Below are 57,671 nucleotides of genomic sequence, written 5' to 3'. Positions count from 1 at the left end.
CCCACGTGACAAGTGACTAAGTAGTGCCAGTGTCATATCGCCTACTTCTTCTTGGGTCACATTTCGTTTAAGCGGAGATTCTTCTTCAATTTTATGCAATATGTCATTAAAAGAAGGAACACCTTTGGCTGCCAAAGTACGAACAGCACCCGCAGATACGGCATTTACTCGAATATCATTTGCCCCTAGATCTGAAGCTAAATATCTAACTGCAGCTTCTAGTGAAGCTTTCGCAACTCCCATTACGTTATACCCCTTTACAACTCGTTCGGCACCAAGGTAAGACATCGCTATAATAGATCCACCATCTGTCATTAAATGTTTGGCCGCCCTAGCAACTGCAACTAAAGAATAAGCACTTGTATCTTGGGCAAATGCAAACCCATCCCTAGATGTTTCGATGAAGTCCCCTTTAAGGTCATCTGAATGGGCGAAAGCAATCGAATGAACAATCCCGTATACAGAATCTACTTCTTCTCCAATTTTAGAAAATGCTTCCTGTATACTTTCGTCACTATTCACATCACATTGCACAACTAGCTTTGCCTGAATGTCCGTTTCCGTTAATAGTTTGTTTAATTTGGCTAATGAACGTTCTTTGCGATATGTAAAAATTAAATTTGCACCTGCTTTTTGAAGCGATTTTGCAACACCCCAGGCAAGACTACGTTGATTAGCAACCCCCATAATGACAACATTTTTTCCTTTTAACTTAAGTAAATCTTCCATAAGTACCTCCTGATTGATTCTAAACTTCCTTATCGTATTTTTAAGTTCTATTCTATAATTTATTTTAATTTTACCATATTCTTATTCACAAAATCCCTAATCTACATTCTTTTAGAAGACTTCTGAAACGATTTTTATTCCGTACAATCTTTGACTGTCGGTGAAAGAAATCTTTAGTAAAAAATTGTGTTTTAACTTAGCCGAAGAATATTACGAGCATCCTCTTCCTGAAATATATAAATGATATAGCAATTATCCTAAACATAATTTTTATAACTATACCAAAATAACTGCCCGTTTTAGGGCAGTATATAATTGCATATCAATTTGCTTTTCGAGAAGCTATTCCAGACATATCAGTCATATCCTTCTCTACAGCTTTAACACAAAAATCTGTCGTAGCTAACAAATCTAGTTCTGTTTTAGTCAGTTCCTTTAGGGCTTCAATTCGGCTATTCGCCTCCACAATAAACAGAGATCCATTAGAAAATTCAATAACAAATTTATCTTTCATATATACACTCCTTTTATAAATAGTTATAAGAAACACCTTAGCAGTTATATATGTGAAAAGATATGAATCTAGTATTATATAATCTAATGATAATTTATTTTGAAATATTTTACAACATATGGAAGAAAAAAAGGATGAGGGGCATCCCTCATCCACAACTATTTACATATACCATGTTCAATCGATTTCTCCCCTTACTCGTTCGTAAATCTCATTCTTTGTATCTACTATATACCCTTGTACTGACGTTGTTTTCGGAACGAGTTGATGATCTTTTATTAGCCTTACATAATTTTTCACGATTACCTCATCGTTAACTGACTGACAATCTTCACAAGACATCTCAATCGATTGGTGACTTCCTATTAACTCTAAAGACTTGCTATCGTTAGAACCTACAATATAAATTTCCTCAATATTGTGAGAAACCATAGCTAACAGTATATTTCTCATCGCCGAATTATTCGGTGAAGACACAACTGACCAGTAACTATTTAAAATTAGTAAATCTTTCATCTTACGATCTGTTATAAAACTGAGAAAAGGATAAAGATTATCATTCAAGCTTGTAATTATTAATGCTTTTGTGGATTTATCTGTCATCAAATTAGCCATAAAAAAGCCCTCCTACTGTATCCAAGTTGCGAACTCATAATAAACTGGAATTCCGACGATTAGATTAAAAGGAAATGTTACACCAAGGGATAACCCTAGGTAAATGGATGGATTCGCTTTCGGTACCGATGTCTTTAGTGCAGCAGGTGCTGCAATATAGGATGCACTACCTGCCAGTACTCCCATCAGCGCAGTACCACCTATAGAAAGTCCTACCAGATTTCCAACTATTACACCTAACCCTCCAAATAATAGTGGGGTTAATAAACCGAAGAGAAGTAATTTCATCCCATATTTTTTTACTTCGGGTAATCGTTGACCAGCGACCAGCCCCATATTTAATAGAAACAGAATTAAAATACTGTCGTATAAATCAAAAAATAGGGGTTTTACCATCGGTACAGACCTTTCACCTAAAACTAATCCAATAATTAAACTCCCCAGTAGGAGTAATATACTTTTACCGAATATTGTCTCTCTCCACACCTTGTTATCAAGAAATTTCACAGAAGGAGATACAAAACCAAAATTTTGAAATGAGTAACTTGCTAATTCCTTCTTATTTTCCAATACTTTTAATAGCAATAATGAAATAATAATAGCTGGACTTTCCATTAAAACGACTAACGCATTCATAAATCCTTCATAAGACGTTCCATTTTTGTCAAGGAATGATAAAGCAGCACCATACGTTACTATACTTATTGAACCATAAGTGGCTGCTATCCCAATAGAATTATAAAGGTCAATCTTTAAGCATTTCATAATAAAAAGTGTGATGAAAGGAATAATAGATCCCAAAAATAAAGTACCGGTAATTGGACCGATGACCGACTCAATTGAATAGTGAGATAATTCTACCCCACCCTTAATGCCGATAGCAATGAGCAAATAGATGCTTAAACCTTCACTTAAACCGCTGGGAAATTTCAAATCAGATTTACATAACGCGGCTAATATCCCTAAAATAAAAAAAAGTACGACCGGTGATAATAAGTTTTGTAACACTATTTCATTCATGTTGTTTACCTCCTAAAATAAAAAACCAACAACATTAAAACGGATATACCGTTTATAAATGGTGTTGGTTTATCTTCAACTAACGTGAGCGTTTTTTGAAGAATCTCCCTATGTGAACGTATTTTCAAGATTATTCATTAATTTAAAGACCATTACACGCTCTCCAGTACTAGTACTTATATCTGTATGAAAGCTTTTCACTTCTTCTCCGGTAATGTCTAAAATAATCTCGTTCAAATAACTTACACCAGACTCCACTAGTTTCGAGCGAATTCTCTTTATGGCTAACATCCCTTCTGTCGATTCACAAACTGAATATTCGGCCGGTGTAAGGATACCCTTTAAATTGACAACAATCATATCACGTAAAATATCAGTTTTTACAGATACAGAACCACGGCCAAGATAATCCTTCTCCCATTGTGTAATTGCTTTGCTTATTTCTGCTTCAATAAATCCTTTGGATTTATCCATCATTTTCCCTCCAAAAAAAACGGTATATTCCTTTAAACTAGTCACCTAGTTAAGAAATATACCGATTTATCATTTTTTCCTTATATTCGTGAGAAAACTTCTTCACATAGCCACCAAAACCGTTAACTATATGCTAAAGCCTTTAAAAATATAATTAAAAAAATTAATCTCTCGAAAATATTTAATTTTATGTTTAAAAATTTTAACCTCATTTTTGAAAAATGTCAATATTATATTCTTGGATTTTCTATCGAACGCACCTAATTCCGTATTCATTATGGTCATACGGGGTTGATTTACAAGTCATTGTTCTTTATATAGCACCACGATTTACGGCATCGATACCCCGCGAGAGCTAACATATAATGAATACCATTCCTCTCGGGTCATCATTTCAGAAACCTTTACTGCATCTTTACAATTTTTGATTCTTTCTGCATTCGTAGTTCCAATCACTGGCTGGATTTTGGCTGGATGTTTCATAAGCCACCCTAAAACGATCGCCTCTTTTGTGGTTGCTTTCTGTTCTGCAAATTGTTCTACAAGCTTTCTTGTTTGTAATATGGCCTCTGTAGGATTTTCAATCTCACGCCCTGTAAAAATGCCTTTTGCAAGTGGAGACCAAGCTTGGATTTGTATGTTTTCAAGTTGACAGTACTCAAGCAATCTATCTGGAAAATTCGAATTAACACCTGCCTGTTGATTGACGAGTACGCCATTTTCTACCCAATCGAGTTTATGTAAGTTCATCTCGATTTGATTTGCCACTAAAGGTTCATCTATGGCCGATTGAATAAGCTCCATTTGTGCTGCGTTCATGTTTGAAACACCGAAGTGCCTAACCTTACCTTCCTCCTTTAATTTCGAAAACGCATGCGCTACTTCGTCAGGCTCCATTAATGGATCAGGACGATGTAGGAGCAGTATATCAATATAATCAGTTCCTAACCTTGAAAGAATACCGTCTACAGATTTCATTATATGTTGTTTGGAAAAATCGTAGCGACCTGGGCCTAAATCATCAGAAAAACGGATTCCACACTTACTTTGAAGGATAATCTCGTCTCGAAGTTCTGGTCGTTTTTTCAATACTTCACCAAACACAGATTCTGCTTTACCGGCTCTATAGATGTCAGCGTGATCAAACATCGTAATCCCAATTGATAATGCAGCGTCAATTGCCTGTTCAACTTGGAGTACATGGTCCTCGGTAAAAGGGGAATTATCCCAACTGCCCCCGAATCCCATACATCCGAGTACCATCCGATTAGAGGTTATTCCTCTCTCCTCAAGTGGTGCTATTTTCAATGCTCTTCACCTCTACCTCTCTCTTATTTCACTAATGTCTAATACTTATTATTCGAGAAAAACATGTCATGTACCTTCTTCACTACTTATTTCCGTTAAAGATTAATTTCTACAGTAAAGAAGGCTAAATATTCTAGTTGTAAATGATTTATGAAGGAATTCCTTCTTATGATAACCGACCTTTTTTCGGCCTTTATATTGGCTTCAATAAAATTCCCATGTAATCTAGTACAAAAACGTAAAAAACTGATGCAACGGATATATAGCATAATCCTCCTACTATCATATTAAAAGTTGATACAAATGGGAATAATATAATAGGAAGGGAGGATTTCACACATGCTTATAATATTTGAGTTAATGCGTGCGATGGTAAAAATCAGGAAATTAACCTTATTCATCATTACTGTCATTTTTTTAATAAGTAGCTCATTTATAATCCATTGGTTAGAGCCCGACAGCTTTCCGTCACCTTTTATTGGCTTTTGGTATGTAATGACGACTGTAACAACGACTGGTTACGGAGACTTTGTTCCGGCTACGACAATTGGAAAAATGTTTGGGCTGTTTCTATACTTCTTTGGAATCGCACTTATTGGTATTGTAATTGGCAAAATTGTTGAAGGGTTCGGGGTTTACCGGCGGTTAAAGGAGGAAGGAAAATTGAGTTATAAAGGGAGAGACCATTATGTCATCATCGGATGGTCAAATAAAGCACATCATACAATGAACGAAATTTTAGAAATAGACGATAATGCGAAAATTGTCCTCATAGATTCAATTACTAAAAAGCCTATTGAACAGGAGAAACTCTTCTTTATACAAGGGGATCCGACAGATAAACAAATTTTAGAAAAGGCAAATGTATTAGGTGCTAAGGCTGTCCTAATTTTCACAGAGGATAACGTTATTGACCCTGTCGCAGCTGACGGAAAATCGTTAATTATCGTATCCTCCATTGAAGGCTATGCAAAGGAAATGAACCAGGACATATATACACTCGTAGAAATTTTAAAAGAAAAGCACATCCCTACATTTGAACATGCGAATGTTGATGAATTTATTTTAGCTGATGAGGCGCTGTCTGACCTTATGGCTAAATCAGCTGTTCATAACGGGGCAGGAAAGTTAGTTATGAAGCTGCTCAATAGTAAAAGTGGAATCGATTTATGGAAAATCAAGAGGCGAAGTGAATGGAAGACATATAACGATGCATTTGAAGCTTTAAGAAAGGTTGGGGCTAACTTAATTTCAGATCGAAGCGATTTTAACATTTTAACCAAATTAGGAGAACCAATTCCACACGATGCTGAACTGTTTGTCATATGTAATAAAGAAACATATCAGAAAATAGTAAGCTGACGATAAATAAAAGAAGCTGATATTTCAGCTTCTTTTTAGATTCTTTAATTAGTGACATGATATTCGAAATTATTTAAGTTTCTCGTATTCTTCTTTCACCTTTTCAGCTGTAGCTTCTACTTGCTCTCCCCAATGATCATTGATCGTGTTAAAGAGAATATTTCCTTCTTGATCCATTATTCCGTACCCTCTATGTGCAACTTCATCATTTTTCATTCCCATTGCATCAATTAACTTTAAATTAGGATCCGAAACAAAAGGTAAGCTGTAGCCATATCTATCTTGCAGTGCGTTATAAAGTTGTAATTGCTCTTCGGGTTTATCCTTACTAATGATATACATCTCTATATCCATGTCTTCAAACATGTTAAGATTTTCATGCAACTGAACTAGTTGCTCTTGGCAAAGTCCTCACGTATAAGTCGTGATAAAAAAGAATAAAGTTGGTTTTTCCAAAGGGAACGTTACTTCTTCCTGATCCTGGTTTAATAAGGTTATAGGATCATCAATGGTTGCTTTTTGACCACAAGCTGTTATGATCAAGGTTAAAAAAAGGACTAAGATTAAAATTTTGGACTTCATCTGCCTCTCCTTTCTTCTTACGATTCCTTTACAATTTAGATAATCATTAAACTCATTTTAGTTGATGAACAAACTAAATGCTATTCATAAACTCACCATCATTCTTTTCGCTTCTCTTTAATGCAGATTAGCAATCGCAGCTTACGTAGCTATTTTACGAAAACAGACTCCTGGCTATGTTCATGCAAATCTCCTTTTTCGAAATGAATTTTTATGTGATGTTCACCAGAATGAGCAAATGTATGGTTCAGGCTATACTCTCCGTCATGTGTTTCCTTGGCAGGGATGTAATCATGCTTTTCTGCCCCTTCTTTCCAAAGTTCAAATGTAACATTCGCTTCTGTTACGGGACCATCGTCCTTTTCTATATAAGTAATAAGCATCACTTCTTCATTCTGCTTTATTTCCCCATCAACTATAATATCAATTTTCACTTCAGTTTGATGAAGGTGTTCTTCATGGGCACGTTCCTTGTTCCCATCATCGTCAATGTGTTTAGATCCTTCAACATCACCGATTATGAATTGTTTTTGGGGCATATTGTGCATATCCCTGGCTGTAACATGTGCAATGACATTATATACACCTGCCTCCTGAACCGTCTTCTCTATCGAATAGACACCATCAGCTTGAAACTCTCCCTGTGTCATTTCATGCTTTTCGTCAGGATCCCCCTCTTGCCAAAATTCAAAGAGCACTTCATCAGCATCATTGACGCTTTCATCACCTTGTGTGACCTTAGCACTTAATGTAAAGGATTCATTAGGTTGTATTTGTTCCTCATCGGGACTCGTTTGAATTTCCACTTTTATCATCTCAGGGAGATCGTTGTTTCCTCCATCCGACTGTCCATATTCCTGTTGTGTTCCACATGACACAAGAAACAGTATATAAATAGGAAACCATAATAAATGTTTCTTTTTCATTATCTATTCTCCTTTGTTTAGGTAAAAATTAGAAAGAATTTTCACACTCAATTGAAACATAGATTCATTAATTTATGTAAGAAGTTGTATACCTTTAACTAATTTGTCACAAAAGAGTCGGGTTACAAATAGGTTTAGCTGCGAAGGGTGATGCATAAATCGTTACCATTACGGAAAAAGTACATTTTATAAAACGACATTACGTTTATTAAGAACAAATCGGAGGTACTATGAAGTTTAATCGCCTACTTAACCATCCCCGTTACTTTCGATACGCCTTTATTATTGTGATGGTTTTCAGCCTAATTATAAACATCCTTCTACCTGAAACGAAATCAGACCTTTTTATTCTCTATATTTTCGGTTCAATCTTTTTAGGGTTAGGTTTTTACGACCGTCCTGTATGGCTTATTATCGTGTTAGCATTTTTAATTGTCATTTGTCGATTTTTTCTAATACCTGAACCTATGTTAGGCATTCTAACTTTTGTCACTCTTTTGTTTACTTATATCCTCATAACGTTTATTTCAGTCGGTTTAATGAAACATTTTCAACAAATTCAACGTGATAATATAAAACTGATACATGCTCTTGCCAATGCTTTAGATTCCAGAGATCCATACACTATGAACCATTCCAAGAATGTAGCACAATACTCGGTCCTAATAGCAAAAAAGTTAAGACTGACTGACGAGCTTTGTAAAGTTATACACATTGGCGGATTGCTTCATGATATCGGAAAAATTGGCATCCCTGAGTACGTATTAAATAAAACAGGTAAGTTAAGTAAAGAGGAATATGAAATTATAAAACGCCATCCAACTTTGGGTTATGAAATGATTAAACATATCGACAGCTTCAATGAGAGTGGTGTCTTAGATATTATTTTGTACCACCATGAAAGATTTGATGGAAAGGGCTATCCAAAAGGGTTAAAAGGAACGGAAATACCGTTGACTGCCCGTATTGTTGCAATTGCAGATGCCTTTGATGCTATGTCTTCCCAGCGGATATATAGGGACGAACTAAAGATAGATGACATACTTAGTGAGCTTATAAGTAATAAAGGGAAACAGTTTGATTCAGACTTAGTTGATACGTTTATTGACCTGATCGAAAAGGGGAATACATTTTTCAAAGAAAAACAACGGTTTACATTGATGGAATAAATGAGAGGATAAGAACACCTTTGAGATGCTCTTATCCTTTCTAATTGTTATTATTCCATACTTTCCCCTCCGTTTAACCACTCAGGAATAAGGAAACAAAATAAATCTGTTTGCTCTATTTGCGAGAAGTGAACCTGTTATATCAATCTTACATTGCTATTAGTAGAATTCTCCCTACACTAATGTATTGCGGTATATAATTTACAATTGTATAATTTTATTTTTACTCTTATATTGCAAAACATATATGCTTACGTTTAGAGGTTGGGTTAACGTGTTATAGTTTATAAATAGATAGACTAGGAGAGGAATATATATGAATAAAAAAGATATAGCCAACATACGAAAGCAATTTAAATTAGATAATGACTTATTATCAATAAGTGAAATTTTTAACGTCTATATTATGAAAGAAACGAGCGAAATTTATCATCATCAAAGCCAACCATTTGAAATGTTAGATCAAGATCAGCAAGAATTATTTATGACAAACTTTAAAAAAGTTTTAACTGGTCAGCTTGACGAAAAACTATTTGAATTAAAATTTCAGCGTAATGCTGAAAATAGTAGCCAACTTATTTTACACAAGGGATTACTAAGCGATAATGTAGACGATTGGAAAGAACAGATGCTTCTTATTGTCGAGAAGATGTTGAAAGATAAACAATATGAAATGGATATGGTTGTCACATTTATTCGTGGTGAATATTTAAAACCGATGAAACGGAAACATGATGAGTCTGAAGATAATGAACGAGATGCGGTTTACTCCCACTCCTTCATTTTATGTAGTATGAATACAACCCAAGATCCAAAAAAGGAACTATTATTTGACTACGTTGAGAAAGAATTCAAATACAATGTCATTGTTGATCCAGTTATTAACCTTAACAATCCAGTGGGTGGCTTTCTATTCCCTTGCGTCACCGACAATGCTTCAGATGTGAATCACATTTTATATTCAGCCAGGAAAGCAAATGAACTCGATTATCATTTCATCGAAGAAGTATTAAATGGTGAAGAGATATTAACCGCTAAAGAGGACAAAGTAGTTTTTGAAGAAATCGTTAAAGACGTTACCGGTGATCAATTAAACACTTCAACCCTCGCAAATGTATATGATGAAATTAACCGTGTTATCGAGGATAACGAAGATGATGAAACGCCGAAATTAGACTATAAAGACGTTGAACATGTCTTAAAAGTGAGTGGTGTTGAAGAAGTAAATAGTGAAAAAGTCGAAACTGCATTCCAAAGAGTCGTCGACGATGAGAAATATGAATTAAAAGCAAGCAATATCGTTCCAAAGTATAAATCAAAATCGATCAAAATCAAAACAAAAGTAGCGAACATCTCCGTTAGTCCACAAGATTTAAAATACGTAAAACAGGTTGATTTTCAAGGAAAGCGCTGCATACTAATTGAGGTTGAAGAAGATACGGTTATCGAAGGATTCACCATGCTTCCAGAAAGCTTTGGTAAGTAAATATTATATAATCAAATATCCCTTCTGTATAAACAGAAGGGTGTTTTTGGGTCACTATCCATTATCAATCGTGGAACGATATGATTATAATTCAAAATAAGCCAAATAAAGTTTCAAGCCTAAGGACACTCCAAATCAAAAAACTGGCTATATTCATGTTTTAAATGTTCCTATGCAATTACGGTTACATGCATCATATAGGACAAGCTTTACTTTACCTTTGCAACTCCTAGTGCATAATGACTCCATAAAATATTTTCTACTAACTCAGCGTTTATGTTCTCACAGTCAACAATAAGAATTAATTCAGAATGTTTACCTTTTAAGACTCTCTGCCTAGATTTAGGCAGTTTTCTTATCCTTTGTAAAGTTATTCTTCTACATTCTTATGAAGGCGTTTATCAATGATTATTTTCCACCCTTTCCATTCTTTCACGAATTACAAATAGGTACGTGTAAGATTATATTTTATTCGATATCTTGTAATGTACTCAATGGAATGATCCTTTTCGTGAATCGTGAAACAAAACGTATTGACTTTTCCAATACACATCAAGCTTGTATTCAACCAACAACTGCTATTAGTAAAAACGATCCACAGTTCGACTGCTTTAATTGTTTAATATAAAGAGATTGATATCATTAAAAATATGGACTGTTTCCTTTTTATCATTAGCAATATATAAGTCATAGTTATTTTTTTCATTTGTTAATACCTTTATTTCTTCCTTTGTTAGAACCTTATCTATTTTTTCAGTAAATCGAATCGTGTAATCAAGCCTTCCACTACTCTTCATTTCCGCACCTTTCACATATCCATCTGTAGATGCTTGATCAATAATACTTTGAACTTGCTCTGGGAATCCCACACTAAAATAATAATTTGTTTCTTTCAATTGCTCATACAATTCTAAACTAACCATGTAGCCGATTTCTAACTCGAAAGAATTTATATTTTCATCAAAATATGAATGAAATGTTTCAATTCGGAAATTTGGCGGAATAAACTCACCTGATAAAGTCTTAACTTCCTCAACGTTTTTCAGCTCTTCCGTTAATTCGTTTTTATCCTCAGGAGTAGGATTTTCCTTTTCTGTTTGCGGGACACAAGCTACTAGGGTTATGATCCCGAAAAGTAAAAGTGGTATAATGCGAATTTCTTTAATCAAAAATTTCTTAATCTGTTGAAATTTCATAAAGTGTAATTCCACCCTTGTAGGTTGTTTTATGGTGATAAGGAATTTACTAAGGCAGAGGCTTTAAGGTGCAGATCAGAAATTTCCACCTGTGATATTCAAACTCCCTTTATAGTCACTCTTCATACTTAATCAACAAACGTTCGCGTTAAACAGCTAGATTAATACGGTTTCCGGAAGGATCTACTGTGATGTAGGAATCTTTTTCTCCTTCAACAGATGCACCAAGGTCTTTCAGCTGTAAAATAATTTCACGTCTTTTTTCCTCACTCGGTAACTTCAATGTAAATGATTCCAATCCTGCACTATTTGGAGGAGTGGGAGGTGCACCGACACCAGCCCACGTATTTAAACCAAGATGATGATGGTATTTACTATCTGCTATAAATAGAGCCTGGGACCCAAATCGGCAAACAACTTCAAACCCTAATCCCTTTGTGTAAAATTCTTCTGTTTTACGTAATTCAGCAACATGCAAATGAATATGCCCCATAACGGTCTCCTGGGGTAAACCAACCCATTGCTGTTGAGTTCGTTCAGACAATAAAGCTTGGAAATTCAAAGGATCTACTGCCATTTCAACTTCACCATTTTGCCAATTCCATACAGAAGGATTGCGATCCACATACATTTCAATTCCATTTCCATCTGGGTCTGATAAATAAATTGCTTCACTTACTAAATGGTCAGAGGATCCGAATTGTATACCTATCTGAGCAAAGTACTGAACAACATTTGCTAAATCAGAACGATTCGGTAATAGGAGGGCAAAATGATAAAGTCCTGTAGTTCTTCCTTGTTTAGGTGTAACGTTTTTTGGTTGCTCGATTGTTAATAGAGCAGTCTTTCCATCCACAGTTAAACTAGCTTTACGTTCTGTTTTATCCAATACCTTAAACCCGATTACTTTTTCATAAAAACCTACCGAACGATCTAAATCTTGAACCTTTACGTGAACTTGATCAACATATGTAACTGGATGACGATGAAAATTCATATGTCTCCCCCTCTGCTTTACAATCCTACTATATGTAAGTATGTGTAGATACCATAAATTAAGTATCTTTTTTCTTTCAACACTTTAAACGTAATTCCCTTTATATAATTGAAAAATTCATAACACTGGTCTGTATTATTGCTTCCTTAAAGTTTCATCCTATTGTAAAAAAGGATGTCTAATCTGAATAACAAAAAGCATTATCTGTTCAAGATGAATTACCACCATTAACAATAGCTACATGTTCCAAGTAATACTAAACCAGAAGCTTTATCTGTTTCTTCTTTATCAAGGGTAAGTTCACCTGTAGACTCTATGGCAGAATCCATAGCCACTGCAATACCATTTATATTGTCAACTCTATCATTATTTTGTGGCATATCTAGTAACAATGCAAATTGTGGGCCACAGCACCCAGGTGCACCATACCATGAAAAATTTCACCTTCGATGACATAAATACAGAAAAAAACTCCTGGCAAATTTATGCTAGGAGATTTTTGCAGATACCAATTTCTCATTATTTTTCTACAAAACAGAAGTTTTGCACAATTCGTTATGCCACTGAACGTCTCTTTATGAATAACATGCGGCAAACAACCTGTCATTTTTAAATAAATGTTGTCTTGGGGAAGAGTTTCGGGTCTTCTGATGGACGATCGCTTGGTGAAGTGAACAAGAAAGGAAGAGTTGACACGAGATTTTAAAAATCACATTTTCTAAGACCTTAAAATTAGTTATTTATTACCTTGTAGTGAGAAGTACTTAATCTAAAATATTTTATTAGAGATAAACATATAATGACAAAATGCGTTCTATCTCTTCACTTTCATTACCTAAGAAGTCCTTTCAACGAAATCGTTTCAATCTTCCCTTCACCACCACAATCGCGGCATGTTTTTTTAAAGAAAAACCTTTTCACATAACCTAGTCCTTGACAATGGTTACAAAGAATTCGAATCGCTATCATAATCACCCTCTTACATATTGTTCATTAATTCACATAAATATTAAATTTTTTCCACTCCAAATTGCTAAGAAGTATATTGTGCTTTTCTTTACTAGTTGAACCTCACCTTCTCGGAAAAATTGTTCAAGTATATCTAACAGACAATGAATGTTTTACCCTAATCCTCATCTCTAAGGAACGGAGACACTTTTTTGTTTCTCTTTTTTAGCGTAACAGAAACAAAAGTAGTGTCTTTAAGAGTAAATGAGATTCCAAATCTCTTGTCCAGACAAACATTTTAGTATATGATTCTCATCTTTCATCTACTTAAAAAGCTATTATGTTTTTATTAGTATTTGAATAAGTACATGGGGATTGTGGGGATAAAACTTACTTTTTACAAACAGCAATACCGATAGGAAAATGTTTCACTCGATTATCATTTAATGGCTCAATAGCAACTCCTCGTTGTCCATAAAAGGTTACTTCGTTATATTTATTAAACAAATCCTTAAACTCTGAAACGGTTAACTGATGAACATGGAAGGGTGATCCGCAAGGTTTACCTCTTCCTTTTCCAAAGGGGGTTGATATAATTAAACGTCCACCTGGTTTAAGCATTTCGTAAATATTACACATAAACTCTGTTTCTTCTTCCACATGCTCAAATGTTTCAAAACTAACAATCGTATCAAATTGCCCTATATTTTTTGGTAACTTTCGATCAACTGCATTTCCTACTTTATACTCTACTAGAGGGTGGTAGTATGTCCTTTTTGCATATTGGATAGCGTCCGAATCAATATCAATCCCAACAACTTTTGAGAGGGTTTTCTTTTTAGCCTTTGCCATCATGTGTGAACCGTAGCCGGCACCACACGAAATATCTAAAACGCTTCCATTAATATAATATGTAGCGAAATAGTACCTTGCTAAATGTTCCAACAAAAGACCGTTTGTTGGTTTCATTTGTTCTGGTATAACGCGTTCACCAGTATATGTTAACAATGTTTATCACCGCTTATGTTATATTCTTTCTCCTCGTTTTTGTTTCTCAATAAATTCCGAAAGGTCTTCCTTTTTTACACGCCAATGCCTTCCCACTTTAAAACCAGGTATTTTTCCATCTTGAACTAATTTATATGTTGTCATTTCACTGATTTGTAAATAATCAGCTACTTGTGAAATGGTCATAATCTCTTTTTCCATATGATAAACCTCCAGAAAGGCATTTTGTTTACATTGTATATCATATTAAAAAAGCTATATAACGTCAAATACAATTCATTATAAATGGTTATAAGAGAAATAAATAAATTATTGTGTATATGTACAAATTGTGCTATCTTTTTTTAAGTGTGGTTTAGTCGCTAATGGTTGATAATAATAAGGAGTGAAATTATGTCTTTATACGATCATCCAGATTATGATTATGAATACAAAAGGCTTGAGTTCACGAAACGTTTTATACAAGCGGTTATTAAAACATCGAAAGAAAATGAATCGAAATTCAAACAAAATATTAAAACGGCTTTTGAGGATCTCGACTGGTTGGACTCAAGCTTGAGTTACATTAACATATTAACGAATGCGAATTTCCTCAGTAGGTCTGAGGCGGAAATAAATAATTTAGAGAGAATTAAGGACAAGCCTTATTTCGCAAAAATTCATTTCAAACGGGAAAATCAAGAAAAAACGGATGAATACTATATAGGCAAAACATCACTTTATCAACGTGATTCACAAGAACCACTCATTATAGATTGGCGATCTCCTGTAGCAAATGTTTACTACGATGGGAGGTTGGGGGAAGTGTCTTATACAGCTAACGGAAAGGATTATGTCGGCGATTTACAATTGAAACGTCAATTTGTTATGGAAGATGGTTCCCTTCAAGATATTCGAGACGTTGATGTGACAACGACTGATGAACTTCTCCAACAATCGTTAAGTGAAAGTGCTAGTAATCGACTAACCGATATAGTCGCTACTATACAAGAAGAACAAAACCGAATTATTCGAGCTGATTTAAAACGCCCTATTATTGTACAGGGGGCAGCAGGAAGTGGGAAAACAACGATTGCATTACATCGTATCTCCTATTTCATATACCAATATGCCAATCAGTTTAAACCTGAGGAACTTATGATTTTGGCTCCTAACCATATCTTTATTGATTACATTTCTGAAGCTCTCCCAGATTTAGGGGTCGATCGGGTTAAACAAACTACTTTCACAACATTCGCCAAAGAATGTTTAGGGAAAAACTTAAAATTAGTTGAAGACGATAAAATAACTCTTTTATTAGATGACGATACGATGGAAAAAGAGTTTATTCGATGGTGTTCCTCTTTGAAAGGGTCGTTACAATTTAAATCTATCCTCGATCGGTACATTCAAGATATTCAACAATCCCTTTACCCCGTTGACGATTTTAAGGTAGACAAGTTCCGTTTGTTTAGTGCAAAAAAAATGAAGAGGTTATTCACGAAGGAATACCGATATCTCCCAATCTACAAGCGGATTGAGAAAATGAAAAAGGTTGTCCAAAACGACTATCGATTGAAAAAGAAAAAAATGATAGAGCGAGTTACAGACTTTTACGACGAAAAGTTAGACAAAGGAATATACGACATAAAGGACCGAGATAAAAGGCGAAAGTATGTCACCAAAGTTATGAATCGTAAGGAGCAAAGGTTAGAAGAATTAAAAAGTGAAATGAAGGGCGCTGTACAAACTTATTTTAAAAAGCAATTCCCTAAAAAAACTTTAATCCAATATTATAAAATGCTGTTTGAAGACCCCGAACAACTTATCCGGTATAGCGAAGGTAGTTTAACAAAACATGAAGCTGAAAAAGTTTGTTCATACACGAACGACTTATTGAAAAAGAATAAATATGAAATGGAAGATTTAGCACCTCTCCTTTATTTGCAGCAAGCACTTTTCGGAATAACGGATACAGTAAAGATAAAAAGTGTCATTATTGATGAGGCGCAAGATTACAGCTATTTACAGCTCATTGCTCTGAAGGAAGCATTAGGAACAGACTTATTTACGATTGTTGGGGACCTTTCTCAAGGCATTCATTCATACCGGGGCATTAAAGATTGGAACGTTGTCGTTGATAAAATATTCCCACGAGCAACGTACACAGAATTACAGAAAAGTTACCGTACGACTGTGGAAATTATGAACCTCGCCAATGCCGTTATCGAACAATTGCCTGAAGACTTACCTAAGGTACGTCCTATCGTAAGACACGGGGAGAAACCTAGGTTCCATTACACGAAAAACATTAACCAAATGAGACAACTCATTCATGGAGAAGTAGAGTGCCTAAAAAACGATGGCTTTAAAACGTTTGCCGTCATCGGAAAAACATTTAACGATTGTAGAACCATATATAAAGCGTTGAAGGCGCAAAATAAAAAAGTCCAATTAATCGAGGACAAAGAAGAAAAGATTCATTCTGATCATATTATCGTCATTCCGTCACATATCTCAAAAGGACTTGAATTTGATGTTGTATTTGTTATAAGTAACAAAGATACGTATAGCAAAAATAATGAAATGGATATAAAACTTTTATACGTTTCCATGACAAGACCACTACACAGATTACTTTTACTTGGCAATAAGCCCGTTGATTTATTACTGGGGGATGTTGATCAAAGTATATTAAATATTCAACCAATGTGAAAAAATGACAAAGTCATTTTAAATATAAAAAATTAAAGGAGACAGCAAAGATATGCAAAACGATTTAACAGCTCGACAGTCATGGTTTGGCAACATTAGAGGAGACATTATGGCAGGTATTGTTGTTGCTTTGGCACTTATTCCTGAAGCGATTGCGTTCTCGATTATCGCAGGGGTTGATCCAATGGTAGGGCTATATGCTTCATTTGTCATTGCCGTCGTGATTGCTTTTGTCGGTGGGAGACCTGGAATGATTTCTGGTGCAACCGGGGCAATGGCATTATTAATGATTGATCTTGTGGCTGACTACGGACTAGACTACTTATTAGCGGCGACCATATTAACAGGTATTATCCAAATTATTTTTGGGTTAATTAAATTAGCCCGATATATGAAATTTATTCCTCGATCCGTAATGGTTGGATTTGTGAATGCACTAGCCATTATGATATTCATGTCACAATTAGACCACTTTGTCGGAGAAAGTATGGTAGTATATGGAATGGTAATTGGTACATTACTCATTATTTATTTATTCCCATTCATTACCAAGGCAGTGCCTTCTCCCCTTATTGCTATTGTGGTGATTACAATTGTTGCTATCACGATGAACACAAATGTTCACACAGTAGGGGATATGGGACAGATCACAAAAGCTTTTCCAAGTATTTTTTTCCCATCTGTTCCATTAAATTTTGAAACATTAGCGATTATCTTCCCATATGCTTTAGGATTAGCTATTGTAGGACTTGTAGAATCGTTATTAACAGCTAGCATTGTAGATGAATATACAGATACAGCTAGTAACAAAAACACAGAATCTAAAGGGCAAGGAATTGCGAACATCGTAACTGGATTTTTTGGTGGTATGGCAGGTTGTGCGATGATTGGACAATCTGTGATTAACATGAACTCGGGCGGAAGAGGAAGACTATCATCTTTAGCTGCAGGTATCGTTCTAATTTGTTTAATTGTGTTCTTAGGAGATGTCGTATCCCAAATTCCAGTTGCTGCATTAGTTGGAGTAATGATAATGGTGGCGATTGGTACATTTGATTGGAATTCCATCCGTACAATGAAAATTGTTCCTATGACCGATAATTTAGTTATGATTGTGACTGTTGCAACGGTAATTCTCACTCATAACCTAGCGATTGGTGTACTAACTGGAATTTTATTAAGTGCAATCTTTTTCGTAGCAAAAATTTCAAAAGTTCACGTACAGAAAACAATTCAGGGAAACAGAATGATTTACACATTTGTAGGGGAAGTGTTTTTCGCTTCAGTAACCGAATTAATTGAGGAATTTGATTACGATATTAAAGAAGCAAATGAAGTTATTTTGGATCTGAACGGTGCACGATTATGGGATGATTCAGCGATTGCCGCACTCGATAAAATTGTATCAAAATTCGAAAGTAAAGATATTAATGTGTATGTTACAGGGCTGAACAAGACAAGTTCAGAACTGAAAGCAAAATTAAGCAAAAAACTTAGTGCACACTAGGATAGAAAGCAGGGATCAACATGTATAAAAAAATCCTTCTAGCAACAGATGGTTCTGAACATTCATTACGTACAACTGAGCACGCGATACATTTAGCACAAAGTACCGAAGGCTCTAAAATTGAAGTTGTTTATGTAAAAGATTCTGGATCTGTAAAAGCTAACACGTTGAACAATTGGAATAAGATTGGCATCACTGATGTGCAAAGAGATAAATTAACGCATGTAGAAACAACTCTAGGAGATTCAAATATTCAATTTGAAATAAAGGTGTTAACCGGGGAACCTGGTCCAACTATTGTAAATTACGCAAATAAAAATAATTTTGATTTAGTCATTGTAGGTAGTAGAGGTCTTAATGGGTTACAAGAACTCGTATTAGGTCGAGTTAGTCATAAGGTGGCCAAAAGGGCTGACTGTCCTGTATTGATTGTGAAATAAGGATTGTAAAGATAAACTCCAAGTATCGTGTTGCTTGGGGTTTTTTCATGAAAAACAAGCTCTTATCGATTATCTACCCTGTTATGTATATTAGGGTAATACTACACTGGATCCTCCTCATGATTGGAGTGGTTTTTTTGGGTTATATAGTAAACAAATTTAATGATTTAACATATAAGCAATTGATCCTGTACACCTTAATAGGTCTTAGCTTTTTTATCTCTATAGTTTTTGTTCATCACAATTATTCGTTTTATGAACGAACAATTGCGAAGATTACAAAAACCGATATTGTCGATCAAACTGAAGTCATAGATGCACATCAGAATGAAGATTTCGTATTTACCCAAAACATAGTGGCTGAAATGAAAAATGGTGAAAAAAAAGGACAACTTATTTACTTAACGAATACATACTCATTATCTGGAGCCTATGACCAACAATATGATGTAGGAGATGAGTTATTCGTTTCTATAAAAACGAATCATGAGGAAGAATTAACAGGAACTATACTAGACGTTAAACGTGATAAATACATCTTAATTGTAACGTGGATATTCATTTTCACCTTACTCATTGTCGGAAAAAGACAAGGCTTATTATCAATTATTAGCTTAGCCGTCAATGCGATCATCCTGTCATATGCCTTGGATATATATATAAACACAACAAACATTAGTTTGTTATTTATCTCGTCTATCAGTGTCATATTGTTTACTGTTATATCCTTGTTACTTGTTAACGGCTTTAATGAAAAGACGTACGCAGCCATTATAGCAACTTTACTAGGAACTATTTTCTCGCTACTCATTACTTACCTTGTTGTATGGTTAACTTCAGCAAATGGTCTAAGATATGAGGAAATGCAATTTCTAACCCGCACTTATCAAGCAGTGTTCATGGCAGGTTTATTTATCGGCTCTTTAGGTGCTGTTATGGATGTAGCCATAACAATGTCTTCGTCTATCTTTGGATTGTATGAAAAAAATCACAACATTTCCATAAAAGCATTGAAAACGTCAGGGATGGAAATTGGAAAAGATATTATGGGGACGATGACAAATATCTTGTTTTTTGCATATGTGAGTGGCTCTATTCCAATGCTCATTTTATATTTTAAAAATGCCTCGCCTTTAGGGTTCACCTTATCCATGAACCTCTCATTGGAATTAGCACGTGCTCTTGCTGGTGGGATTGGAATCGTTCTAACCATTCCTATTGGCGTTTATATTTCAATATTTTTCGTAAATCGAAAGAGGGCAAAATCATGAATGCACTAGTAATGTTAGCTGCAATTTTATTCATATTAATGACACTCATTGGCGGAAGAAAAGGCGTGCGATCGTTTATTGCATTATTTTTTAATTTTGGCGTACTTCTCCTTACAGTTATTCTCATGACAGAACCGAATACAAATCCAATCATTTTAACAATGATTGCGTGTGCCGTCATTAGTTGGATAAGTCTATTTTATATTAATGAAGTGAACAATAAGACAATTACAGCATTCGTTTCTTCTGTGATTACGATAGCCGTTCTTCTTATATTTATTGTCGTCGTGACGGATAAAGCTATGATTCAAGGCTTTGGGGAAGAGGAAGCATCTGAATTTTACATGTTCTCCCTACATATCGGGGTTGATTTTACGAAACTCGCAGCTTCTATGATTATTATGAGTACGGTAGGGGCAATCATTGATATCGCTATTTCCATTACCTCGCCTATGCGGGAAATATTTCTCCATAACCCAAACATTAGTAAAGATGCACTATTTAAATCTGGGTTAAGTATTGGAAGAGACATCCTTAGCACTAGCACAAACACGTTATTTTTCGCCTTTTTTGGCGGATATTTAGCATTGCTTATATGGTTTAAAGATTTATCCTATTCTTTTGGAGACATTTTCAATTCAAAAATATTTAGTGCAGAAATGATTACGATACTTTGTGCTGGAATCGGTTTAACGTTAGTAATTCCAATAACTTCCTGGATTACCGCATATTATTTAATAAAATCTAAGGAAAAATAGAAGGCTTCCTAATAGTTTTTAGCATGTCATCTATTTTTTAGGACAGTGTCCTATACATCAATTGAGTACACCTCCGATTATTTCGAAGTGTACTCAATTAATTACTCTATTAATTACTCTGAAGCCACAAGTTACAAATCTACGTGTATTGATCATTAACCTAACTTAATAAAAATATTTCACCAGTCGCTTGAACCTTTTTTAAAAGATTGTTACTAATTTATATGATGTCTATTCCGATACAATAGGTAAATAAAAAATGGTGCACCAAAACCAGCAGTAAAAACACCAACAGGTACATCTAACGGTGAAAACGCAGTTCTGCCAAACGTATCGGCTATTAGTACAATCAAGCTTCCTAATAAGGACGAGGTTATGGCAAGTGGGACAAAAGAGTGCCCAACTAATCTTTTGGCAATGTGAGGAGCAATTAAACCAACAAAGCCAATTCCCCCACCTATCGCCACAGCGACACCAGTTAATGCTGCGCTTACTACGAGAAGAAGAAAACGATAATTGTTTACTTTCACTCCTAAACTCTTTGCAACGCGGTCCCCTAATGTAAGAACGTCAATAGCTTTACCTAATAATAATCCGATTGGAATTAAGACAAATAGCCATGGTAATATCAATCGTATGTCATCCCATGTCGCAGCATAAATACTTCCTGTTAGCCATAAATAAGCTTGTGTTGCAGTAAACATTGAGCCTAATACAATCATCATTGTCGTTAGGGCACCTGTAGCCGCTTGAAAGCCGATTCCCAGCAGAATCATTCGTAATGGTGTTATACCCTTCTTCCATGAAAGTGCGTATATAAGTATAGCTATCATTAAGGCTCCGATAAAAGAAAATAAGGGCAACCAATTAATCGCCACACTACCTGAGAAGAAAACAATAAATGCCACCGAAAACACTGCTGCTCCACCTGTAATGCCTAATATTTCTGGAGATGCTAATGGGTTTCGTACGATTCCTTGTAAAATAGCGCCCGCTATTCCAAATGCCGAACCTACCAACAGTGCCAAAACAACACGGGGTAATCGTAGTTCGAAGACGATAAACGAATCCATTGGATCACCATTACCTATAAAAATGTCAAAAAGGCTCCATAACGAATACCAATCCCGTCCAATTGCTACACTAGTTAAAAAGGACACAGTAAGGATTCCCATCAAGGTGAAAAGAATCAATACATGTCGCTTCTCAACAGTAAAGGCAATGTAACGAGTTTTAATAAATAATTTATCCTTCATTATGGAACCCCCTTTTTCGAGCTAAATATAGAAAGAAAGGTGTTCCAATGAGTGCAGTCGTAACCCCTATTGGTAGCTCTTGTGGCATAATGACAAAACGTGATAATACATCTGCCAATAAAAGCAGTGAACCACCTAAAAGGATGCAATATGGAATAACCCACCGATAATCATTCCCCACTAAAAATCGAGCAACATGAGGAACAACTAAACCGATAAAACCTATGGCCCCAGCTACGGCAACTGACGACCCCGCTAAAACTACTATTAATATACCTATTATGCCTTTTACGATATTCACCCGAACGCCTAGTCCAGTGGCAACCTCGTCCCCAAACAATAATATATTTATAGATTGGCCCAAAAATATAGCGATCATTAATCCAACAATCATATACGGCATTACTGGGATCAAGACATCTAACGTTCTCCCGGATATAGAACCAGCTAACCAAAATAATACCTCTTGCAGCCCCGTTTCGTTTAATACGAGTACCCCTTGCGTAAAAGAGGTAAAAAGTGCTGTCATAGCTGCCCCCGCGAGAACAATTTTAATGGGCGTCATACCATCTCTTCCAATTGTGCCTAAGATATACACACAAGCTGAAGCTACTCCTGCACCAATAAAGGCAATCCACATATAGTGAACAAGAGAAGAAATTGATAGGAATGTTACCGCTAAGACAACGAAACAAATTGCACCTGCATTCACTCCAAATATTGTAGGAGATGCTAGTGGATTTTTGGTTATAGCTTGCATGAGCGCTCCAGATACTGCCAAACATGCACCGATTAAAGCCCCAATAATTGCACGTGGTAATCGACTGGATTGAATAATAATATGTTCGGTAGAATTGGCATTAAAATGAAAAAGGGCATGATAAACTGTTTGGAGACTCATGTCTGTTATTCCAAGTGCAATACTTAAAAAAAATGAAATTCCAAAAATGATAATACTACTAATGATGCCAATTATTTTAAGCGGTTCTTTTCTGAACATAAAAATACCCCGTTTTCATAACAATATATACAGTAAAGAATGGGGTATCCCCATTCTTTACTGTTCTAGATTATAAAATTCATAGAGATCATCTAACATCATATTAGCAGCAATTGGACCTCCACCCATGTTCCAACTAACTGAATTTACTTCATAAACTTCTTTGTTTTGTACAGCGTCTAAATCTTTCCATAACGGATGATCCTGCCATTCTTCCCTAGTAGCAAAAGGTGCATCACCACTATAATTATCCGTAATGTCAAAAATAATATCTCCGTTCATTTGTGGAATGCTTTCTTTCGTATTCAATTGCATTCCCCAAATTTTTTCACGTTGGTTCTCCGGTCGAGCAAAACCTAAATCATCCAAAACGACTCCACTAAATCCGTGCATATAAATTCGAGCATGATCAGCCATAAAACGTACGATGGATACTTCCTTACCTAATATATCACTCCCTGCTTTATCCTTAAAATCAGCAACACGATCATTCCATTTTTGTAAAATTTCATCAGCTTTATCTTCGTCTTCTAACGCCTTGCCCATAAGTTGAACTGTATCTTTCCATTCAAATACTGTTTCTTCCATAACGGTTGGAGCGATCCCGCTTAGTTGCGTATAAAATTCTTCATGTCGTAATTTTGATGCGATGATTAAGTCTGGATTCAGTTTTCTAAGAACTTCTAAATCCGGTTGCGTTTCAGCCCCTAAATTTTCTACCCCTTCTAAGTCATCACGAATATATTTATAAAAAGGTTGTTCAATCCACGATTCAACAGCCCCGACTGGCTGAATATCAAATGCGATTGCTGCATCCGTTGCCCCTTGATATAGGGTTACGATTCGTTTTGGTGTCCCTTCAATTTCGGTTTCCCCCATGGCGTGTTCAATAACACGCACATTTTCATTAGTCATACTATCTTCCTCATTACTTCCACAAGCCATTAGGATAACACTTGTTAATATTAAAATAAAAGGTAAGGCAATCTTTTGGCAAAACATTTTTTCCCCTCCATATGTATAGTTTCATCAAATTCTAATTGATAATGATTTTCAATATCAATAACAATTAATAAGATAAAAGATACAGAAAAGATTGTCAATAGGAAATTTAAATACTAAAAAGATAGATTCGTACATGTAACTAAGCACGTTATTTCGAGTCTATACATAAAAACCGAGTCATATATGCTCGGTGTTTTTTCAATCCCATATCGATAAGCACTAATATTTATCTGTTTTTTCGTCAGCTTTATACTCTAAAATGTCTCCGGGCTGACAATCTAATGCCTTACAAATGGCCTCTAATGTTGAAATTCTAATTGCTTTTGCCTTACCATTTTTCAATATAGATAGATTTGCCATCGTGATTCCAACCTTGTCTGAAAGTTCAGTGACACTCATCTTTCTCTTCGCTAACATCACATCAATGTTAATGATAATCGCCATGTTTTTCACCTCAAACTGTTAAATCATTTTCTGATTTTATATTTATTGCTTCTTGTAAAAGTGTCTGGAGAACAGCAGCAAAGACTGCGATTACAACTGAAGCAAAGGGAGGAACGATCCCGATTAAAATGAGACCAGGTGCATCATCGATTTCAGCTACAAAATAAACAAATGGCATAATGACAACATACAAACCAAAGGTTGTGGTGGCACAAAATTTGATTTACCTTAGAGCTTTCACAGACAATTTAGAGAAGGTATCATTCTTATCTATATAGATTAAAAGTGTAAATGCCTGATACAATCCAATAAAAAACGGTATTACAGTTACATACATTGCTATTAAAATGGGATAGATTAAATGGGCATAATTTGGATTAACAGGGTGTTTCGCTAACCAAAACAACCCATATATAGCAAAGCAAGAACTGGAGTTGCAATTAGTATAACAGCTAACTTTAAAAAGAGCGTCGAAACTCGTTTCATAATATACACCTCAGATGATTTAATGTTCATTTAAATTCACTACAATTTTTATCGTTTTACAATAAATTTTTATTAAAATAGGATATTATTTTATTGTTGAATGTACTAACACAAAAAAAGAGTATTCTCATTTAGTGAATACTCTACAAATTCTCGAAGCAATTCTATAGAATCAAATATAAAATTCGCGAAAAATGATTCATATATTCTCATGATTGTTTAGTAATAGTAGAAGTCATGCTGCTAGTTTTTACTAAATGTCTCCTCTTCTTCAATATGACCCGAACGATTTATTTTTGTTTTTAAATATTTTTCATTAAACTCTGAACGATCACCCCACAGAGGCACTCTTTTCAATACGGTTAAACCAGCATTTTTTAAAGCCTCTAATTTCTTTGGATTATTCGTCATCAAGGTAACAGGTTTACTTCTAAGTGCTTTCAATACATGGATCGCATCACTATAATTTCTGGCATCGTCAACAAAGCCAAGCGCTTCATTTGCCTCAACCGTATCGTAGTCATTCTCCTGTAGAATGTAAGCCATCGCTTTACTAAACAGGCCAATTCCTCTACCTTCATGATTTGCTAAATAAAATAAAGCACCTGTACCATGTTCAACAATATTTTTCATCGATTGTTTGAGCTGAAAGCCACAATCACACCTTTTACTACCAAAAATATCACCTGTATGGCATATCGAATGCATTCTAATAATTGCATCATCAGAATAGCTAAAATCACCATAAGTTAAAACACTAGATTGTTGTAACTCCGCTAAATTAACAGAAGATAATTTTTCAATAATCTGATTGTAATCTTCAGTTATCTCATCATAATTTAGCCAGCTATACCATTGAAAATTAACCGTCTCTTCAAATAAATTAACAGGAAGATTTACAGGTCCAACTAAATAAATGCCACCATTTTCATTTGTTTTTATTAATTGTATTTTATCTTCAAGAATGGAAAGAATCTTTGAATCGAACTTTGTTTGTGTCATTGTTAATCCACCTTTTTATTAGTTTATCAAGTGAAGGAATGAACTATTAGTTCTAATTTACTTATTTTATCATTATCGAAAGAAAGCATTACCTCAAATAAGAAGCAATGCGAATTTTTTAATACACCTAGTTTATATTGGTTGAATTATTCGTTTTTCTCTCGCTAAAAAGAATCGATCGAATTCGCATCCTGCCATTGGCCATTCCCTAAAAAACAACGGTCAGATTTACTTTCAATATGGCTCCAATCATGATTACAGTTAATAAACCAGTAAATGTATATTTAGACTTTCAAACGAATCTGATTACCAGACGGATCTGATGTAACGAAGACACCATTTTCTTCTTCGATGGCTGCACCGATTTCCTCCAACTGGGCAATAATTTTATTTCTCTTTTCCTTAGTTGGTATTTGTAACGTAAATGATTCAAGGCCCACACTATTAACTGGTGGTTGAGGAGCACCTATACCGTTCCATATATTCAAAGCTATATGGTGATGATAGTGACCATCCGAAATAAAAATTGCATGGTTCCCGTATCGGCTGACTACTTCAAATCCTAGTCCCTGAACATAAAATTCTTGATTTTCTTTTAACTCCGATACATGTAAATGTAAATGCCCTAATAATGTATCAGCAGGTAGACCGTTCCAAGAACCTTCTCTTGCCTCCGCTAGGAGATTTTCAACATCCAATGGTTCTGATGGCATAAGTACTTCATTATTATTCCATATCCATTCGGATGGACACCGATCGGAATACACTTCAATACCATTTCCATCCGGGTCAACCAAATAAATAGCTTCACTTACCAAATGGTCGGATGCTCCTTGTAAGGGATAACCAATTTGAACGAAGTGTTTTAATATTTGGCCTAAATCGGATCGGTTTTGTAATAAAAGAGCAAAGTGAAATAAACCAGTAGTCAGCTGTTGTTTCTGTATTACGTCAATTGGTTGTTCAATTGATAATAGTGCAGTCTTTCCGTCCGTAGTTAGTTTTGCAGTACGTTCTGTTTGTTCCAATATTTCAAAACCAATTATATCTCTATAAAATATTAAGGAACGTTCTAGATTTTGCACCTTTAAGTTAACTTGATTAACGAAGGTAATAGGTTTACGGTGAAAATTCATTTTAATTCCCCCTTTTTAGTCTTATATTCGTCTTAAAAACTAGATGTAGTCCCTTTATCAAAGCAAAACCTTATTCAATTACAGAAAAAATATTCGTATTAGAAAACATTTGCGCAAAAAATATATGGATAACTGTATTCCTATATGAAAATTTGATATTTATAACATAACAACGTAATATATAGATTGTCAATATTTTTTTTGCTAATATATAAACATGTTTCCTATTAGTAAACTTATCTACGAGGTGATTAATTTGGATATTGGCACTAAAATCCGCGCAATACGAAACCGAAAAAAAATAACGATAGCACAAATGTGTGAAGGGACTGGCCTTTCAAAGGGCTTTATAAGCAATGTTGAAAACAATAACACTTCACCTTCCATTAACACACTAAATACAATTGCTTCATTTCTTGGAATACCTCTATCGTACTTACTCCTAGAAAAGAAACAGCATATGCGTGTAATACGAAAAGATAAGAGATCAAAATCAACTTTTAATGACCTAAAGATTGAGCATCTTACTTCTAAGGGTGGTTTGAGAATGATGATTGTAGAATTCCCTCCTGGAGCAACAATAGGAGAACCACATGCCCACGAAGGAGAAGAATGTCATTTAGTGTTAGAAGGAAAAATCCTTGCTGAACAAGGAGAAGACTCTATTATTGCAGAAAGTGGTGATTCCTTTAGTTGGAATGCAAGTGTGCCACACTTTGTGAAAAATGTTGGTAATCAGAAAGCGGTAGTATTAGTTTCTATATATTCAGATACCGAATTAAACGATTTATTATAGATTAAACGTAAGCAAATCTCTAATCCTAATATACTTACTTTCCCTCCATCTTTCTTTCAACTAAAAAACCAACATCTCTCAATGTTGGTTTTTAGTTAATTGACATATTTACATAAAGTTACATGAAACTTGGGAACTACTACATAAGATACAACTTAATGATTATAAGAGGCATTTTCATTTATTCCCCTGTTTCTTTAAAACGTTTGATACGGCCTCCGATTTCATCACGTACTCGCTGGAAAAATTCCCATTTCTCTTCTTCCGTTCCTTCTGCTTTTGCTGGGTCGTCAAAGCCCCAATGATCACGTTTTACATGTGGGGGAGTTGTTGGGCATTTGTCTGCCGCATCACCACATAAGGTAACAACTAAATCTGCATTGTTTAAAATCTTTGAATCAATAATGTCGGACGTTTGGTTCGTGATATCAATCCCAATTTCTTTCATCGCTTCCACAGCGTTCGGATTCAATCCATGAGCTTCAATCCCTGCACTCTTTACATCCCACTCATCTCCAAGATAATGTTTCGCCCATCCTTCTGCCATCTGACTTCTACAAGAATTACCAGTACATAAGAAATAAATTGATTTTTTTGACATATTCATTCTCCTTTGTTGCAGTTAAATTTTTATGTTAACTCGTTACATGAAGCGTAAGGTTATATATAAGCCTAATAAGGTTACAAACAAGGTCGGAATCGTTAAAATAATTCCTGTTTTAAAATACGTTCCCCACGATATCTTCACACCTTTTTGCGAAAGAACGTGTAACCATAATAAGGTTGCTAATGAACCGATTGGTGTAATTTTCGGACCAAGGTCGGAACCAATTACATTCGCGTAAATCAATGCTTCCCGAATCACTCCATCGGTATTCGTTTCAGCTATCGCCAGTGCATCAATCATTACTGTTGGCATATTGTTCATAATTGATGACAAAATCGCAGCAATATAACCCATCCCTATTGTTGCGGCGAATAATCCATGATCAGCCGTATATTGGATTAAGTCTGCTAGCACAGAGGTTAGCCCAACATTACGTAGCCCATAAACGACCACATACATTCCAATAGAAAAGAACACAATTGCCCAAGGGGCTCCTCGAAGAATTTGTATCGTTTGTACAACTGGACTGTTTCTCGCCATCATTAAGAAGAAAACGGCAATGACGCCAGCTATAATGGATACAGGGATATGGAAAAACTCACTTACAAAATAACCGATTAATAGTATCGAAAGTACAAACCATGACATTCGAAACATTTTGTGATCCCGTATTGCTTCATTTGGCGTTTTCAAGTTATCCATTTTATAATTACGCGGAATGCTCTTACGAAAATATAAATATAGGACAGTAATACTTGCTACTAACGCGAAAAGATTAGGTATAACCATTCTGGAAGCATACTCCACAAATCCAATTTTAAAGAAGTCTGCTGATACTATATTTACTAAGTTACTAACAATAAGTGGCAACGACGTCGTATCGGCTATAAAACCACTTGCAATAATAAAAGGGAAAATCATTTTCTCACTAAAATTCAAATTCCTTACCATAGCTAAAACAATCGGAGTTAGAATGAGCGCAGCTCCATCGTTAGCGAAAAAGGCGGCTACAATTGCCCCTAATATTGATACATACACAAACATGCGAACCCCGTGTCCTTTAGCGGCTCTAGCCATATGTAAAGCTGCCCATTCAAAAAATCCAATTTCATCGAGGATTAAAGAAATAATAATAATGGCAATAAAAGCTAATGTTGCATTCCAAACAATACCTGTCACATCAATGACATGACTAAAGTTTACAACGCCTACCATTAAAGCAACGATTGCCCCTCCACAAGCCGACCAGCCAATTGAGAGACCTTTAGGTTGCCAGATGACTAAAATCAATGTTGCAATAAAAATTACAGTTGCCAATATAAGTTGTGTCAATTGGTTTACCTCCACTTTATTTACATGTAATTCTAAGTCCCTTTTTCATAAGATCTTCCAACTTATTTCGTTGATTCGGTATATGTTCTAATAAACTTTTAATAAGAGGATATACGTTACTCGTTTTATTTAAGGAATAGAAAATCCACTGTCCTTTTCTTGTTTCATTAACAAGCCCGATAGTTTTCAATTTTTTCAAGTGCTGACTAATGGCTGGCTGACTCATTTCAAATAATTCTACAAATTCACATACACAGCATTCATTTTCATCTAAAATTTTTACCATTGTTAGTCGGGTTTTGTCCCCTAATAACTTTATCGCAGCCGCAGCATCATCTATCTCGATTAATTGTTCAAATCTCATTTATACACCCCCATCTTAGTGAGAGATAAAGTATATAACTAATCGCTTATATAATAAAAGACTTATATAAAAACGTCAATTCCTTTGCTGCTATTATTCCTGAAATGTCGTTTAACATGAGTCAAGCTACCTCGCAAGGTAGCTTATTTCCTAGCTATTCATTAAATGAATGTCATGAAAAGTCCACCAATGGCACCTGTTAACACAATCATCCAAGGTGGCAATTTCCAAAACACTAACATACTAAACAAAATAGCACCGAACGCAAAATCTATTGGACGCAAAATAGAACTCGTCCAGATTGGCTGATAAAATGCTGCAATCAAAATACCAACAACAGCAGCATTGACCCCCATTAATGCTCCTTTTATGTTCGGATTACTACGCAAAGAGTTCCAAAATGGCAATGTACCAAAAATTAATAAAAAAGCAGGTAAAAAAATCGCAATTGTAGCTAATAGCCCGCCTTGCCAACCATTAATGACCGCGCCTAAGTATGCTGCGAAAGTAAACAGTGGACCTGGTACAGCCTGAGCAGCACCATACCCCGCAAGAAAGGCCTCTTCACTAAGCCAACCAGTTGGTACAAACTCTCGCTCTAAAAGGGGTAAAACGACGTGCCCACCACCAAATACTAATGAACCAGAACGATAAAAACTATCAAACATTGCCAACCAATTTAAGGATGTCATTTCTCGTAAAATTGGGAGTAAAATTAATAATCCAAAAAACAATGTTAAACTCACAACAGCAAAACGTTTTGAAATAGGAAAGTTTAATTCCGTATGATCAGTATCTTTATGATTTTTAAAGATTACATAACCGATAAATGCCGATATAAGAATGATTCCGATTTGTGTAAAAGCTGTTTGCCACGTAAGTGCGATCACTAAAGCAAATAATGCGATTGCTTTTCTCGTAAGATCAGGAGTAAGTTTATTTGCCATCCCTAAAATTGCGTGTGCGACAACAACAACTGCTACAATTTTTAATCCATGAATCCAACCTACATCATCAACATTTAACCCTTGAAGAATTAATGCAAAAGCAATTAAGGCGATAACGGAAGGTAGGGTAAATCCGATAAAGGAAATGACACCACCAATCGCCCCTGCCCTCATTATTCCGATTCCCATCCCTACCTGGCTACTAGCAGGACCAGGCAAGAACTGGCATAAAGCAACGAGATCGGCATACGTTTTCTCATCCATCCATTTTCTTCTCCGGATATATTCTTCGTGAAAATATCCTAAATGGGCAATAGGCCCACCAAAGGATGTGAACCCTAATCTAGTGGAGACGAGTAAAAGTTCTAACAATGATTTTAAACTTGTATTTCTTTTCTGAGACAAAGTTTTCACCTCTTTTAATCTTTGATTTCCTTAAACAGTTCAAAGGCTTTTTTTCTAGCTTCAATTAACACCTTTTCTCCTTTGTCCGTCGTGGTATAATACTTGCGAATTTTCCCGTCTACATTCTTTTCCTCTTTCGTGAGAAGTGCTTCCTTTTCCATAGAATGTAGAATTGGATAAAGGGTACCAGCGCTTATGTCATATCCATGTTCCCTTAGTTCTTCAAGCATCCATGATCCATAAATTGGATGCTCTTTTGCATGGTGTAAAATATGAATTTGGATAAAGCCTAAAAAGAGCTTGCGCACAACCTTATCCTCCACTGAATAACACCTCCTTACACCAAAATCGAAAATCAATATCGAATATCGATATCAAAAATATAACATGAATGAAAAGTCATCTTCAAGAGCGTTATAGTAAGATTTACATTCTCTATCATTCACAAAAAAGCTGCCACTATGGGCAGCTCACAAATACTTGTTCATCATCAAAAACAAACCTCTACATATACATTTATATTATGATTTAGAAAAGATGATACCTTCTATTTATCAAAACAAATAACTTTGGTGTTTCTCTTCCATCAAATTTCATTATAAAACCTATACGAATATTTCCCATGAGCTTTGGCATTATACATTGCCTGATCTGCTTTCTTAATGAGGGTAACATAATCCTCACCATCTAATGGATATATGCTTATACCGATACTCGGAGTAACTGTAATATCTTCATTTGATAGGACTGGAAACGGATTCTTAAAGGTTTTAAGAATTTTGTTTGCAATGTTTTCAACTTCTTTCTTATTACAATCCTCTAAGGTGACGATAAATTCATCGCCCCCAATCCGGGAAACAGTATCTTCTTCTCGAACAGATTTTTCTAGTTTTTCTGCTACTTGCCTTAATAAGTTATCTCCAACGTCGTGTCCAAGCTCATCATTTACTTGCTTAAATCCGTCTAAGTCAATAAACATTAGACCCATTAACTGTTCTTTTCTTCTTGCACGTGACAAGGATTTCTTTATATAACCCAGAAAAAATTCTCGATTCGGTAAGCCTGTTAATGTGTCAACATATGCGATCTGCTTAAGATTATCCTCTTTTTTCTTCCTTTTTGAAATATCTCTACCTACAGTCATAACCATTTTTTTATGACCAATCAATAACGGGCGACTGCTAAACTCAAATGGTAACTCTTCGTCGTTTTTGGTCACTAAATTTACGTCCATAACAAGCGACTTATCTTCACTTAACTTCTTTCGTAATTTTGGTAACCTTTTCACTTTTGTTTTTTCATCTAAAAGTGCAGAGGGATCCAAAGAATAGAGTTCCTCTAAGCTATACCCCGAAACTTCGGCTACCTTATGATTAGCCTCAACAATACGGCGAGCTTTTCCAGTTTGATCTAATTCAATTAACAGTATTAAGTCATGAGCATTATCAATTAAAGTACGGTACTTTGTTTCACTTTCAGTTAGTCTTTTTATCGTCTTAAGTAACTCCTCATTTACCCCTCTGAGTTTGCGTTCATTTTTGCTGAGGATTTCAGCTAACATTCCCGTACTTATTGCAATAAACAATAATACCATTGCTTCTGCAATCATAATTGTAATATCTTCTATATTTCTTGAAAAAGCTCCAGGATGCATTAGCCATTCCCAAAAGAGATGAGAAATTAAGCTTATAAACCCTCCAATTACCCCTCCTCTTATTCCAAAATAATATGCCAGTAAATATACGGGGATGACATGGATAAACCACACTAACTCTGAATTAAACCTAAAGTTGTCTAAAAATATCGGCATTATAAACACCACTATAGTTACTAACCAAGAAACTGCCGGAACCTTCCTTGCAGTATTACGGAACGAAATCATATATATCAACCTCACTAATGGCTCATTTTTTCTGTAGTTTTACAGTTTTAGAAATAAAAATAAACACACCGTTTATTTGGTGTGCCTTCACAAAACGGCAGCTGGCTAGCATAGTCTGTTTCGACCTAAGCCCCTGTAGCTTTGCGTCCCAACATTTCTGTAGGTTTGCCCTTATCAATTAACCTGACAAATTCCAATATAACATAAACACAATAAATGACCTAGTGTTTTTTGCCTACTAACATGTCAAATACCCCCTTAATATATAGGTATTTATACCTGTTTTCTTTATACATTTCCATGAAACCCGCTTTTTATGACCTTTTTTTGTAGAGGGAAGTGTAGGGGAAAATAAGGAGGTTCTATTTGAGGGCTTTACACATGGCTTTAGTACAGACCCTTCACATTTGTTCCATTGGGTTGTTACACCGTTTCTCAATACCCTAGAAATTTCTTCTCAAAAATAAATCCGCATATGTTTCCATATGCGAATTTCGTTACTTATTGTCTACCGTTAGAAGCATTGTTACGTTTGTTCTGCCCTTGTTCTCCTGCAACATTAGCTTTCTCAGGTTTCTGAGCCTCGTTACTACTTTCCCGTCCCTGAACTTCCCCTTCACTTTCTTCAACTTCTTGTTCTTCGGCTGAATCTACATCGTTTGCATGATTCTCTTTTTGCCCTTGAGCCTTTTCATTCGCGCCACTTGCACGATCCTGAGCTTCATTCTTTCTCTCTTCCCCTTGTTGTTTTGCGTCATTTGCACGTTCCTGAGCTTCGTTCTTTCTCTCTTCCCCTTGTTGTTTTGCGTCATTTACACGTTCCTGAGCTTCGTTCTTTCTCTCTTCCCCTTGTTGTTTTGCGTCATTTACACGTTCCTGTGCATCGTTTTCCTTTTTTTCACCTTTTTGGTTAGCTTTTTCAGCTTTCTGCAAAGCTTCTGCTAACTTTTCCGATGCTTTTTCTTGGTTTTCAATAGCTTTTGAAATTCCCTGTTTAGCTTCTGCCGGGAGATCTTCACGTTCTAATAACGCTGTTAAACGCTCTGTCCGTTCTTTACTCTTTACCGCAACAATTGTTGCTATCTCTGTAACGTCTTTTCCTTCTTCTTTCGCTTCTTCAAGCTTTCTCTCAGATTCTTCTAGGTGTTCATTATAATCTTCTAATAACTCTTCCGCCTTCTCTTCATCACCTGTTTCAATTGCTAGCTCAGACTCATCTAGACGGTCATCCGCATATTCATCTTGGAGTAAAGCTTTGTCCCCACTATCTTCTGTCAACTCGTACTCCACTTCCTCCATTAAACGTGTTGTATCGTATAAGTCTGAGTTTGGATCAACTACCTCATCATGTTCATCTGCAAAAGCTTGTCCACCTGCTAAAACTAACCCTGCGCTCAACGTTACACTTAATAATTGTTTTTTCATTTTTTATCCTCCCCTTATATGGAAATATTGTTTAATAATTTTTCGATTTTTTCTTTGTTTGCCTCGTATTCCGTTACAGGAACCATAAAAGTAAACACGTAAACATTATTATGTTCTTCTCTTAAATAAACCTCAGTTTTTATACTTTCGTTCCGCTTTGACTGAAACGATAAATAATTATCTTCTTCCTGGATGATTTCTACATCACCTGCTCCTGTTTTCAACTCTTGTTTTACTTCATCAAACGATTTTTCGTTTGGTACTACCGTTAAAATTGCTTTAACCTTGTCACCATTCAACATAACATTTAAACGATTGGAAGCTAATTTTTCATCAGTAATTTCCCAACCAGTTGTTTCAAAAACTGTAAGTTGGTCAGATTCATACATAGCCAATTGTTCTGGCTGGTCCCCGCTGGGTTCCTGTTGTGGGGGTTGCTCCTCATTTAGTGACTGGTCGCTTTTTTCCCCACCTCCACAAGCCGTTAACATAATAATAAACAGCGTAGAAATCATTAGTGTACTTTTCATCATCTCTTCACTCCTCTCAACAACGTCTAACAAAAGACACACCCCGTTTTAAACAAGGTGTGTCTTGTACAAACGGTAGCTGGCTGACATCGTCTAACGACTTTAGTCCCTATAGCTTTGCGTCCCTAACTTTCGCTAGGTTTGCCCTTATCAATATTTAGTTAGCACCATTATGGTTAAAAATATCTAAAAATCAATAAAGATTATTTCCTGTTGTGTATAAAGTTCGTAGTTTTCTTGTCTTTTTTGGGGGTGGTTATAAATTTTTTCTAGAAATATTTTAGAAAATCCTCAAATAGATATGATAAAAAGAAAATTGGAGGAAATCACATGCATTACTTCCCACTTATTCTTATACTATTAGTAATTTTCCTTAACGGTTGTCACTAGGTTCCCCATCCGTCCGGGTATCAAAAGACTCATTCATTACTAGCACACACTCGTTATCTTTCCGTTGCGTTTATCACGTAATATCTATCAGGTGGCGACCACATTACTTTGTAATATCATTTTTCACGTCATCTAATGAATTTTCCTTAATATCTTGGAAGCATTTGAAGATCCATTTTGCCTTAACTTGTATCGAATTGCCCTTTTCATGTTGTCGTCGAGCTTGTCATATAACCAAATCGCTTTGATTTCATCGGCGGTGATAATCCTTCTGTATAGTTTAGAAACCACCCTATCATCCGAACTCATTTAAGACATTTCTCCTTTTCTACTATTCTTATTCCGTATTATATACAATTATAGGTTAGTTCGCACATATTTCGTTTATTGTTTACTGGTACATTGTAGTTTTCTTTTAATGTTAAGATAAAGGATCCATCTTGATTTTTAATAAATCGTAAAGGAATACATTTCTATAATATAAAAACATATTTAAAAATTTTTTCTTTGTTTTACTTTAAAAAAATCTCCACCTTTTTGTTTCTCATCATCAGTTCCCCAATGAATTTTTTTGTCCATCTGTTTTAGCTTTGGAATATGTTTTGAACAGTGGATATACGCTTCATCAACTCTGATAACTACCCAACGTTCTGGTTTATTCCCTTCTTTTTCTTTAATATCATCAACCATCTTCTGTATCATGTTTAGTGAAGTCAATTCCTTATTTTCTATTATAGAGGCTTTACCATTGACGTGTAATCCAATGTTCTGCTCAAAGAAATCTATAAACATTAACCCTATATGAGGATTTTCAATTATGTTTCCTAAACTTGCCATAACACCATTTCCTTTGTACTCGGGATATATTAATGTTTTTTCATCAATAACCCGTACGAAACCTGCTGAGCCAGCTCTAAAAGAAGAATCACAGTTACCACTTGAATCAGCGGTTGCAATAAATACCATTCCTTGCTTTGATATAAACTCTGCCATTTCCTCATTTACGTAATTCAGCATTTGGTTTTCATAAAATGAGGCTGCTTTCTTTGTTGTTCCATATTGTTCTTGAAGTATTTTTTCACCTCTCGACATGTTTCCCGCCCTTTCATATATTCTTTTTTATATTTTAGCACATAGAAATGGGGAGGGTATTATTCAACTGATTATTATGAAATAAACCCGTTTAAGAAACCTGTCATTTTACTTCAATACAAAAAAAGCATTACCGTTGTTCCAGTAATGCCACCGTTTGTTGAATGTTGTAATTCCATAACAATGAAAGATTCTGTATCTTTCACCCTACATCCAGAGTGTAGACATAACAAAAGAGGTTAATAATTCTTAAAGTGAGTTGAATTTCGTTGTCCTTGAAATGTTTGACTTATTCCGAAAAAATCAGGCTATTTTTAGGGAGATATAAGACATGACCTAAAAATAGCCTTAACAAAAACCCTTTATATCATTTTCAGTAATCCCTTTAATTAATTTCAGTTCACTAATTAAAAATTCATGTGCGTTATCCAACATTTTTTTTTCGCTTGTATTAAGTGCTTTCTCTTTCTTCATACGCAGTAAATCACGTACAACTTCAGCACCTTCTTGTATTTTACCCGTTTTTATTTTGTCCGTGTTCACTTTAAACCTCTGTTTCCACGGTAATAATCTATCTGATTCTCCATGTTGAAAAATGTGTATAATGTGTTTTAATGCCATTATGTCAGTAACTGGGCGTATACCTGAGCTCACTATTTTATCCGTGGGAATCATGACCTGCATATTACTAATTAACATGTTTATAACATAATACTGTTGTTTTTTCCCCGAGATTTCCTTTTCTTCAATAGCTTTAACTGTACCTGTCCCGTGCATTGGATAAACGATGTTATCGCCAACTTGCAACAAATTATCCACCTCCATATATGGTAACCTGCTTAAGCTTAACACATTTAAAATATTTTAGCAAATATTTTATAATATCATAATTTTATTTTCAGTGTCAACGATTTATTTCGAGAATTAAAACAGAATGAACTGAAATTATGATTAAACCTAAATCACTCCGTGAAAATATACTACTACTGTTTAAACAAAACATTCTATCACAATTAAGGTGTACTGTTTGTTCAAAAAACACATTTTCTTCTTTATTCCAAACTTCTCGGCCCCGTTCAATAAACAAAAAGCCGCCCTTCAGGCAGCCTACAAATAACGCTTCTTCACTTTATCAGAATCACTTGAATACAGCACATTTCTTCCTTCCACAACGGTTTCCAGATGGACGGTGCGTCCCCACAGTTGATGAATATAAGGCGTCGTTTTTTCTAAATAGTTAAGATCTTACTCTGTTCCTTCGTAGTGGTGTTTCAAATACAATTCTCCATTTCTTTGGTAGTCTTCATTTTCTACTGTAATGTATGGATATCCTCCATTGACCCGCATGGTGATAAGCTAATCCAGAACTTCGGTCCAATCCTTTTCGATTACTTTATAATCTCGCCCTGAGTTTGGGGTAACCCCCTGTCGTTTCATTTCTTCCGTTGGATTATTGTACCGCTCCTCAATATCTTCAAAGATGGTAATACCGAGACAATAAGGATTAATTGATGTCTTCGATGACTGAATTATTCTTGAGTGAAGCTTCGCGAATTCAATTAGCTCACTTTCTATCCATAAAACGATTTACGGATTTTTCATATATAGTTCTCCTTCTATAATCATATTAAGCTAATTTATAATCACTCTCTTTTCTTCATAACTTCTGCTAATGCCTTAGAATTTAAATCTTTTTCCTCATATAATTTATCAATGATGTTGTGGTAGTCTTCTTCATTTCTATTTGGGCTTAGTTTATAAGCAGCTTGGACTTCTTGCACTTTAATTTTAAAACCAACAATACCCTTGATTTGTTTTTTCGTTTGTGAAGAAAGTTTCTCCCATAAAACTGGATTCCTACGATGCTTTTCATATTTCTGTAATAGTAGTGTTAGGTCTTCTTCCAATTCTTGTTCACTCATAATACTAGCTGTTCCATATACATGGGTGATTGATAATTCCATGTTGGTACATTTTCAGACTTATACCACGATGATGAAATGTAAGCATGTGGACCTTGATACATAATAAGTGCATTTTCGTTATGATCCTCGAACGTTCTCCATTGAGGATTCGCATAAGCCATATGTCCAGATATAAAGTATTCATCCCCGTGATTATGTAACTCCAAAGGCAAATGGGTAGCAATAGATTTACCTTGTTTTGTCGTTACAATCGTTCCAAAAGAATTCATCATAATAAATTCTCTAATTTCATCAAAGTCAGTTACTTTAAAATGTTTAGGAATAAACATGATAATCCACCTTTCAAAAAATCATTTGAGTTTTTTGATCATTATATAGTCGGTTTGTTCTTCATCCCCCATATAAAAAGAGTGGGATCCAGTTTGAACAAACCCCATTCTCTTATAAAAAGCAATAGCATTTTCATTTTTTTCCCATACGCCTAGCCAGATTTTCTTTTTATTATGTTCAATCGCAATTTCCATTGCTTTATTTAGCAGATATTTACCAAACCCATGTTTTTGAAATTTGCTTTTTAAATAAATTCTCTCGATTTCAAGCGATTCATTACCCATTTCTTCAGACTGAGCATCATTGGTATTGACCTTTAAATATCCAGCGACTTCATTATTAAAATAAATAAAAAAGAATTGCGAAGAAATATTGGATAATTCTTTTTCCAACTGTTTAAAATTAAACGCCTTTTCCAAATAAGCTTTCATGTTTTCAGATGAATTCTGACCTTTGAATGTATCGTTGAAAGTCTCAATACTTATATCTTGGAGTATATGTAAATCATCACGTTTGCACTTAATTATTTTTATCGTCATTTCAATATCTCGCTCCTTAAATAATCAATATTTCTTGTTGCCTTTTTTTACAAATTACCGTTTTATCTATGTTCTTTCTTACCCTTTGAAGAAGATTCAAGATGGTTTCCTCTTCACATCCAGAAGGTGGAAATCTAATGATTATTCTTGTGTTTGAAAAGCTAATCTTAATCCTAAACCAATAGAAGGCATTCCAACGGCTTTTCCAAACCACTTGGAACTCCACCTGTTACTGTTTTAGTAATTGTTAAAAATACAGCTGGACCTGACGTTAAAAATAACACCAAAACAAAGAAAATAAATGTTGTCATCTATCCAATACTTCCTTTCGTATATACTTGATTAGACCCCTCCATGATAAAGCCTTTGCAATCTGGCTAGCTGCTTTTTTTTACAATTTTATGTTCTATATGAGTTATTCTATTATGCAAACTGACATTAAAAAAGGTACAATTATTAATAATTTTACATGTCAAAGGTGATCGCCAATGAAAAATGCCATTTTTGCATTTAAGGATGACTCTCCCAAGTACAAACAAATCTACGAGCAGTTTAAAATATTTATAGAAAGTGGTGACATACTAGCTGGTGACCCACTGCCATCCATTCGCCAACTTGCAGATTCCCTTCAAGTAAGCCGCAATACGACATTAATGGCTTATGAGCAGCTTGTAGCTGAAGGTTATATCCGTGGAGAAGGTCGAAAAGGGTATTTTGTAAATGAATTAGATCCACTTTTATTTCAAAATGCCTCAGTTCTACTTCCTAATAAAAAGCAAACAAAGTCTGTGACACCAGCCCAAATCGATTTCCGAGCAGGAGCCGTAGATCAAATCAATTTTCCCCTGAAAATTTGGAGAAGAATAGCAAACCAAGTTTTAACATTACAGGAGAGTTATCGATACGGGGACCCCTTTGGTGAACTGTGCTTGCGTGAACAAATCGCTACATATTTATTCCAATCTCGGGGAGTAAAAACAGATCCAAATGCAATTATAATAGGCAGTAGTACCCAACAAACGTTAATTTATCTCGGACAAATTCTGAAGGATAATTTCAGTAGCATTATTGTAGAGGACCCAGGTTATGATGGAGCAAGGGAGGCTTTTCAATTTCACAATTTCTCGTTTGAAACTTTACCAGTATATAAATCAGGTACTGATTTCTCAAAATTAGAACAAATTACTCCAAGGTTAATCTATGTAACACCCTCCCATCAAAGTCCAATGGGAGTAAGCATGTCTATCCAACAAAGGCAAATGTTAATTCATTGGGCTAACAAGAATGATGGTTTTATTATTGAAGATGATTATGATAGTGAATTTCGCTATACGCAACAACCATTTCCAGCACTGGCATCCATTGATTCAACAAGAGTCATTTACTTAGGGAATTTCTCAAAGTCCTTTCTCCCGGGAATCCGTTTAAGTTATATGGTTTTGCCACAAAAACTTTTAAAGCGTTATAAAAATCAATTTCTTCATTTTGAGAGTACCACTTCACTTCTTAACCAGCTTACAATGGCTAAATTTATGGAAGATGGAGAATGGATTCGCCATATTAAACGAATGCGTCTTGTTTATAAACGAAAAATGCAATGCTTAGTTTCAGAATTAAAAAAACAATTCAAACAAAATATCTCTATTATTGGGGAGCAATCTGGTTTGTACCTACTAGTTAAGATACATCTAAATCGTTCAGAGGAATGGCTAATTGAACAAGCTTCCTATTTTGGTGTTAAGGTGTATCCTACCTCTATTTATTACATAAAAAATCTTTCTGATGATCCAATTATTAAACTAGGGTTCAGTAATCTTGCGTGTGAGGAAATCCAGTTAGGTGTAAATCTTTTAAAAGAGGCTTGGTCATAAAAAACATATGTAACGATACAATTACAAAGGAACGCTGGAGTAAGGCTTACAGGATGCAGTTTTGTGCTGCATCCTCTATTATTTTCTCTTATTAAACTAAACCTGCCTCGTTAGATGAATAACAAACTCACAAAAGAATCTACTCTTCTTTCTTCAACAATCAATGCTTCACAAGTCCCCTTCGAAATACAAAAAAAGCTGCCCTTCAGGCAGCCTACAAATAACGCTTCTTCACTTTATCAGAATCACTTGAATACAGCACATTTCTTCCTTCCACAACGGTTTCCAGATGGACGGTGCGTCCCCACAGTTGATGAATATAAGGCATCGTTTTTTCTAAATAGTTAAGATCTAACTCTGTTCCTTCGTAGTGGTGTTTCAAATACAATTCTCCATTTCTTTGGTAGTCTCCATTTTCTACTGTAATGTATGGATATCCTCCATTGACCCGCATCGTAATAAGCTGATCCCGGACTTCGGTCCAATCCTTTTCCACTACTTTATAATCTCGCCCTTGCTTTTGGAAGAGATACAAGTCTTCTTGTGCGACAATATCTTTTGTTAAGTAATTGCGGATAAACGAGATGTCGGATTCAATTTCCCTCACTTCAAAGATTTTCTCTCGTCCTGAGTTTGGTGTAACCCCCTGTCGTTTCATTTCTTCCGTTGGATTATTGTACCGCTCCTCAATATCTTCAAAGATGGTAATCCCTAATCGATATGGATTGATTGACGTTTTAGATGGCTGGATGACACTGGAATGGAGCTTCGCGAATTCAATCAGTTCACTTTCGTCTAAATACATCTCCCGTAAAATTCTTGAATGCCAGTACGAAGCCCAACCTTCGTTCATGATCTTCGTTTCAAGCTGAGGCCAGAAATAAAGCATTTCTTCCCTCATCATTGTTAAAATATCCCGTTGCCATTCATCTAGCTCTCGGCTATATTCTTCGATAAATAATAATATATCCTTCTCAGATTTTGGTGGAATCTTCCGTTCTACTTTTTTATCATGTTCCTCTACCTTATCATGATCTAATATCCATAGATCATCGTAATCAGATTGGGATTGTTTTTGGCGGGGAACAGGGGATTTGACAACGTCTTCCTCTCTATCCCACTTTCTCATTAAAGAAGGATCAATATGTTCTTGAATAGCTAAGATGGCATCAAGGAATTTTTCCACCTCATATCGGCCGTATTTCTCTTCGTATGCTTTAATCCGGTCAGCTGTAGCGGCCATACTTTCCACCATATCCTTACCTGTGTTTTGAAACCGAAAGTTGTTTTTGAAAAAGTCACTATGGGCTAATACGTGAGCAATAATTAACTTATTTTGAATTAAAGTATTCGAATTTAACAGAAATGCATAACATGGATTGGAATTAATGACGAGCTCATAAATTTTGCTTAAACCTAATTCTTCTTGTAACTTCATTTTGTGAAATTGCTTCCCAAAACTCCAGTGAGAAAATCGTGTCGGCATACCGTAGGCCCCAAACGTATAAATAATATCCGATGGACATATTTCGTAGCGCATCGGATAAAAATCAAGCCCAAACCCTTCAGCAATTTCGGTAATTTCCTCAATTGCCCTTTCCAATCTTTTATACTCTACTTGGGACAATGCCCTCACCCCTAAAAGTTTGTTTTTTATAATAGTATGAAAGAGAATACGTGAATTTGATGAAACGAGGGAAATTGTTTTAAAAAATAGACAAAGGAGGGCTTGAAATGTCTCTTATTCCTCATGACTTCTTTCGTCAATTAGACAAAATACAAAGAGACTTTCATCAATTTTTTTCACAATTTGAACAGTTAACGATGAACAAGAACAACTTTGGTTTTGAACGAATTGATGTTCAAGAAGATGACGATAACATTATTGTCACATTACAAATACAAGGTTTGGATAAGGAAGAGGATGTATCCGTAACCGTTGATGGTCACGTGCTAACGATAAAAGGAGAGCTGGAAACTAAATTAGAAGTGGAAGAGAAGAATGGCAGAAAGCTCGAAACTACAACAAAGTCGTTCCAACATACTGTCACACTACCGTCCCCAGTAAAAGATAAAACAAAAACATCATACGAAAACGGAATACTGAAAATCAAACTCGAAAAAATTTAACACCTTCTATTGGAGGTGTTTTTCCATTCAGTAGTAAAAAATTCCTAATATAACACAACATGTCTAGATTACATTCATTTGGGTAACATAAAAACATCATCTTGTTGGAGGAAATGTGTATGTTGCCCAATTGGTTCAAAAAGAAAGAAAAGTTTGAGGACCAATATGTAAGCGAAAAACCGATTGAAAAAGTTTCCGTTTCAAAAAAAATTGACAAAAATATAAAGGTTTTACAAAATACATACTTTCGAGATACTGACGACCTCGAAATTCATCATATTAATAATCAATTTTGTATCACCTTTTTACGTAACATTACGAGCACAAAAGAAACAGATAAGATTATTCAAACATTAGCAAAGCAATCCAGCAAAGAGAAAAATAAGAATAGCAGCTCCAATTCAATTCCGTTTAAGTACGATACACAACAAGAGTTAAGTAAAGTTGTACAAGGGATGATATTAGGAAAGTGTGCGTTATTTATCGCCGGAGAAAAAACGGTGTATTTATTGGACGCTTTTCAACCGGATAAAAGGGCTATCGAAGAGCCCTATATAGAATCAACAGTTAAAGGACCAAGAGAAGGTTTCATTGAACCAATTGAAACGAATTTAGCCCTAATAAGGCAAAGATTGAAAACGAATGACTTAAAAATACGAGAGTTTACCAAAGGAGAAATGACCCAAACAAAAATTGCTGTCGTTTATTTAGACGGACTCGCAAATCCTGAAATCGTTGACGAGGTCATTAAGCGAATTAATAAAATAAAAACAGATTCCATTATATCAAGTAATGTATTAAATGAATATTTACAAGATGTACCTTATTCCATTGTGCCATTACTTGGATATACGGAAAGACCAGATAAGCTTTGTGGCAATTTACTAGAAGGAAGAGTAGGAATTGTCGTGGATGGAACTCCGTTCACTCTATACGGGCCGGTAAGTTTGTTTAGCTTACTTCAATCACCGGATGATTATTATGACACATTTTACATAGGGACTTTATTGCGGTTACTACGATATATCGCAATTTTCTCAGCGGCACTACTACCCGCAATGTATATTGCGTTAACAACATTCCATCAAGAAATGATACCGACACCATTGGCATTGAGTATTGCTGCCGGAAGAGAATCAGTGCCTTATCCTGCCATTATTGAAACGCTTTTAATGGAAATTACGTTTGAGTTTTTACGAGAAGCCGGTTTGCGGCTACCGAAACCGATTGGAAATACAGTAAGTATTGTTGGGGCTCTTGTTATTGGGGAAGCAGCGGTTAACGCAGGGTTTGTCAGTCCCTTAATGATTATTATCGTAGCCATTACTGCGATTAGTTCATTTATAATCCCGAATTACAGCTTAGGGATTACGTTTCGCATTTTACGATTCGGCTTTATTATATTGGCCGGCCTATTTGGCTTTTTCGGTATCGTTTGGGGAATGGTGTTTGTTTATTTACATTTTACGAAACTTACATCATTCGGATATCCGTATTTAACACCTCATGCTCCTTTTGTGGTCAATGACATGAAAGATACACTTTTCCGTTTTCCAAATATACGGAACAACAAGTATCCAACTTATATCATGGACAAAAAACATTTAAAGCGAAAACGTCGGAAAAATGCTGCCAATAAAAACGAAAGGAAGGAGTAGATAGAAGATGGTGGAGAAGCCAAAGATAACGAAGAGACAAGCTCAAAGCCTATTAATGCTCGTACTTAGTGTTCAGTTTTATGTATACGCTCCTTCGATCATGGCGGAAAGAGCTCAACAATATTATTGGATTTCAACCATTATTGCTATATTTGCTTCTCTCCTTCTTTTACTTGTTGTTATTAAGATTAGTAGTCACTTTCCAGAAGACCCATTTGTTAAAGTGTTAAGAAAGCTGTTAGGAAAGCCACTTGGTACCCTAATTGGAGTTAGTTACGTAGGGTACTTTTTCACTTTATTTATTGTTCATACCCAAATTAGCTCCACAATATTTAAAACATTATTTTTACCGAACACACCCATTGGGGTTCTTATTTTTATGATATTAATTATCGCTTTTTATTGTTCTGCTATTGGAATCGATGTATTAGGGAAGGCAAGTACATCTATGCTCATCTTAATTTTGGCTACCTTACTCTTTTTAATGTTAGCGGTTACCCCACAAATTGATTTTCATTATTACAAGCCATACATACCAACATCTTGGGGACCGGTATTTCATACAGTACTTATTCCGTACACTAACTTTGCCCAAGTCATTTTAATAGGTATGTTATATCCTTACATTCATAAAGAAGAGAAATCCAAGAAAACGAAAGGATATATACTTGCTGTTTTAGTACCCATTTTTATGGCTAGTTTAATTACTATCGAAGAAATCGGTGTCTATTCAATTCATGAATTGAAATTTTTAACCTATCCTAGTGTTGAGCTGATTACATTAATCCAACTCGGTGATTTTTTAGAACGATTAGAAATATTTCTTGTTACCATTTGGGCTGGAGCAATGTTTTTTGTGACTGGGATTTATTTTAACGTGACGATGGATGCATTAAAACAATCGTTTTCAATGAAGATATTAAGGCCCATTTACAAAATCATTATACTTATCGGTGCGTTTTTTATTTGCTATATGTATTTGCCCGATACGTTAGATGTCATCAATTTTATATTTAATCGTTGGATCTATATTTCGGTCATCTTCCATCTTGTCATTCCTGCCATTCTTTATATTGTGTTCATTCTTCGATATAAGGTGATGAAAAATGTGCAAACGAATTAAAATTCTATCCATTTGTATATTCGTCTCAGGAATGTTAACCGGGTGTTGGGACCGCACTGAAATTGATGATATTAACTTTATTTTAGGTATGGCGATTGATAAGGGCGAGGAAGAAGGATATCGTGTCACCTATCAATGGCCATCACCTGAGTTGTTTTCTGTACAAAATCCTGGTCAAGGCTCCACAACATCTTTTTCTGTAAACGGGGAAACGATTACGGAGGCACACCGGAATATCACAGAAATATCACCAAGAAGACCTCTCTTTTCCCATTTAGAAACCGTTATAGTCGGCATGGAAGTTGCTGAAGAAAGTATTGCGAACATTTTAGATATTTTAGGAAGACAATTTCAATTAAGAAGAACGATTAATATCGTTTTAGCTACTAACAAAGCAGAAGATATTATCCGTTCAGAAGTTCCTTTTAATAAAGTATCCTCAACAGGAATCACAGATCTTTTAAATTTTTCTAACCGATCTTCAACTTATTTAAATGTGACGTTAAGCGACTTTTACACAAAATATACGGACCCCGACACTTATGCTTATCTACCAGTCGTTGAAATCGTTTCACCTGAAGAGTTAACAACTTTAAAACAAGCTGGAGAAACAGGAATGGTACGTGCTGTTAGTATGGCCTTTATAAACGGAGGAAAGATTGCATTAGTATTACCAAGAGATTTATCAAAGGCGTGGTTATATACTCAAGGTCAAATACAAAAGGGAGCTTATACAACTTCTACTATCGGTGGGAAACAGTTCTCAATCCGTAACATAGAACAAAAAGGTCAAACTGACGTAAAGATCCAAAATGGAACAATAAAAACAGCGATAAAAATTAAACAAGATGCGTTTTTAAATGAAATAGAAGAAAAACATCAACAGGAAATCAATATTGAAAAATTAGCACATAATGTAGAAAAATTTGTAAAGGAGGAAGTAACAAGGGTCGTCGAGTTATCCCAAAAAGAAGGAATCGACATTTTTGAGATAGGTCGCCAAGTTCGAGAAAACTATCCAAAAAAATGGGGCGAAGTAAAGAAAAATTGGAAGGAAGAATACAAACAAGTTGAGTTCGATGTTGAAGTGAAAATAGAAATCCATCATACAAGTGCTTTACGAAAACGTGGAATGTAATGTAAATAAAGAACAGGGGCTAGACCCCTGTTCTCTTGCTTCATTTATCGACGATCTGGGAATAAACGGTCAACCATGTTTGTTAGTTGGTCAAAGAACCCTTCAACTGGTTCACCTCGGTCAACATCTCTTGTATAGTTGTTCGCTAAGTTCGCAAAATCAGGGTTTGCGGAGACATATACGTTATTAATATTACGATCTGTTGAGCGTACAATGTCTGATACTCGGTCGCTTAATCGGTCTGACACTTCATCCCCATTATTATTGTTTGTCGTGTTGTTATTGTCCATCACTACCGCGACATAAGCATTGTTATTTGTGACTAAAACGTATGCACGGTCAATTTCGTCGATTTCGTTTGTAATTTGGTCTGCTGCTCGATCCGCTACTTCGTATCGGTCATCAGCATTGTTGTTACGTGTTCCAATGTTGTTGCGATCATTTTCCCCATTGTTTGTTAAGTTATTACCATTATTTCTTGCAGGGTTATTATAATCGTCGTTATTACGCATGCCTAATTCATTTTGATTCATACGAACACGATCACGATTCGGATCTAAATCCGTATTTTGGTTATAACGAGTCGGTTCAACACCTGTATCATCGTTATACCCTCCCAAACCAGTATCGTCAGGGTTCTGACATCCAGTTACCGTTACAGCTGTTAAAAAAGACACCCCTAAAAGAGCAAGTTTATTCATGTTGTTCCTCCTTCCAAGTTGGGTGTTCATCTTTATTATGAGTTAGATTACAACCTTTATGCTCTTACGTATTTTCCAATTTTGCCTTCTGATTAAAACAGCAACTGTTACCAATTTTGTGTAATAACGCCGGATTATATATGCATAAAAAAAAGAAATATGTAAACCATTAACATTAGATAATGCTTTTTTAAACATTTCAGAAGAAAGAAATGTGCACTAAATTAGCTGTTTTTATGATTCCATTATTTTTACCCTTAACCATGAAAGACCACGTAACTCACGGAAAACATTGAGTCATACTATAAGTAACCCTGGGTTAAGGGGAGATTAGCGATGAACATGGTTGATTATGATAAAGCACTGTATTTTACACTGTGGGGACAGTGGGATGACCTGCTTGTCCTAATGGTAAGAACGAATGATGATATCCTTTCAAAAAAAATCGAAACGTTTTTACACGCCTTCCATTATGGATACGATGAACAACATGTTGTCAGCACCCACCAAGAGTTAATTCATTATTTAGAACATGCAATTACCCACGACATTCCAGCAGTTCATATGTAAAAAAAGTAGAGGGTTTATCCCTCTACTTTACATACTCGTTACTTTAAATATTTCACTCCAAATAATGCCGCTTGTGTACGATCTTGAACTTCTAATTTTGATAAAATATTCGAAACATGTGTTTTAACCGTTTTTTCCGTTATATACAATTCCTTCGCTATTTCTTTATTACTCTTTCCTTTCATCATAACTTTTAGGACGTCTAATTCCCGCTTTGTTAAATCATTTAGCTTTGTCCTTTCCTCTTCTTCTTCTGTTCCTGTTACATGTTGAAATAAATGACGTGCAGCTTTTTCATCAATCATTTTTTTTCCATTATATACTTTACGAATTGCCTCCACTAACATTTCCGGGTCCGCTTCTTTTAGTTGATATCCACTTGCCCCTGCCTTTATTGCAGGTATAACTGAATGGTAATCCGAAAAACTTGTTAAAATTAATACTTTTACTGTTGGGTATTGATTCCTAATTTGTTTAGTCGCCTCAATTCCGTCCATCTCGGGCATTTGTACATCTAATAACACCACATCGACACTTTCTTGCCGTAAAAGTTGTAATGCTTCTGCGCCGCTAGCCGCTTCCCCAACAACCTCTATATCCCGTTGCGTCTGAAAGAAATATATTAGACCTTTACGTACGACTTGGTGGTCATCAACAATTAAAACTTTCATTATTCGTCTCCTCCCGATTGGGAATAAAAACTTCCACAATTGTGCCGTTACCACGACTACTCTTTACTGTAACAGTTCCGTTATAGATAGCTGCTCTTTCTTCCATCCCTTTTAGGCCATAAGATGGAATCGTCTTAACTCGATCTAGTTCAAAGCCCTCCCCATCATCCTGAATTACCATAGTAAATCCTTTCTGTGAGCGATGTAAGGTGAATTCAACACAGTCTGTATTGGCATGCTTTTTAATATTATGAACAGCTTCCTGACCAATTCGATACAAAGTCTCTTCAATGGCGTACGGAATTGAAAGGGTACCAGCCGCCTGAAACCGAGGAGATAGCTTTAGTTTTTCTGCGTACTCGATTAAACTTGTTAGCAACCCTTTTTCTAGACCTTGTGGTTTCTGTCCAGCAATAAGCGCTCGCATTTCGGATAAAGCTTGGCTTGACAGTTCGTAAATATCATCAATTTCAGGTCGTTGAATCACTTGTTTAGCTGCCTTACTTGTAAGAACGATGGAAAACAATAATTGGTTAACAGAATCATGCAAGTCTTGGGCAAGCTTCGTGCGTTCCTGTATTCTTGCCATATCTTTTTCTTTTTCTTGAAGTTGAATATCACGATATGCAAGTTCGAAATGGTGTACAGCTAGCCGTAACATTTCCTTTTCAATGGTAGAAAACCCAACATCCTGCCTTGCTAACAATGCTCCGTTTATTTTTTGAAATGGAATGATCAGGGTGGTGTCAGATTCTTCATCTTTTATTGGTGTTATCTTAATGTGAATGCTTTCTACATGGAACATTTTTGATAACTCTTTTTCCGCAATGGATACGAAATGGTGACCATTTCGAACAATACGTAATTGTTGAACAAAGTGATTCAGTTGTTCAAAATAGTTAGCTCGAATTTCTTCTTTTTCGTATTGTTCAATCCTTCTCAACGCTGTACCTATTTGTAACGCAACAGCCTCTAACAAACTGAGTTCCTCTTCAATGTATTCTGTTCGATTCGGTGTTGCGACATTTAATAATCCGTACTGTTTTTCAGGCGTCTTCAATGGTACAGTTGCATGATGGGTATACCCATTTGTATTGTATTTTCCGTCTTTAATGGCCGTTTCTAACCTTTTACACTCAATAATACTCGTTGCTTTCGTTAAACGTTGTGATTTATAGCGGGATACACAATAACAATCCTCGCCACACATTGCCTGCTTATTATTTACGGCTAACGCTTCCGGCAATCCAACATTAGCTACTAATTCCACAGATTCTTTTTCAAAAAATATCCAACCGGCTTCAAAGTGTGTAATATGTATGAATTGCTGTAAAACAGTCTGTAACATTTCTTGTTTATTCAATGACTGATTTAACGTCTCAGCAATTGTTTTTAACGTTTCTAATTTTTGTTTTTCACTTAACATATTATCACGGCTTTCTGACTAATATACCCATATTATACCATGTATTTCCTTCCACAATATAGTGAACTTGACATGAATATATGATGATAAAAAAAGATGTACTAGTGACTTCCTATGTCGCCAAACATAAAAAAACCCCCTTCCATAGACAAAGGCATTGTCTACAAAAGGAGTTTTTTTCCATTTCATTTATTAAGGACGTGGGTATTGTTGAATTAACGGATGTAATTGAAGCTCATCAATGACTAGGTGCTTTGGTGCAGAAGCCATGTAAACAACCGCATTAGCAATGTCTTCAACTTTCAACCAATCTTTTTTCTTTTCCTCACCTTGCTGGGTATCGGCGAAATACGTATCCACCATACCAGGGTTCACAGTGCCAACACGAATACCATGGTCCCTTACTTCCTGGGAAACTGATCCCATGAAACCTTGTACCGCATATTTCGTAGATGCGTAAAGAGATCCTTTCGGTATTGAATATCTACCTACATCGGAGGAAATCGTAATAATCGTTCCAAACTGTTGTTTTTTCATAATAGGGACTACTAATTTAGTCAGAAGGAACACACCTTGTACATTGACGTTAAACAACTTGCGCCACTCTTCAACCGTAATCTCCTCTACAGGTTTGAATAGACCAATTCCTGCATTATTCACAAGTATATCTACATTACCAAAGGCGTTTCTTGTGGCTTCTACAACATGTTCAACTTCATTTTCTTTACTAACATCGGCCCGAAATGAAAGGATATCATTATGTCCTGAAGTTTGAAGTTCTTGTTTTGTTTTATGGATTTCATCGGAACTTCCCATAATGGCGAGCTTCACACCAGCTTTAGCCAACTGCTTGGCAATTTCCTTTCCAATTCCTCGAGATGCTCCTGTCACAATGGCCGCTTGTCCATTTATCATCTCCTCACTCCTTCAACAACAAATTCATGCATTCATTTATTTGCTTTCATCCTGCATTTTATAAGTAACTTCATACAAGTCTTTCCGACGGTCAAACAACTGTCTTACGGTTCCGGATTTCCGCTGTCGGCGCAATACTTCAACATCCACGTCCCCTACCACTACTGTTTCGATGTTAGGATGGGTCTCTCCGACAATTCCATCCCGGGCAAATTCAAAATCAGATGGTGTGAAAATACCTGACTGGGCATACTGAATATCCATATTTTCAACTTGTGTTAAGTTTCCTACCGTACCCGCAATCACGGTGTACACCTGATTTTCAACTGCACGAGCTTGAGCACAATAGCGGACACGTAAATAGCCTTGGCGATCGTCCGTACAAAACGGAACAAAAATAATATTTGCCCCTTGATCCACCGCATACCTTGCGAGTTCAGGAAACTCAATATCATAACAAATTTGAATTGCAATTTTCCCACAATCGGTATCAAATACACGAACCTTATCACCAGTTTCAATGCCCCACCACTTTTGTTCATTTGGTGTAATGTGGATTTTATATTGCTTCTCAATCGTTCCGTCTCTTCTGAATAAGTAAGCAATGTTGTAAATTTTATCGTTCTCTTCAACGAAGTGGGAACCGCCGATAATGTTTACATTATATTTTACGGCCAAGTCTGTAAATAATTCGATATAGTCTTCTGTATATTCCGCTAATTTTCGTATTGCTTTATGAGGAATTTTCTCTTCTAAGAATGACATAAGTTGTGTTGTGAATATTTCTGGGTACACAACGAAATCTGAGCCAAAATCACTAGCGACGTCGGTATAATACTCAACTTGTCTGGCAAACTCCTCAAAGGAATCAATATCTTTCATCATATATTGAACAACGGTAATTCGTACCGGAAATGATGTTTTAAAATGACGTTTACTAGTAGGACGATAATCAATATTGTTCCATTCCATTAGTGTCGCATATTGATACGATGCTTTATCATCTGGCAAGTAATTTGGATTAATCCGCATTACGGTAAACCCGTTCATAATTTGGAACGTTAAAACAGGGTCATGAATTCGTTTACTCATTACTTGCTCCACATATTCTCTAGGTGACATTTCCCCGGCATATTTATGGTAATTCGGAATACGTCCCCCAATAATAATACTTTTTAAATTAAGCTTACGAGCAAGCTCTTTTCTAGCTTCATACAGTCGATTTCCAATCTTCATCCGACGATATTCAGGATGAACCATTACCTCAATGCCATATAAATTATAACCTTCATAGTCATGGTTCGTTATGTATCCCTCATCAGTAATGTCATCCCATGTATGTTTGTCATCATATTCATCAAAGTTCACAATTAAACTAGAACAACTGCCAATAATTTTGCCCTCGTACTCAACACAAAACTGCCCTTCCGGAAACATGTTTAAGTGACTTTCTAAGTGTTCTCTTTTCCAAGGTTCCATTCCTGGAAACGCTAGTTGTTGCAACACTAAGAGCTGGTCAATATCTTCATAACGAATATTTCGAACTTCAATTTTCTTTTCAAATTGGGACAAATTTAATTTTGACATTGGCAAATTCCTTTCCACATTGTTTCAAGGTTAAATATACAAAATAAAAGGCGGAGAAAGCAACAGTAAAAGAAAAAAGCCGTATTTTAACGGCTTTTTTCTTGGAGGACATGTTGGCGTAAAATCTTTCGCAGTTCTCCATTATCTTCGTTTAAAGTTTGTGCAAAAGCAGGCAAACCATGTATCCCTTTATCGAATAACAATCTTCCTTCTTTTAAGATAAAAATCCGTTTGCACAGTCGATCAATAACATCCCACTCATGACTAATGAGAATAACGGTTTTCCCTTGCTTATTTAACGATTGAAGCAATCGGATTAAGTCGTCCTTCGCTGCAAGGTCAACACCTGCTGTTGGTTCATCTAATAAAATGATATCAGGATCATGAATGAGACCAGCACACAAACTCGTCTTTCGCTGCCAACCGCCGGATAATTGCTTTACTTTCTTGTGAAAAACCTCTTCTAACCCGAGGAGATGAATCACCTGTTGGACAAATTGTTTAGAGCTTGTTCGTGGGGCGGCTTTCCGCCAAAATTGAAGTTGTTCTTTCACCGTTAAATCTTCAAATAAAGCAATGTCTTGTGGAACATAGCCGAGGGTTGCACGTAATGCTTTAACTTGCTGTTGATAAGACTCTCCTCGGAAATAAATGGACCCGCTATCGGGCTTGATCACAGAGGCAATCAATTTTAGAAATGTCGTCTTCCCCGCTCCGTTCGGACCAACAATTCCTATTGCATCTCCTCTATGAATTTCAGTTGAAATGTTACATATTATTTGTTTTGCTTTTACATTCTTTTCAATCCGATCCACTTTGATCAACATCATTTCCCCCACTTTATAAAATCAATTGGAAAAACCACGTATGAGGAAGCATGTAATAAACCCACGCTAGTTCCATTCCTGCAATTAATAATAACGATAATACGAAAGAGCTTAAAGAATATAACGATACAAATCCTATATAACCTCTTTTCTTAAACAAGAACAGAGCTGCAAAAGAAATCATCCCAGTCCACAATAAAAGGGTAGATCCGATTAATAAAACATCATCCAGGGAATACGGTGAGTGAAATAAAAACTTTGTACTTACTGTTGTAACTAAGAAGAAAAGTAAGAGTACAAAAAGGGCCGCCAGAAGAAAATAAATAAAATACAACCCTCCTACGCTTCCACCTGTAACCTTTAGTCGTGTTACTAACCCATTCTCTCTCCATGTTCGTAACGGCATGAATAGAATAGCAAACATAACCCAGGCATACCAGAGCCAAAATCCATATAAAACGAGCATTGGCTTTGTTAGCGATTGTTGGCTGTTTTCCACCATATTCGATTGATTCTCAAAAGGTTGAATATCGATTTGGAATAAAGGCTCTGGCTCCCAAAATTGATCACTGTAAGCAAAGTATGTATCCCACTCATTATCCCGTTTATGGTTTACGACAAAATTGGCAGCTTCACTATTTAAAGATATTCGCATCACTTCTGCCGCTAACCTTTCCTTTGCAAAAGAGTCCAGTATTGATTGAGGTGTTCGTACCCATGTGATTTGGTTACGTATTTTGCCAGCTCGAATGCTTTCCTCAAAGGTCTCATGAAAAAGAAATCCACCTTCCACTTCCCCTTTTATCACAGCCGCTTCAAGTTCATGTCGTTCAAGAGATAAAAGCCGGATACGCGGATGTTCACCAAAACGCTCTTTTATAATATTCGTAAACTCATTTGGTTGCTGATCAACCCAACCAATGGGAATTTGACTATTTTCCACCGTTTTCGATACAAAAGGAAAAATTACGCCTATAAGAAGCAGTGGAAATACAACGGCTATAACTAATTTTCGATGATGGTGAAAAATTATTTTAATGAGAAGAGAAAGATATGTAACCATCTTTTCCCTCCTTTACCGAGAGTAGGACATGAACGAATAGGATGAGAATAATACTATGAACAATTACAATCATGATAGTAAAAGACGCTAGCGATCCATTATGAATAAGGGATTCAACCCCTATATATAACTGGTGCCATGGTGAAAATTTCATCACCACTCTTAGCCATTCGGGCAGATAAAGGGCTGGTACCCAAAACCCATTTAAAAAAAGAGCAAGGAACAATACTACGCTCAACAAAGCCGTTCGTTGGGCTACATTTTGTATAAGCCAATCTAATAGGCTGAAGTGAACCGCAGCTAGTAAACTGACTAATCCACATATAACCCACCATTGATTATGATACAGCCAATCAATGGTTTGATGCTTTCCAATAACTAAAGAAACAATATTAAAAACCACAAACATAACAAAAAAGTAGGTTAGCAGTTGGCTATAAAAGATCGAGCGACCTGTAATATGTATCGACCTTAATCGTTCCAACATTGCTCGTCCAAAATTTTGTTGAATGAAAAAATGAAATAGGATACCGGCAACAATAATTCCCGTTAACAGATAGGCAATCGTACCATGGTTATACCATCCTAGAGTTGTTCCGATTTCCGTCTCTTCCACTACAAACAAATCATTGCGATTCAAGGCAAATAACGTATATTGAACGATAACTTGTTGAAGTAATTCCCTTCGCTCATTCGATGAAGGTATTGTTACAATATATTGGTCGAACACTGTGTTGACTGCACTCTGCGCTGCTGAAATGTAGTTTGCTCCACTTGTTAATAACATTTTCATCATACTAGCTGGTAGAGGTTTTTGCTCGTTTGAAATTAGTGTAATCGGTGTATTGATTCCCCTTCTTAAATCACGGGAAAATCCATCCGGAATGTGAATCATAGCGACAATTTCGTTTTCATCAAGTTTGGTAAGAGCCTCTTCTTCTGTCATAGACACGAGTTGAACCGCTTCGCGGAACCCTTCCTCATCTTGCAACTGTGCAAGTATTGCGTTTGTATAAAAGGTATCATCTTCATCCACATATGCTGTTACGATATGTTCCGTATTCTCTTCTGTCAGTTGGTAAAGTGCAAAAAAAAGAAAACCTAACAGGAGGAATGGGAAAAGCAAGACGGAAATAAAAAGAGCAGGTTGTCGTATGATTTGTTTGACGTTATGAAACAGTAATGTTTTGATCATACTCACCTGCTCCTTTCTTATGTTCTAAGTCTATTAAAACAATCCGTTAAAACGACCGAAGTAATAATATAAATTTTCTTCTACTTCACGAGTAATTTGGTCAATTTCTGCTGGAGTTAGTTCAAGTACATCTACAGAGTTACTTCCATTAATGGCAGGGAAATCTAATTGTTCTGTAAAGGTAATATCTGTTGTTGAATGAACATTAAAATCAACATCTTCGTTTCCCATCATCAGAGCAGCCAAATCAACATGTAAACCTAAATCAAACTCTTTCGTTGCTTCGTTGTTGTTGTAAGATACAGATGTATTTAATGTACCACTTAGAATATCCATCGTCATAAAAGGAGATTTCACGGTAACATCAAAAGATGTTTCGGACGTATTGTTTTCATAGATTGTTTGGGCATCTATAATTGCTCCAAAGTCATCATAGTGATCGGCATAACTAAAATCGATGACCCTCGCTACCGAGTAACCATTACCCTGTGGCTTTCCATCTTCCTTATAAACAAACTTCACATGCTCTTCTTCTTCTGTAGACTGTACATCAAAGTCTAGTGTTAAGCTGAAGTCATCCTTACCATTAATGACCGTTGATAGCGTCGTATTCACTTTCATCATATCTGAACCAGAACCATCACCAACTGTAAATCGAATCTTTCGATGTTCTACCAAACCGTTTTTCAGAAACGCTTCATATGTGAAACCTTGTGGGAACTTCAAGTTATCTACTTCATCAATCACATATTCAAAATTCTCTTTTATTTGTTCAAGGTCACCCATTTGATATTTTGGCATTAAGTCCCAAAAGCGATCGTCATCCCTCAGTTGTCTGAGTAATCCTTTAAACAATTGTTTCACTTCATATTCTTCAAGGTTAACGGACAATTTCGTAT

At 35.7% G+C, this 57,671-nt stretch carries 54 protein-coding genes, 4 pseudogenes and 2 riboswitches (2 of these 60 running past the window's edge); of the genes and pseudogenes, 15 read left to right on the top strand and 43 right to left on the bottom strand.

Features of this window, described 5'->3' with window-relative positions; all coding sequences use genetic code 11:
* From fabI to NLW78_RS00835, 6 genes are all read right to left on the bottom strand, one after another.
* Nucleotides 1-729, bottom strand: partial view of an enoyl-ACP reductase FabI gene (gene fabI, locus NLW78_RS00860; RefSeq protein ID WP_254494405.1) — the 5' portion only. 51 nt of this gene lie to the left of the window's left edge; the window shows 729 of its 780 coding nt (coding positions 1-729); the start codon lies at nucleotides 727-729; the stop codon falls past the left edge of the window.
* A 322-nt stretch (nucleotides 730-1,051) separates the two neighbouring features.
* Nucleotides 1,052-1,243, bottom strand: coding sequence for a hypothetical protein (locus NLW78_RS00855; protein WP_254494403.1), 192 nt, complete (start codon nucleotides 1,241-1,243; stop codon nucleotides 1,052-1,054).
* A 177-nt stretch (nucleotides 1,244-1,420) separates the two neighbouring features.
* Complete coding sequence (locus NLW78_RS00850; protein ID WP_254494398.1) at nucleotides 1,421-1,858, bottom strand: hypothetical protein; 438 nt, start codon at nucleotides 1,856-1,858, stop codon at nucleotides 1,421-1,423.
* Nucleotides 1,859-1,870: 12 nt separating this feature from the next.
* Nucleotides 1,871-2,878 carry a sodium-dependent bicarbonate transport family permease gene (locus tag NLW78_RS00845; RefSeq protein WP_254494397.1) on the bottom strand — a complete coding sequence of 336 codons (1,008 nt, stop codon included), beginning with the start codon at nucleotides 2,876-2,878 and terminating at the stop codon, nucleotides 1,871-1,873.
* A 108-nt stretch (nucleotides 2,879-2,986) separates the two neighbouring features.
* Nucleotides 2,987-3,352 carry a Na-translocating system protein MpsC family protein gene (locus NLW78_RS00840; RefSeq protein ID WP_254494395.1) on the bottom strand — a complete coding sequence of 122 codons (366 nt, stop codon included), beginning with the start codon at nucleotides 3,350-3,352 and terminating at the stop codon, nucleotides 2,987-2,989.
* 330 nt (nucleotides 3,353-3,682) lie between these two features.
* A complete protein-coding gene (locus NLW78_RS00835; protein ID WP_254494393.1) occupies nucleotides 3,683-4,660 on the bottom strand; it encodes an aldo/keto reductase in 978 nt (325 codons plus the stop codon).
* 339 nt (nucleotides 4,661-4,999) lie between these two features.
* On the opposite strand from NLW78_RS00835, the gene NLW78_RS00830 reads away from it, so the two are divergent.
* The gene (locus tag NLW78_RS00830; RefSeq protein ID WP_254494391.1) at nucleotides 5,000-6,022 is read left to right on the top strand and encodes an ion channel; all 1,023 of its coding nucleotides are present in this window, start codon (nucleotides 5,000-5,002) and stop codon (nucleotides 6,020-6,022) included.
* A 69-nt stretch (nucleotides 6,023-6,091) separates the two neighbouring features.
* Here the strand turns inward: NLW78_RS00830 and NLW78_RS00825 are convergent.
* The 3 genes and pseudogenes from NLW78_RS00825 to NLW78_RS00815 all read right to left on the bottom strand — a co-directional run.
* Nucleotides 6,092-6,415, bottom strand: a pseudogene (locus tag NLW78_RS00825) (redoxin domain-containing protein); the annotation flags it as partial.
* An 18-nt stretch (nucleotides 6,416-6,433) separates the two neighbouring features.
* Complete coding sequence (locus NLW78_RS00820) at nucleotides 6,434-6,604, bottom strand: hypothetical protein (RefSeq protein WP_254494388.1); 171 nt, start codon at nucleotides 6,602-6,604, stop codon at nucleotides 6,434-6,436.
* Between the two features lie 149 nt (nucleotides 6,605-6,753).
* Entirely contained in the window at nucleotides 6,754-7,530 is a 777-nt protein-coding gene (locus NLW78_RS00815; RefSeq protein WP_254494387.1) for a FixH family protein, read from the bottom strand.
* Between the two features lie 230 nt (nucleotides 7,531-7,760).
* Between NLW78_RS00815 and NLW78_RS00810 the strand changes: the two genes are divergently transcribed.
* Together NLW78_RS00810 and NLW78_RS00805 are read left to right on the top strand one after the other, a co-directional pair.
* Nucleotides 7,761-8,699 carry an HD-GYP domain-containing protein gene (locus NLW78_RS00810; RefSeq protein WP_254494383.1) on the top strand — a complete coding sequence of 313 codons (939 nt, stop codon included), beginning with the start codon at nucleotides 7,761-7,763 and terminating at the stop codon, nucleotides 8,697-8,699.
* Nucleotides 8,700-9,015: 316 nt separating this feature from the next.
* Nucleotides 9,016-10,185, top strand: a complete 1,170-nt coding sequence (locus NLW78_RS00805) for a DUF4317 domain-containing protein (protein ID WP_254494382.1) — start codon at nucleotides 9,016-9,018, stop codon at nucleotides 10,183-10,185.
* 611 nt (nucleotides 10,186-10,796) lie between these two features.
* Here NLW78_RS00805 and NLW78_RS00800 read toward each other — a convergent pair.
* The 4 genes from NLW78_RS00800 to NLW78_RS00785 form a co-directional block, all read right to left on the bottom strand.
* Nucleotides 10,797-11,381, bottom strand: a complete 585-nt coding sequence (locus NLW78_RS00800; RefSeq protein WP_254494380.1) for a hypothetical protein — start codon at nucleotides 11,379-11,381, stop codon at nucleotides 10,797-10,799.
* A 148-nt stretch (nucleotides 11,382-11,529) separates the two neighbouring features.
* Entirely contained in the window at nucleotides 11,530-12,378 is an 849-nt protein-coding gene (locus NLW78_RS00795; protein WP_254494373.1) for a VOC family protein, read from the bottom strand.
* Nucleotides 12,379-13,716: 1,338 nt separating this feature from the next.
* Nucleotides 13,717-14,334 carry a class I SAM-dependent methyltransferase gene (locus tag NLW78_RS00790; RefSeq protein WP_254494371.1) on the bottom strand — a complete coding sequence of 206 codons (618 nt, stop codon included), beginning with the start codon at nucleotides 14,332-14,334 and terminating at the stop codon, nucleotides 13,717-13,719.
* Nucleotides 14,335-14,352: 18 nt separating this feature from the next.
* Complete coding sequence (locus tag NLW78_RS00785; RefSeq protein ID WP_254494369.1) at nucleotides 14,353-14,535, bottom strand: helix-turn-helix domain-containing protein; 183 nt, start codon at nucleotides 14,533-14,535, stop codon at nucleotides 14,353-14,355.
* 192 nt (nucleotides 14,536-14,727) lie between these two features.
* Between NLW78_RS00785 and helD the strand changes: the two genes are divergently transcribed.
* From helD to NLW78_RS00760, 5 genes are all read left to right on the top strand, one after another.
* Complete coding sequence (helD, locus tag NLW78_RS00780) at nucleotides 14,728-17,028, top strand: RNA polymerase recycling motor HelD (protein WP_254494367.1); 2,301 nt, start codon at nucleotides 14,728-14,730, stop codon at nucleotides 17,026-17,028.
* A gap of 52 nt (nucleotides 17,029-17,080) precedes the next feature.
* Nucleotides 17,081-18,535 (top strand): SulP family inorganic anion transporter, encoded by a 1,455-nt coding sequence (locus NLW78_RS00775; protein ID WP_254494366.1) that lies wholly within the window; start codon nucleotides 17,081-17,083, stop codon nucleotides 18,533-18,535.
* A gap of 20 nt (nucleotides 18,536-18,555) precedes the next feature.
* Nucleotides 18,556-18,975: a universal stress protein gene (locus NLW78_RS00770; protein ID WP_254494364.1), complete on the top strand. Its 420-nt coding sequence runs from the start codon at nucleotides 18,556-18,558 to the stop codon at nucleotides 18,973-18,975.
* A 146-nt stretch (nucleotides 18,976-19,121) separates the two neighbouring features.
* Entirely contained in the window at nucleotides 19,122-20,246 is a 1,125-nt protein-coding gene (locus NLW78_RS00765; RefSeq protein WP_437181946.1) for a YibE/F family protein, read from the top strand.
* The gene (locus NLW78_RS00760) at nucleotides 20,243-21,004 is read left to right on the top strand and encodes a YibE/F family protein (RefSeq protein ID WP_254494362.1); all 762 of its coding nucleotides are present in this window, start codon (nucleotides 20,243-20,245) and stop codon (nucleotides 21,002-21,004) included. Before NLW78_RS00765 ends, NLW78_RS00760 begins: the two co-directional genes overlap by 4 nt.
* A 215-nt stretch (nucleotides 21,005-21,219) precedes the next feature.
* Here NLW78_RS00760 and NLW78_RS00755 read toward each other — a convergent pair whose 3' ends face one another.
* The 7 genes and pseudogenes from NLW78_RS00755 to NLW78_RS00725 form a co-directional block, all read right to left on the bottom strand.
* Nucleotides 21,220-22,260 (bottom strand): FecCD family ABC transporter permease, encoded by a 1,041-nt coding sequence (locus NLW78_RS00755; RefSeq protein WP_254494361.1) that lies wholly within the window; start codon nucleotides 22,258-22,260, stop codon nucleotides 21,220-21,222.
* Complete coding sequence (locus NLW78_RS00750) at nucleotides 22,250-23,260, bottom strand: FecCD family ABC transporter permease (protein ID WP_254494360.1); 1,011 nt, start codon at nucleotides 23,258-23,260, stop codon at nucleotides 22,250-22,252. The genes NLW78_RS00755 and NLW78_RS00750 overlap by 11 nt, the downstream gene beginning before the upstream one ends.
* Before the next feature lie 57 nt (nucleotides 23,261-23,317).
* A complete protein-coding gene (locus NLW78_RS00745; protein ID WP_254494358.1) occupies nucleotides 23,318-24,262 on the bottom strand; it encodes an ABC transporter substrate-binding protein in 945 nt (314 codons plus the stop codon).
* Nucleotides 24,263-24,484: 222 nt separating this feature from the next.
* The gene (locus NLW78_RS00740) at nucleotides 24,485-24,709 is read right to left on the bottom strand and encodes a helix-turn-helix domain-containing protein (protein WP_254494357.1); all 225 of its coding nucleotides are present in this window, start codon (nucleotides 24,707-24,709) and stop codon (nucleotides 24,485-24,487) included.
* Between the two features lie 10 nt (nucleotides 24,710-24,719).
* Nucleotides 24,720-25,195: pseudogene (locus NLW78_RS00735) on the bottom strand (DUF2975 domain-containing protein).
* Nucleotides 25,196-25,438: 243 nt separating this feature from the next.
* On the bottom strand, nucleotides 25,439-26,197 hold the full coding sequence (locus NLW78_RS00730) for a GTP cyclohydrolase II (RefSeq protein WP_254494356.1): 759 nt from the start codon (nucleotides 26,195-26,197) through the stop codon (nucleotides 25,439-25,441).
* A 284-nt stretch (nucleotides 26,198-26,481) separates the two neighbouring features.
* Nucleotides 26,482-27,333, bottom strand: a complete 852-nt coding sequence (locus NLW78_RS00725) for a VOC family protein (protein ID WP_254494355.1) — start codon at nucleotides 27,331-27,333, stop codon at nucleotides 26,482-26,484.
* A gap of 256 nt (nucleotides 27,334-27,589) precedes the next feature.
* On the opposite strand from NLW78_RS00725, the gene NLW78_RS00720 reads away from it, so the two are divergent.
* On the top strand, nucleotides 27,590-28,129 hold the full coding sequence (locus NLW78_RS00720; RefSeq protein ID WP_254494354.1) for a helix-turn-helix domain-containing protein: 540 nt from the start codon (nucleotides 27,590-27,592) through the stop codon (nucleotides 28,127-28,129).
* Nucleotides 28,130-28,310: 181 nt separating this feature from the next.
* On the opposite strand, the gene arsC is transcribed toward NLW78_RS00720, so the two are convergent.
* The 13 genes and pseudogenes from arsC to paiA all read right to left on the bottom strand — a co-directional run bounded on the left by arsC (nucleotide 28,311) and on the right by paiA (nucleotide 39,897).
* Complete coding sequence (gene arsC / locus NLW78_RS00715) at nucleotides 28,311-28,730, bottom strand: arsenate reductase (thioredoxin) (protein WP_254494353.1); 420 nt, start codon at nucleotides 28,728-28,730, stop codon at nucleotides 28,311-28,313.
* 42 nt (nucleotides 28,731-28,772) lie between these two features.
* Nucleotides 28,773-30,068, bottom strand: a complete 1,296-nt coding sequence (locus tag NLW78_RS00710) for an arsenic transporter (protein WP_254494352.1) — start codon at nucleotides 30,066-30,068, stop codon at nucleotides 28,773-28,775.
* Between the two features lie 16 nt (nucleotides 30,069-30,084).
* Nucleotides 30,085-30,432 carry an ArsR/SmtB family transcription factor gene (locus NLW78_RS00705; protein ID WP_254494351.1) on the bottom strand — a complete coding sequence of 116 codons (348 nt, stop codon included), beginning with the start codon at nucleotides 30,430-30,432 and terminating at the stop codon, nucleotides 30,085-30,087.
* A gap of 161 nt (nucleotides 30,433-30,593) precedes the next feature.
* Entirely contained in the window at nucleotides 30,594-31,784 is a 1,191-nt protein-coding gene (locus NLW78_RS00700) for a chromate transporter (protein WP_254494350.1), read from the bottom strand.
* Nucleotides 31,785-31,798: 14 nt separating this feature from the next.
* Nucleotides 31,799-32,107 carry a PadR family transcriptional regulator gene (locus tag NLW78_RS00695; RefSeq protein ID WP_254494349.1) on the bottom strand — a complete coding sequence of 103 codons (309 nt, stop codon included), beginning with the start codon at nucleotides 32,105-32,107 and terminating at the stop codon, nucleotides 31,799-31,801.
* Between the two features lie 263 nt (nucleotides 32,108-32,370).
* A complete protein-coding gene (locus NLW78_RS00690; protein WP_254494348.1) occupies nucleotides 32,371-33,594 on the bottom strand; it encodes a diguanylate cyclase domain-containing protein in 1,224 nt (407 codons plus the stop codon).
* Nucleotides 33,595-33,759: 165 nt separating this feature from the next.
* Nucleotides 33,760-33,846, bottom strand: a riboswitch (cyclic di-GMP riboswitch).
* 321 nt (nucleotides 33,847-34,167) lie between these two features.
* Entirely contained in the window at nucleotides 34,168-35,091 is a 924-nt protein-coding gene (locus NLW78_RS00685) for a DUF5667 domain-containing protein (protein WP_254494347.1), read from the bottom strand.
* A gap of 14 nt (nucleotides 35,092-35,105) precedes the next feature.
* Entirely contained in the window at nucleotides 35,106-35,624 is a 519-nt protein-coding gene (locus tag NLW78_RS00680) for a hypothetical protein (protein WP_254494346.1), read from the bottom strand.
* Nucleotides 35,625-35,692: 68 nt separating this feature from the next.
* Nucleotides 35,693-35,777, bottom strand: a riboswitch (cyclic di-GMP riboswitch).
* 726 nt (nucleotides 35,778-36,503) lie between these two features.
* Complete coding sequence (locus tag NLW78_RS00675) at nucleotides 36,504-37,103, bottom strand: pyridoxamine 5'-phosphate oxidase family protein (RefSeq protein WP_254494345.1); 600 nt, start codon at nucleotides 37,101-37,103, stop codon at nucleotides 36,504-36,506.
* Between the two features lie 348 nt (nucleotides 37,104-37,451).
* Nucleotides 37,452-37,928, bottom strand: a complete 477-nt coding sequence (locus NLW78_RS00670; RefSeq protein WP_254494344.1) for a CarD family transcriptional regulator — start codon at nucleotides 37,926-37,928, stop codon at nucleotides 37,452-37,454.
* Nucleotides 37,929-38,210: 282 nt separating this feature from the next.
* Nucleotides 38,211-38,669, bottom strand: a pseudogene (locus tag NLW78_RS00665) (SpoVR family protein); the annotation flags it as partial.
* 77 nt (nucleotides 38,670-38,746) lie between these two features.
* Nucleotides 38,747-39,357: pseudogene (locus NLW78_RS00660) on the bottom strand (FMN-binding negative transcriptional regulator).
* A gap of 21 nt (nucleotides 39,358-39,378) precedes the next feature.
* Entirely contained in the window at nucleotides 39,379-39,897 is a 519-nt protein-coding gene (gene paiA / locus NLW78_RS00655; RefSeq protein ID WP_254494343.1) for a spermidine/spermine N(1)-acetyltransferase, read from the bottom strand.
* Between the two features lie 488 nt (nucleotides 39,898-40,385).
* Here paiA and pdxR point away from each other — a divergent pair, with 488 nt between their 5' ends.
* The gene (gene pdxR, locus NLW78_RS00650; RefSeq protein ID WP_254494342.1) at nucleotides 40,386-41,768 is read left to right on the top strand and encodes a MocR-like pyridoxine biosynthesis transcription factor PdxR; all 1,383 of its coding nucleotides are present in this window, start codon (nucleotides 40,386-40,388) and stop codon (nucleotides 41,766-41,768) included.
* 214 nt (nucleotides 41,769-41,982) lie between these two features.
* Here the strand turns inward: pdxR and NLW78_RS00645 are convergent, their stop codons facing one another.
* Nucleotides 41,983-43,395, bottom strand: coding sequence for a SpoVR family protein (locus tag NLW78_RS00645; protein WP_254494341.1), 1,413 nt, complete (start codon nucleotides 43,393-43,395; stop codon nucleotides 41,983-41,985).
* Nucleotides 43,396-43,502: 107 nt separating this feature from the next.
* Between NLW78_RS00645 and NLW78_RS00640 the strand changes: the two genes are divergently transcribed.
* The 4 genes from NLW78_RS00640 to NLW78_RS00625 all read left to right on the top strand — a co-directional run bounded on the left by NLW78_RS00640 (nucleotide 43,503) and on the right by NLW78_RS00625 (nucleotide 47,817).
* A complete protein-coding gene (locus NLW78_RS00640; RefSeq protein WP_254494340.1) occupies nucleotides 43,503-43,898 on the top strand; it encodes an Hsp20/alpha crystallin family protein in 396 nt (131 codons plus the stop codon).
* 119 nt (nucleotides 43,899-44,017) lie between these two features.
* Nucleotides 44,018-45,556 (top strand): spore germination protein, encoded by a 1,539-nt coding sequence (locus tag NLW78_RS00635; protein ID WP_254494339.1) that lies wholly within the window; start codon nucleotides 44,018-44,020, stop codon nucleotides 45,554-45,556.
* Between the two features lie 7 nt (nucleotides 45,557-45,563).
* Nucleotides 45,564-46,679, top strand: coding sequence for a GerAB/ArcD/ProY family transporter (locus NLW78_RS00630; protein ID WP_254494338.1), 1,116 nt, complete (start codon nucleotides 45,564-45,566; stop codon nucleotides 46,677-46,679).
* Nucleotides 46,663-47,817: a Ger(x)C family spore germination protein gene (locus NLW78_RS00625; protein WP_254494337.1), complete on the top strand. Its 1,155-nt coding sequence runs from the start codon at nucleotides 46,663-46,665 to the stop codon at nucleotides 47,815-47,817. Before NLW78_RS00630 ends, NLW78_RS00625 begins: the two co-directional genes overlap by 17 nt.
* Nucleotides 47,818-47,861: 44 nt before the next feature.
* Here NLW78_RS00625 and NLW78_RS00620 read toward each other — a convergent pair whose 3' ends face one another.
* Nucleotides 47,862-48,518, bottom strand: a complete 657-nt coding sequence (locus NLW78_RS00620) for a YhcN/YlaJ family sporulation lipoprotein (protein ID WP_254494336.1) — start codon at nucleotides 48,516-48,518, stop codon at nucleotides 47,862-47,864.
* 336 nt (nucleotides 48,519-48,854) lie between these two features.
* On the opposite strand from NLW78_RS00620, the gene NLW78_RS00615 reads away from it, so the two are divergent.
* Nucleotides 48,855-49,088: a YhdB family protein gene (locus NLW78_RS00615; protein ID WP_254494335.1), complete on the top strand. Its 234-nt coding sequence runs from the start codon at nucleotides 48,855-48,857 to the stop codon at nucleotides 49,086-49,088.
* Between the two features lie 38 nt (nucleotides 49,089-49,126).
* Here the strand turns inward: NLW78_RS00615 and NLW78_RS00610 are convergent, their stop codons facing one another.
* The 8 genes from NLW78_RS00610 to NLW78_RS00575 all read right to left on the bottom strand — a co-directional run.
* Nucleotides 49,127-49,759: a response regulator transcription factor gene (locus tag NLW78_RS00610; RefSeq protein ID WP_254494334.1), complete on the bottom strand. Its 633-nt coding sequence runs from the start codon at nucleotides 49,757-49,759 to the stop codon at nucleotides 49,127-49,129.
* Nucleotides 49,740-51,185: a GAF domain-containing sensor histidine kinase gene (locus tag NLW78_RS00605; RefSeq protein ID WP_254494333.1), complete on the bottom strand. Its 1,446-nt coding sequence runs from the start codon at nucleotides 51,183-51,185 to the stop codon at nucleotides 49,740-49,742. The genes NLW78_RS00610 and NLW78_RS00605 overlap by 20 nt, the downstream gene beginning before the upstream one ends.
* Before the next feature lie 192 nt (nucleotides 51,186-51,377).
* Entirely contained in the window at nucleotides 51,378-52,100 is a 723-nt protein-coding gene (locus tag NLW78_RS00600) for an SDR family oxidoreductase (RefSeq protein WP_254494332.1), read from the bottom strand.
* 36 nt (nucleotides 52,101-52,136) lie between these two features.
* Entirely contained in the window at nucleotides 52,137-53,687 is a 1,551-nt protein-coding gene (locus NLW78_RS00595) for a bifunctional GNAT family N-acetyltransferase/carbon-nitrogen hydrolase family protein (protein ID WP_254494331.1), read from the bottom strand.
* Between the two features lie 86 nt (nucleotides 53,688-53,773).
* On the bottom strand, nucleotides 53,774-54,514 hold the full coding sequence (locus NLW78_RS00590; RefSeq protein WP_254494330.1) for an ABC transporter ATP-binding protein: 741 nt from the start codon (nucleotides 54,512-54,514) through the stop codon (nucleotides 53,774-53,776).
* 13 nt (nucleotides 54,515-54,527) lie between these two features.
* Nucleotides 54,528-55,577 (bottom strand): ABC transporter permease, encoded by a 1,050-nt coding sequence (locus tag NLW78_RS00585; protein WP_254494329.1) that lies wholly within the window; start codon nucleotides 55,575-55,577, stop codon nucleotides 54,528-54,530.
* Nucleotides 55,549-56,772, bottom strand: coding sequence for an ABC transporter permease (locus tag NLW78_RS00580; RefSeq protein WP_254494328.1), 1,224 nt, complete (start codon nucleotides 56,770-56,772; stop codon nucleotides 55,549-55,551). Before NLW78_RS00580 ends, NLW78_RS00585 begins: the two co-directional genes overlap by 29 nt.
* 33 nt (nucleotides 56,773-56,805) lie before the next feature.
* Nucleotides 56,806-57,671, bottom strand: the 3' portion of a protein-coding gene (locus NLW78_RS00575) for a DUF6583 family protein (RefSeq protein ID WP_254494327.1). It continues 712 nt past the right edge of the window; the window shows 866 of its 1,578 coding nt (coding positions 713-1,578); its start codon lies beyond the right edge, outside the window; its stop codon occupies nucleotides 56,806-56,808.

Source organism: Salirhabdus salicampi, assembly GCF_024259515.1.
GTDB classification, from domain to species: Bacteria; Bacillota; Bacilli; order Bacillales; family Alkalibacillaceae; genus Salirhabdus_A; species Salirhabdus_A salicampi.
Note: the sequence above shows the minus strand (reverse complement) of the source record. Positions and strands in the feature narration are given on the sequence as shown.

Excerpts from the sequence above, each read along its gene's own strand:
- paiA (WP_254494343.1), bottom strand. The coding sequence starts at position 39,897 with ATGACGATAAAAATAATTAAGTGCAAACGTGATGATTTACATATACTC.
- NLW78_RS00640 (WP_254494340.1), top strand. The coding sequence starts at position 43,503 with ATGTCTCTTATTCCTCATGACTTCTTTCGTCAATTAGACAAAATACAA.
- NLW78_RS00850 (WP_254494398.1), bottom strand. The coding sequence starts at position 1,858 with ATGGCTAATTTGATGACAGATAAATCCACAAAAGCATTAATAATTACA.
- NLW78_RS00755 (WP_254494361.1), bottom strand. The coding sequence starts at position 22,260 with ATGAAGGATAAATTATTTATTAAAACTCGTTACATTGCCTTTACTGTT.
- NLW78_RS00740 (WP_254494357.1), bottom strand. The coding sequence starts at position 24,709 with ATGGCGATTATCATTAACATTGATGTGATGTTAGCGAAGAGAAAGATG.
- NLW78_RS00810 (WP_254494383.1), top strand. The coding sequence starts at position 7,761 with ATGAAGTTTAATCGCCTACTTAACCATCCCCGTTACTTTCGATACGCC.
- NLW78_RS00605 (WP_254494333.1), bottom strand. The coding sequence starts at position 51,185 with ATGTTAAGTGAAAAACAAAAATTAGAAACGTTAAAAACAATTGCTGAG.
- NLW78_RS00690 (WP_254494348.1), bottom strand. The coding sequence starts at position 33,594 with ATGCCGATATTTTTAGACAACTTTAGGTTTAATTCAGAGTTAGTGTGG.
- NLW78_RS00815 (WP_254494387.1), bottom strand. The coding sequence starts at position 7,530 with ATGAAAAAGAAACATTTATTATGGTTTCCTATTTATATACTGTTTCTT.
- pdxR (WP_254494342.1), top strand. The coding sequence starts at position 40,386 with ATGAAAAATGCCATTTTTGCATTTAAGGATGACTCTCCCAAGTACAAA.
- NLW78_RS00845 (WP_254494397.1), bottom strand. The coding sequence starts at position 2,878 with ATGAATGAAATAGTGTTACAAAACTTATTATCACCGGTCGTACTTTTT.
- NLW78_RS00595 (WP_254494331.1), bottom strand. The coding sequence starts at position 53,687 with ATGTCAAAATTAAATTTGTCCCAATTTGAAAAGAAAATTGAAGTTCGA.
- NLW78_RS00705 (WP_254494351.1), bottom strand. The coding sequence starts at position 30,432 with ATGAGATTTGAACAATTAATCGAGATAGATGATGCTGCGGCTGCGATA.
- NLW78_RS00770 (WP_254494364.1), top strand. The coding sequence starts at position 18,556 with ATGTATAAAAAAATCCTTCTAGCAACAGATGGTTCTGAACATTCATTA.
- NLW78_RS00600 (WP_254494332.1), bottom strand. The coding sequence starts at position 52,100 with ATGATAAATGGACAAGCGGCCATTGTGACAGGAGCATCTCGAGGAATT.
- NLW78_RS00725 (WP_254494355.1), bottom strand. The coding sequence starts at position 27,333 with ATGAATTTTCACCGTAAACCTATTACCTTCGTTAATCAAGTTAACTTA.
- NLW78_RS00590 (WP_254494330.1), bottom strand. The coding sequence starts at position 54,514 with ATGTTGATCAAAGTGGATCGGATTGAAAAGAATGTAAAAGCAAAACAA.
- NLW78_RS00760 (WP_254494362.1), top strand. The coding sequence starts at position 20,243 with ATGAATGCACTAGTAATGTTAGCTGCAATTTTATTCATATTAATGACA.
- NLW78_RS00635 (WP_254494339.1), top strand. The coding sequence starts at position 44,018 with ATGTTGCCCAATTGGTTCAAAAAGAAAGAAAAGTTTGAGGACCAATAT.
- NLW78_RS00795 (WP_254494373.1), bottom strand. The coding sequence starts at position 12,378 with ATGAATTTTCATCGTCATCCAGTTACATATGTTGATCAAGTTCACGTA.
- NLW78_RS00805 (WP_254494382.1), top strand. The coding sequence starts at position 9,016 with ATGAATAAAAAAGATATAGCCAACATACGAAAGCAATTTAAATTAGAT.
- NLW78_RS00670 (WP_254494344.1), bottom strand. The coding sequence starts at position 37,928 with ATGGAGGTGGATAATTTGTTGCAAGTTGGCGATAACATCGTTTATCCA.
- arsC (WP_254494353.1), bottom strand. The coding sequence starts at position 28,730 with ATGTCAAAAAAATCAATTTATTTCTTATGTACTGGTAATTCTTGTAGA.
- NLW78_RS00580 (WP_254494328.1), bottom strand. The coding sequence starts at position 56,772 with ATGATCAAAACATTACTGTTTCATAACGTCAAACAAATCATACGACAA.
- NLW78_RS00585 (WP_254494329.1), bottom strand. The coding sequence starts at position 55,577 with ATGGTTACATATCTTTCTCTTCTCATTAAAATAATTTTTCACCATCAT.
- NLW78_RS00730 (WP_254494356.1), bottom strand. The coding sequence starts at position 26,197 with ATGACACAAACAAAGTTCGATTCAAAGATTCTTTCCATTCTTGAAGAT.
- NLW78_RS00620 (WP_254494336.1), bottom strand. The coding sequence starts at position 48,518 with ATGAATAAACTTGCTCTTTTAGGGGTGTCTTTTTTAACAGCTGTAACG.
- NLW78_RS00830 (WP_254494391.1), top strand. The coding sequence starts at position 5,000 with ATGCTTATAATATTTGAGTTAATGCGTGCGATGGTAAAAATCAGGAAA.
- NLW78_RS00685 (WP_254494347.1), bottom strand. The coding sequence starts at position 35,091 with ATGAAAAAACAATTATTAAGTGTAACGTTGAGCGCAGGGTTAGTTTTA.
- NLW78_RS00820 (WP_254494388.1), bottom strand. The coding sequence starts at position 6,604 with ATGAAGTCCAAAATTTTAATCTTAGTCCTTTTTTTAACCTTGATCATA.
- NLW78_RS00775 (WP_254494366.1), top strand. The coding sequence starts at position 17,081 with ATGCAAAACGATTTAACAGCTCGACAGTCATGGTTTGGCAACATTAGA.
- NLW78_RS00625 (WP_254494337.1), top strand. The coding sequence starts at position 46,663 with ATGTGCAAACGAATTAAAATTCTATCCATTTGTATATTCGTCTCAGGA.
- NLW78_RS00800 (WP_254494380.1), bottom strand. The coding sequence starts at position 11,381 with ATGAAATTTCAACAGATTAAGAAATTTTTGATTAAAGAAATTCGCATT.
- NLW78_RS00745 (WP_254494358.1), bottom strand. The coding sequence starts at position 24,262 with ATGTTTTGCCAAAAGATTGCCTTACCTTTTATTTTAATATTAACAAGT.
- NLW78_RS00630 (WP_254494338.1), top strand. The coding sequence starts at position 45,564 with ATGGTGGAGAAGCCAAAGATAACGAAGAGACAAGCTCAAAGCCTATTA.
- NLW78_RS00785 (WP_254494369.1), bottom strand. The coding sequence starts at position 14,535 with ATGGAAAAAGAGATTATGACCATTTCACAAGTAGCTGATTATTTACAA.
- NLW78_RS00855 (WP_254494403.1), bottom strand. The coding sequence starts at position 1,243 with ATGAAAGATAAATTTGTTATTGAATTTTCTAATGGATCTCTGTTTATT.
- NLW78_RS00750 (WP_254494360.1), bottom strand. The coding sequence starts at position 23,260 with ATGTTCAGAAAAGAACCGCTTAAAATAATTGGCATCATTAGTAGTATT.
- NLW78_RS00840 (WP_254494395.1), bottom strand. The coding sequence starts at position 3,352 with ATGGATAAATCCAAAGGATTTATTGAAGCAGAAATAAGCAAAGCAATT.
- NLW78_RS00615 (WP_254494335.1), top strand. The coding sequence starts at position 48,855 with ATGAACATGGTTGATTATGATAAAGCACTGTATTTTACACTGTGGGGA.
- helD (WP_254494367.1), top strand. The coding sequence starts at position 14,728 with ATGTCTTTATACGATCATCCAGATTATGATTATGAATACAAAAGGCTT.
- NLW78_RS00675 (WP_254494345.1), bottom strand. The coding sequence starts at position 37,103 with ATGTCGAGAGGTGAAAAAATACTTCAAGAACAATATGGAACAACAAAG.
- NLW78_RS00610 (WP_254494334.1), bottom strand. The coding sequence starts at position 49,759 with ATGAAAGTTTTAATTGTTGATGACCACCAAGTCGTACGTAAAGGTCTA.
- NLW78_RS00680 (WP_254494346.1), bottom strand. The coding sequence starts at position 35,624 with ATGATGAAAAGTACACTAATGATTTCTACGCTGTTTATTATTATGTTA.